Genomic DNA, 57,671 nt, shown 5'->3' with positions numbered 1-57,671 from the left:
TCAGTGATTTGTTACTCATCAGCGAGTCTCCCTGGTACGTACTTCACCACGCTGCTGAGCCTCATTCGCCCGGGCAGCGGCGGCGGCAGCGGCAGCATCATTAGCCGACTGCGATGGCGTACCTGAATTGGAGCCATTGCCGTTACTGCTGCGGCTGCTCTCGATCATCTTGTCGAGCGGCAGATAAAGCAGATTGTTCTGCCCCTTGTCGCCGGTCACGAGCACCTTGCTGGTGTTGCTGAAGACTTCCTGCATGGTGTCCAGATACAGACGCTGGCGGGTAACTTCAGGAGCCTTGCGGTACTCGGCAACCAGTTTGGTAAAGCGATCCGCCTCACCCTTGGCGCGCGAAACCACTTCATCGCGGTAGCCGTTGGCATCCTCAAGGATGCGCTGAGCCTGACCACGGGCTTCCGGAATCACGCCATTGGCATAGCTTTCGGCCTGATTGCGTGCACGCTGCTCGTCTTCACGAGCGCGGATCACGTCATCGAACGCTTCCTGCACTTCACGCGGTGCCGCGGCGCTCTGTACGTTCACCTGAGTGACGGTGATGCCGGTGCGGTAGGTATCGAGGAAGCGTTGCAGACGCTCCTTGATTTCGCTGGCCATCAGTTCACGACCTTCAGTCAGCACCTGATCCATTGCCGTGGAACCCACGACATGGCGCAGCGCACTTTCAGTGGCGTGCTGCAGGCTGATTTCAGGCTGATCGACGTTCAGGACGAAGTCCTGCAGGTTGCTGATCTTGTATTGCACGGTCAGCGGCACTTCGACGATGTTCTCGTCTTCGGTGAGCATCTGGCCCTGCTTGCTGTAGGCACGCTCGCGAGTCACGTTTTCCATGTACTTGCGATCGAACGGCGGGAAGTAGATGTTGAGACCCGGCCCTACGGTTTCGTGGTATTGACCGAAACGCAGCACGACAGCCTGCTCTTGCTCGTCAACAACATAGATAGCGCTGTAGAGCCAGAAAGCGACGAGCACGACCAGGCCGATACCGAGCAAGCCAAAGCCACCGCCCTTGCCTGAACCGCCACCACTGCCGCCGCCATCGCTGCCGCGTTTGTTACCGCCGCCGAACAACCCCTTCAGGCTTTCCTGCAGCTTACGGAAGGCCTCGTCGAGATCAGGTGGTCCCTTGCGGTCGCCGCCACGGCGTTTGCCACCCCAGGGATCTTGATTATTCGAGTTGCCACCCGGCTCATTCCAAGCCATAGCGCTCTCCATCTGATAAAGCAAAGACGCGCCCGCGGCGCGCCGACCAATGCTACAGAATGCTCGCGAAAGCCGTACAACGGCTTTCTCGTGCTTTTATTGCAAAGTGTGTTGCTCGATGAACTCCAGCGGCTGCAATCCTTCGCGACTCACCAGTCGATTGAGTTCAACGCGCGGCAGTCGTACGGCCAACACGCTGGCACCTTCCTCGTCATGCGTTTCGCTCTGCACCGCACCCAATTCGAAAAACTGGGCACGCAGCCGGGCAAGACTCTGAGGCAAAAGCAGCGTACCGACAAACAGGTCGTCGCCGAGCAGTTCGGCGATGGCCTGCTTGAGCAGATCCAGCCCTCGACCATCGCGGGCAGACACCCAGACACGCTGCGGCTTGCCATCGGCATCCCGCTGTATCTGAGGCTCCACGCCTTCAAGCAGATCGAGTTTGTTATAGACCTCAAGGATCGGCAAGCCCTCGGCACCGATCTCACCGAGCACGGCCATGACCTGCTCGATCTGCGACATGCGGTCAGGCTCGTGGGAGTCGATCACATGCAGCAGTAAATCGGAGTTGCTCGACTCTTCAAGCGTCGCTCGAAAGGCTTCTACCAGTTTGTGCGGCAGATGGCGAATGAAGCCTACGGTATCGGCCAGCACGATAGGGCCCAGATCATCGAGCTGCAGACGACGCAAGGTCGGATCGAGCGTGGCGAACAGCTGGTCCGCCGCAAACACATCCGAATCGGTCACCGAGTTGAAAAGGGTCGATTTACCGGCGTTGGTATACCCCACCAGAGAAACCGAAGGGATATCGGCGCGACGGCGTCCACGACGTGCCTGATCGCGCTGGCTGCGAACCTTCTCCAGCCGCCCCTTGATCTGCCGCAGGCGAACCCGCAGAAGACGTCGGTCGGTTTCGAGCTGGGTTTCGCCTGGGCCGCGCAGGCCGATACCACCTTTCTGACGCTCAAGGTGAGTCCAGCCACGGACCAGACGCGTACTCATATGCTCAAGCTGGGCCAGTTCGACCTGAAGCTTGCCTTCGTGGGTACGTGCACGCTGCGCAAAGATATCGAGGATCAGACCCGTACGATCAAGCACGCGGCACTCGAAAACGCGTTCGAGGTTACGTTCCTGACTGGGCGTGAGGGTGTGATTGAAGATAACGAGATCAGCCTGTTCGGCCTTGACCTGGTCGCGAAGCTCCTCGACCTTGCCAGAGCCAATCAGGTATTTGGCCGATGGCCGATGACGCGGCACGTTGATAAACGCAACGGTATCGGCACCGGCCGATATGGCCAGCTCCTGAAACTCCTGCGGATCTTCGCGCGCCTCAGGGTCCTGACCATCCAGATGAACGAGAATTGCACGTTCACCACCACTGTGGCGCTCAAAGAACAAGGCAGACTCCTATCAGGCGTTACCTGGCTCGGCGTCTGCGCCGTCAGCGTCGGTAGCGCTGGGAAGGCGAATCGGGCGAACCGGTACGACGGTGGAAATGGCGTGTTTGTAGACCATCTGGCTGACAGTATTCTTCAGCAAAATGACGAACTGGTCGAAAGACTCGATCGTGCCCTGCAGCTTGATACCGTTGACCAGGTAGATCGATACCCCGACCTTCTCTTTTCGCAAGGTATTCAAGTAAGGGTCTTGTAGCGAATGCCCTTTTGACATGTGCCGCACTCCTTTAAGGATCAATAAATAATAAATCGAATTCGATTGGCTTACCGGCCACCCCCCAAGGATAGACGGCTATTGCAGGGACTCAGCTCAATATGGAGACCGATCCCAGGTATTTCAAGGCGCGCGACAGATTGTCGCTGGCCAGACTGTCCAGCCAGTGCAAATCCTCCCAGCTGCGTAGCCAGGTGAACTGCCTTTTGGCCAACTGGCGCGTTGCAATAATGCCGCGCTCCTGCATTTCATCCCGCGTCAGCTTCCCATCCAGGTGATCCCAGACCTGGCGATAACCGACGGCTCTTATCGAGGGCAACCCGGAATGCAGGTCGCCTCTTGAGCGCAATGCCAGTACTTCGTCCAGAAACCCCTGATCCAGCATTTGCTCAAAACGTAGCGCGATGCGTTGGTGCAGCACCTTGCGATCAGCCGGAGCGATGGCAAGGTTCGCGACAGTATAGGGCAATTGCTGACGCCCTGATGCCGCCGCTTCGGTACTTTGCGCAGTTTGTTGCTCGCGGTGTGCCGTCATGCTCATTCCGCTGACCCGATACACCTCGAGCGCCCTGATCAGTCGTTGCGGATCATTGGGGTGAATGCGCGCCGCCGAAACGGGGTCGACCACCGCCAATTGATCGTGCAATGACCGCCAGCCATAGGCCTGTGCATCAGCTTCAAGCTGTGCCCTTACCTGCGCATCCGCAGCCGGCATATCCGCCAGCCCGTGCAATAGAGCCTTGAAATACAACATAGTGCCGCCGACCAGCAAAGGAATATTTCCGCGCGCGGTAATTTCCGCCATGGCCGCCAGGGCGTCACTGCGAAAATCGGCTGCCGAGTAGCTTTGCGCTGGGTCGAGGATGTCGATCAGACGGTGTGGATATTCAGCCAGCTGTGCTTTTGAAGGCTTGGCGGTGCCGATGTCCATGCCGCGATAGACCAACGCCGAATCGACGCTGATCAGCTCGCAAGGCAGCACTTTGCTCAGTTCTATCGCAAGGTCGGTCTTGCCTGCTGCGGTAGGCCCCATGAGAAAGATGGCCGGAGGTAAAGCATTCATTCATTGACCGCGCAGGAATAATTTATCCAGGTCATTGAGACCCATCTGGGTCCAGGTAGGACGACCGTGGTTACATTGCCCGCTGCGCTCGGTGTTTTCCATGTCACGCAACAGGCCGTTCATTTCCGGGATGGCCAGCCGCCGATTGGCGCGAATCGCGCCGTGACAGGCCATGGTCCCGAGCAACTCGTTCATGTGTGCCTGCACCCGGTCGCTGGTGCCGTACTCCATCAGATCCGCCAGCACATCGCTGACCAGCCGATTGGCCTCGGCCTGCTTGAGCAACGCAGGGATCTGGCGGATCGCCAGGGTTTCCGGGCCAAGCCGCTGCAGCTCGAAGCCCAGGCGCTGAAACGTCGCGATATGTTCTTCGGCGCAGTCCGCTTCACGCTGGCTGACCGCGAGAGATTCGGGCACCAGCAATGGCTGACCACTCAGGCCTTCATTGGCCATCGCTATTTTCAGGCGCTCGTACATGATTCGCTCGTGGGCGGCGTGCATGTCCACCAGCACCAGCCCGTGAGCGTTTTCAGCGAGGATGTAGATACCTTTGAGCTGCGCCAGCGCATAACCCAGCGGCGGGATATCGCCGGGCGACTCCGGCAGCGACGAGGGCGCGGTGCTGGGCAGCGGTGCGAAGAATTCACGGTAGGCGCTTTGCGCTTCGGCCACCGGCACGCCAGAGGTGGGCCGAGGCGTATATTGATACTGATAACCGCTGCCAGCGCCGCCACCGGCAGCAGGTCGGGCAAAAGGCTCGCCCTGCGGCTGTTCCAGCACGTTATTGGCCAGACGCATTTCACCCTGCGGCCCGAACTCACCGGCCTCAGGCCCGGTAGGCCGAGGCTCGACGGCGACCGGTACGCTGCCGCCCAGCTGGTTTTCCGGGCGCACATCACCCAATGCACGGTGCAGGGTGCCATAAAGGAAGTCATGCACCATGCGCCCGTCGCGAAAGCGTACTTCATGCTTGGTCGGGTGAACGTTGACGTCTACAGCAGCCGGGTCGACCTCGAAAAACAGCACGAACGTGGGGTGACGGCCATTGAACAACACGTCGCGATACGCCTGACGCACCGCATGAGCGACCAGTTTGTCGCGCACCGCACGCCCGTTTACGAAGAAATATTGCAGGTCGGCCTGGCTGCGCGAAAATGTCGGCAGCCCTACCCAGCCCCACAGATGAAGGCCGTTGCGTTCGATCTCGATAGGCAGCGCCTGCTCCAGGAAGCCCGGCCCGCAGATCGCCGAGACACGTCGTGCTCTGGAAGTGTCGTCATGCGCTTCATGCAGGCTCAGCACGGTCTTGCCGTTGTGACGCAAATGGAAGGCCACGTCGAAACGTGCCAGCGCCATGCGCTTGATGACTTCCTGCAGGTGATCGAATTCGGTTTTTTCGGCCTTGAGAAACTTGCGCCGGGCAGGCGTGTTGAAGAACAGATCGCGCACTTCAACGGAGGTGCCTACCGGATGCGCTGCTGGCTGGACGCGCGGAGCCATGTCACGGCCTTCGGTCTCCACCTGCCAGGCCTGATCGGCGTCGCGGGTGCGCGAGGTCAGCGTCAGGCGCGCCACGGAGCTGATTGAAGCCAGGGCCTCGCCGCGAAACCCTAGGCTCATGACGCGCTCGAGGTCCTCCAGATCGCGAATCTTGCTGGTGGCATGTCGCGCCAGCGCCAGTGGCAGGTCATCCGAGGAAATACCGCCACCGTCGTCACGCACTTTCAACAGCTTGATACCGGCCTGCTCTACATCGACATCAATACGCCGCGCGCCGGAATCAAGGCTGTTTTCCAGCAGCTCCTTGATAACCGACGCTGGACGCTCGACGACTTCGCCAGCCGCAATCTGGTTGGCCAGACGCGGGCTTAGCAATTCGATGCGCGCAGCGTTCAGGACAGTCTGAGCGTTATCGGCTTCGGTGCCGTCGAGCAGAAGATCGGTCATTGCTGAGTCGCCACCTCGGAACTCGGAATTCGCAGATCCTGGCCAATCTTCAATTCATCGGTTTTCAGATTGTTGGCGCTGCGCAGCGTGGCAATGTTCATGTCATAGCGCGCCGCGAGCATGGCCAGGGTTTCGCCGGAGCGGACCACATGGTTGCGTGGCCCTTGAGCCAGCTTGCCGTTGTCACGCAGCCAGGCAATATAAGTGCCCTGTGGCGGGTTCTGCTGGAAGAACTGCTTCACCCCGGAATTGATCGAACGCGCCAACGCCTGCTGGTGCGACGCAGAACTCAGCTTGTTGGCTTCGTTGGCGTTGGAGATAAAGCCGGTTTCCACCAGAATCGACGGGATATCCGGCGATTTGAGCACCATGAAACCTGCCTGCTCGACGCGCGATTTGTGCAACGAGGTGACGCGGCCAATATTGCTCAGCACCTTCTGGCCGACGTTCAGGCTCGAAGACAGCGAAGCGGTCATGGACAAGTCCAGCAACACCCCGGCGAGCATGCGGTCCTTGTCATCAAGGCTTACTGCACCGGCACCACCGATCAGGTCGGAACGGTTTTCACTGTCCGCCAGCCAGCGTGCGGTTTCGGAGGTCGCACCGCGATCAGACAAGGCGAACACCGAAGCGCCAAACGCCGCGGTGGACGGCGCAGCGTCGGCGTGAATGGACACAAACAGGTCGGCCCCCTTGGAGCGGGCGATCTCGGTACGTTTGCGCAACGGAATAAAGTAGTCGCCGGTCCGCGTCAGTTCAGCGCGATAGCCTTTCTCGGCATTGACCTGGCGCTGCAGCTCCTTGGCGATCGACAGCACCACGTTTTTCTCTTTCTGCCCGGCACCGCCCGAGGCACCCGGGTCTTCACCGCCGTGCCCGGCATCGATCACCACGACAATGTCGCGCTTGCCGTTGGGCACCGGGGTCAGCTTGATTTCAGGCTTGGCCGGGCTGACCGGGACAGCGGGCGCGGTATTGGCGGCGGTATCCGGGATAACCGGTGTCGGGTTGGCATCGGCGGCGTTATCGAACAGGTCGACCACCAGACGGTTGCCGTACTGCTGGTTCGGCGCAAGCGTGAAGCTTTTGGGCGTCACCGCCTTTTTCAGGTCGATGACCACGCGCAGATCTGTCGGCGTGCGCTGGGCAGAGCGCATGCTGTTGATCGGCGTATTGGCTGTCGATACATTCAGCGGACCACCGAGTGTCGCGCCATTGATATCGATCACCAGACGATCAGGCGAAGTCAGGGTGAATACGCTGTGCTGGACAGGCCCGGACAGGTCGAATACCAGACGTGTGTTGTCCGGTGCTCGCCATAAGCGGACACTTTTTACTTGCGTAGCGGCAACCGCCTCGACAGCCAGGGCCATCAGCAGCAGACCAACTACAGTAACCAGCGCGCGCATGCGCATACCTAACCCCATATCTATTTGAATTCCAAAGCCAAAGTGGCACACCAGCGTTCGCCACGCGAGCCCAGCGGGCTCAATATCACGGACCGACCTTCTCCGTGCGGGCCAATGGTAATGGTCAGGTCAGGCTTTGGCAAAAAGCCTGCACCACGCTGGGGCCATTCAATCAGACAAAGTGCATCGCCGTCGAAGTAATCACGCACCCCCATGTACTCGAGTTCTTCGGGATCGACCAGACGATACAGGTCAAAGTGAAAGACCCGTATGGCACCTATTTCGTAGGGCTCGACCAGCGTGAAAGTAGGACTCTTGACAGCCCCGGCATGCCCGAACCCGCGAATCATTCCCCGCGAAAGAGTTGTTTTTCCAGCGCCAAGATCGCCATCGAGAAAGATGACGCCCACGCCTTCGGTAACCGTTGCCAGGCGTGCACCAAAATTCATCATTGCCTCTTCGCCAACCACATGCAGCGTTAAATCAGACACGGTTGCAGCTCCTCCAATAACTGACGAATGGCAGGAATAATATCGCTGGCCGCCAGCCCGCGACCGTATTCACCGACTTTCTGACCGGCGCTTGCGTGCAGCCACACCGCCAGACAGGCCGCATCGAATGGCGTTAGATGCTGCGCCAGCAGCGCACCGATCAACCCGGCCAACACGTCACCCAGTCCGGCGGTGGCCATGGCCGGATGACCACGGTCGCACAACGCCAGTTGCCCGCTCGCATCGGCGATCAGGCTGCCGGAGCCCTTAAGCACACAGACCGTATCGAACTTACGCGCCAGCGCCCGCACAGCAGCGGCCCGGTCAGCCTGAACGTCCTTGATGCCAACGCCCAGCAAACGCGCGGCCTCTCCCGGATGCGGGGTGATGACGCAGCCTTTGGGCAGACTCACCAGACCGGCGGCCAGCATATTCAGAGCATCGGCATCCCACACTTGGGGCCGCTCGGCGTTGGCAGCAGCCGACAGCAGGCTGCGCCCCCAGGACGCCTGCCCCAGGCCGGGCCCGACCACCAATACGCTGGCCGGCTCGATCAACGCCATCAACTGGTTAGCCGAGCGAATGGCCGCACTCATGATTTCCGGCATGCGCGTCAGGGCGGCCGGAATATGTTCGGCGCGGGTCGCCAGCGTCAGCATGCCCGCCCCGCTGCGCAAGGCGCTTTCGGCGCTGAGCAAGGCAGCACCGCCAAAACCGTGATCGCCACCGATGACCAGCACTCGGCCGAACATGCCTTTATGAGCAGTACGCGGACGCGGTGCCAGCGTCGGCAGACTGGATGCGCTCAGACGCTTCGCGCTGACCGGCACCTGCGCAACCAGCGCAGGGTCGGCGCGTAAATCATCAAACACCAGCTCGCCCACCAGGTCCGCCGCATCGCCCGTCAACAAGCCCAGTTTGAGGCCTATGAAGGTAACGGTCACATCGGCACGCACCGCCACGCCCAGCGCTTGGCCGGTGTCTGCACTCAAGCCCGACGGGATGTCCACGGCGGCGACCGGCAGGCCGCTGGCATTGATCGCCTTGATGGCCGAAACATAGGGCTCGCGCACTTCGCCGTTGAGCCCGGTGCCGAGCAAGGCATCCAGCACCACGCCGCTCAGCGGTTGTCCGGCCCATGCCTGAGTGTCGATGCCGGAAGCTGCCGCGTGCGCCGAAGCGGCATCACCGGTCAATGCAGCCGGGTCGCCGACAGCCAGCACCCTGACTTGCCAGCCTGCCTTGTGCGCCAGCGCGGCCACCAGATACCCGTCACCGGCGTTGTTGCCACGCCCGGCCAACACGGTCAGTTCATTGGCCTGCGGCCAGCGTCGGAGTATCGTCCGCCATAGCGCCTGGGCAGCGCGCAGCATCAATTCCAGGCCTGGCGTACCGGCAGCAATCAGCCGTGCATCGAGGTCGCGGACCTGCGCAGCGCTGTACAGCGCGTCGGGTAAATGAGGTTTCGTGTCGAACATGCGTCTATAGGCTCCGATGTCTGGCAGAATTATACGCACCTTGGCCCCGGTTTCTCTCTGCGCATGTCCGCTATTACTGCTGTACTTCCCACTTCCGATGATCTCGCCGCCCTTGCCGTCTCAATCAAGGCATGGGGGCGTGAGCTGGGCTTTCAGGAAGTGGGGGTCAGCGGTCTGGACCTGGCAGAGCACGAGCAGCACCTGCAACGCTGGCTCGATGCAGGCTATCACGGCGAAATGGACTATATGGCAGCCCACGGCAGCAAACGTTCCCATCCGGACGAGCTGGTGCCGGGAACGTTGCGCGTGGTGTCGCTGCGCATGGACTATCTGCCCGGCGACACCGAGATGGCCCAGCGCCTGACAGAACCGGAAAAAGCCTATGTGTCACGCTACGCCCTGGGCCGTGACTATCACAAGTTGATCCGCAAGCGCTTGCAGCAACTGGCCGAGCGCATTCAGCAGGCCATCGGGCCGTTTGGTTTTCGGGCGTTCGTGGACAGCGCGCCAGTGCTGGAAAAGGCCATTGCCGAACAGGCCGGGCTCGGCTGGATCGGCAAGAACACGCTGGTGCTCAACCGCAAGGCGGGCAGCTTTTTCTTTCTCGGCGAGCTGTTTGTCGACATCCCGCTACCGGTGGATGCGCCGCATGCGACGGAACATTGCGGGCGCTGCACGGCCTGCCTGGACATCTGCCCGACGGCGGCCTTTGTCGGGCCTTATGTGCTGGACGCACGGCGCTGCATTTCCTACCTGACCATCGAGCTCAAGACCGCGATTCCAGAAGAGCTGCGGCCCTTGATCGGCAATCGGGTGTTCGGTTGCGACGACTGCCAGATTGTCTGCCCGTGGAACCGCTTTGCACGACCAACCGACCAGAGCGACTTTCAGCCGCGCCATAACCTGGACAACGCTGGGCTGGCCGAGCTTTTTTTATGGGATGAAGACAAATTCCTCAGTAGTACAGAAGGCTCGCCCCTGCGCCGCGCCGGGTACGAACGCTGGCTACGCAACCTGGCTGTCGGACTGGGCAACGCGCCCTCCACCATCCCGGTGATCGAAGCCCTGCACTTACGGCGCGACTATCCCTCGGAATTGGTCAGGGAGCATGTGGAATGGGCGCTGCAGAGGCATGGGGTGGCAGACGCAGAGGGCTAACGCGTCTGAGCGGGCCGGGCGACGCTTAACTTGCATGGGAGCGGACTTGTCTGCGAACTGTCGGGAACCGGCAGCAAAAACGGTCGCCTTGGTGCATCAGACACAACAGAGTCAGCAGGTTTAAGGGCCGCTTCGCAGCCCATCGCAGCCGTCGTGACCTCCTGAAGCTCCCACGCCCTTCGGGCAGAAGCCCACTCTGCGGGCATCTCAGGATGTGAATGAAGCAGAGTGCTGCGTATGGGCATGCAGCTCCGGGCGTTCTGCGCCCTCTTCAGGGCTCGTCTTTATAGACGAACTTGGGCATTTCCCAGCGGAATCGGATCGCCAGCAGGCGCAGCAGCAGGCCGCCGAACAAGGTGATGAGCACGGCCTGTTCATCCGGCAGTTGCAGGTACTGGCACAGCAAAAAACACCACGCGGCCAGAAATGAAACGCTGGCATACAGTTCGCGACGGAAGATCAGCGGAATGTCGTTGCAGAAGATGTCGCGCAGGATGCCACCGAAGACCCCGGTGATGACACCGCACACTGACGCGATCACCAGACCATGCCCGGCTTCCAGCGCGGTCATGCAGCCGATCAGGGTGAAGGCCACCAGCCCCAGCGCATCCAGCACCAGAAACAACGAGCGCAGGTGGCGCATCAATGGCGCGATAAAGATCGTTACCAACGCTGCCACACTGGTCAATATGAGGTATTCCGGGTGCTTGACCCAGGTCAGCGGGTAATGGCCGATCAGCACATCGCGCACCGAGCCACCGCCCAGGGCTGTGACGCAAGCGATCAGCACCACGCCGAACCAGTCCATTCCTCGACGGCCCGCAGACAGCGCGCCAGTCATGGCTTCAGCAGTGATGGCAATCAGATAAAGCATCAGCAACATGGCGGGGACTCTGCGACAAAGGCGCGCAGTCTAACCAGCCGACCAACGCACTGAAAGAGTGCAGCGAAGATTATTCACTGCACGCGCGAGTCTTGATCAAGGCTTGATGAAGTGCTCACGATAAAAGCGCAGCTCGGCAATCGACTCGCGGATGTCATCGAGCGCCAGGTGGGTGCTGCCTTTCTTGAATTTCAGCTCGGGGGACCAGCGCGCCGCCAGTTCCTTGAGGGTCGAGACATCCAGATTGCGGTAGTGGAACCAGTTTTCCAGCGTCGGCATGTGGCGATACAGGAAGCGGCGATCCTGGCAGATGCTGTTGCCGCAGATCGGCGAACTGCGCTCCGGCACCCACAGCTTGATGAACTCAAGGGTCTGCGCCTCGGCTTCAGCCATGCTGATGGTGCTTTCGCGTACTCGCTGGGTCAGGCCCGAGCCACCGTGCTGGCGGGTGTTCCACTCGTCCATTTTCGCCAGCGTCTCGTCGCTCTGATGCACAGCGATCACCGGGCCTTCGGCCAGGGTGTTCAGCTCGCTATCGGTGATGATCGTGGCCATTTCGATGATGACATCGGTATCAGGGTCCAGACCGGTCATTTCCAGATCGATCCAGATCAGGTTCTGCTTGTTCTGCATGTGTCGACTCCTCAGCGTAGGCGCGCAGTTTAGCTCACCCTGCCGTGCTAGACTCCTGCCGATCAATCGTACTGCCTAATTCATCGGTTACATCACATCGGAACACCCATGGCCAAACGCCAACTCAATCGTCGTCAGAACTGGCGCATCGAAAAAATTCAGGGCGAGCGTGCTGCCCGCGCGGCAAAACGCGAGTCCGCTACGCTTGAAACACTGGAAGGCGGCGACCTCGGCCCCGAACAGACCGGCCTTGTAATTGCTCACTTCGGTGTTCAGGTCGAAGTCGAGGCTCAGGAAGGCGAAGCAAGCGGTCAGGTATTTCGCTGCCACTTGCGCGCCAACCTGCCGGCACTGGTCACGGGTGATCGCGTTGTATGGCGCGCCGGCAATCAGGGCATTGGCGTCATCGTTGCGCAACTGCCCCGCACCACCGAACTGCGCCGCCCGGACTCACGTGGCCAGCTCAAGCCTGTGGCTGCCAACGTCGATCTGATCGTGATCGTGTTCGCGCCCATGCCCGAGCCACATGCCAACCTGATTGACCGCTATCTGGTGGCCGCCGAGCATGCCGGGATTCGTCCGCTGCTGCTGCTCAACAAGGCTGACCTGATCGACGAACAGAACGCGCCCGCGCTCAATGCGTTGCTGGCGGTCTACCGCACACTGGGTTACCCGGTGCTGGAAGTGTCGGCGCATCATGGCGATGGCATGCAGACACTGCAAAGCCAGCTTGATGGCCACATCAGTGTGTTCGTTGGCCAGTCCGGCGTCGGCAAGTCTTCGTTGGTCAACAGCCTGCTGCCGGAAACGGATACCCGGGTCGGCCCGTTGTCCGAAGTCTCCGGCCAGGGCACACACACCACCACAACCGCCCGCCTGTTCCACTTTCCGCGTGGCGGCGATCTGATCGACTCACCGGGTATCCGCGAATTCGGCCTGGGGCATGTCAGCCGTGCAGACGTAGAAGCTGGCTTCATCGAATTCAACGACCTGATCGGCACGTGCCGCTTTCGCGACTGCAAGCATGACCGCGAACCGGGCTGCGCCCTGCTCAAGGGGCTTGAAGATGGCCGCGTGCAGCAACAGCGCATGAACAGCTACCGTTCGATCATTGCCAGCCTGCCGCAAGACAGTTACTGAGCACCGAACGCAACACGCAAAAACGCCGCGATGATCGCGGCGTTTCTGTATCGGTTGCAGCTCAGTTCTGGGCTGGCTCGACCCGCAACTTGCCATCGTCAAAGATATTCAGCTTCTGCCGGATCTCGTGAGGCTGGGCGTATGCCTGTGGGTCTGGCGGTGCCCCGGTCGAAGCCCCCGGAGCAGCGGGAGTAGCGGGAGTAGCAGGAGCGGCGGGCGCAGGTTTGGACTGAGGCGCACCACCGGAGTTCTGGTCGCCTTCGATACGCTGCTGAGCCTTTTTGGTCAAAACCACAATGTCGATGCGGCGGTTGACCGGATTGGTCGGGTTCTCGTGATCATAAAGAGCTGACGAGGCATAACCCACCACTCTGGCCACCTGTGAGTCCGGATAGGTACCGGCCACCAGCGCACGACGTGCAGCGTTGGCGCGGTTGGCCGACAGTTCCCAGTTACCGAATCCGCCGTTGCCTACAAAAGGTGTCGCATCGGTATGACCGCTGATACTGATCTTGTTCGGCACGCTCTTGATGGTGTCAGCCATCGCCAGCAGGATGTCTTCGAAATAAGGCTTGAGACGTGCGCTGCCCGAGTCGAACATCGGCCGGTTGTCAGCGTCCATGATCTGGATACGCAAACCGTCCTGGGTGATCTCGAACAGAATCTGGTCCTTGAATTTCTGCAGTTGCGGATTTTCCTCGACCTTGTTCTGCAGCTCTTGCAACAGCATCTCCAGACGCTCCTGCTCGACCTCTTCAGCTTTGGTCTCGGAAGTCTCGGCCTCAAGGGGCACGGTGTCAGGTGACGGCGTGGTCTTGACCTCAGGGTTCAGCGTCTGATTCGGCGACATCTCGGGCGAGCCGCCCAGGTCGATCACATACGGCGAACCGCTGTCCGAAAAACCGACCGGGTCCTTGAAGTAACCGGCCACCGCGAGCAACTGTTCGGGCGTGGCGGAAGACATCAGCCACAGCACCAGGAAGAACGCCATCATCGCCGTCGCGAAGTCGGCAAACGCGATTTTCCAGGCACCGCCGTGATGTCCGCCACCAAAGCGCTTTACGCGCTTGATGATAATCGGCTGATTATTTTCCATGACTTAGCGACCGCGAACCGCTTGTTCCAGCTCGCTGAAGCTGGGGCGATGCAGCGGGTAGAGAACCTTGCGGCCAAATTCGACGGCCAGCGAAGGCGGCATGCCGGAGGCCGACGCCACCAGCGACGCCTTGATGCTCTCGTAGACGTTCATTTCTTCCTTGGCATCATGGGCAAGGCAGGTGGCCAACGGACCGAAGAAACCGTATGCCGCAAGAATACCGAAGAAGGTACCTACCAGCGCAGCACCTACGTGCATGCCGATTGCAGCCTTGTCGCCCGACCCCAGCGACGCCATGGTCACCACGATACCGAGTACCGCCGCCACGATACCGAAGCCGGGCATACCGTCGGCGATACCGGTAATAGCATGGGATGGATGCTCGAGCTCTTCTTTCATGCTCAGCAGTTCCATGTCGAACAGGCCTTCCAGCTCGTGAGGAGCCATGTTGCCGGACGACATGATGCGCAGGTAGTCGCAGATGTACGCGGTCATGCGCTCATCTTTCAGCACACCAGGGTATTTGGCGAAGATCGGGCTGGAGGCGGCGTCTTCGATATCCCCTTCAATCGCCATCATGCCTTCACGGCGGCTCTTGTTGAGGATTTCGTATACCAGCCCCAGCACCTCGAGGTAATAGGCGTGTGTGAAGCGCGAACCGAACATCTTCAGCGACTTCTTGAACACGTGCATGGTCATGTAGCCAGGGTTGGCCTGGAGGAACGCGCCCAGTGCAGCACCGCCGATGATCAAGACCTCGTAGGGCTGGAACAGCGCCATGATCTTGCCATGGGACAGCACATATCCGCCGAGGACACTCGCGATAACGACAATGATGCCGATAATTTTAGCCATAGGAAAAAATACTTTACTGAGTCGGGTTCAGGGACAGTCCGGAAGTTCTTGAATCTCTTCTTCTCCTTATCGGCCTAACTGGGCCAGACTATAGCCGGTTCTTTTGAAAAACCCATTTATCCGCCTCCATAAAAGGAGGAAAATGGCCTCAGCGTCCCGTACGCTGGCGGTTTCCCAGCTCAGATAATCAGCCGCACAGGCCATCGAATGTCGACAGCACACGCAGCACATCATCTCGTTCCGAAAACGCTGGATGCCTGGGTCAAGCTGCTTGACGGCATCGCGTTACCGGTCCCTGCCGTCAATCATGGGCACGTTCGCGCAGCATTGAACGACAGTCGCCGCTCACTGCGTGAAATCGCTGAAATGATGCAGGAAAGCCCCGCACTGGTATTGAGTGTGATGCGCGAGGCCAACCATCACACCCACGGTTTGACCGAGCAGGCCGAGAGCCTCGAGATTGCGATCAACCGCCTGGGGCTGGCGCGTACTGAAATCCTTCTGGGCCGCTTGCCGGCCAAGCCGCCCGAGGAAATTCCCGCGGTCTATCGCCAATTGATTCTGGTCAGCCAGCACGCCACACAACAGGCCAACGGGTTGTTTGCCAGTCGCCTTGCACGACTCTGGCAAGACATCCATATGGGCAGCCTGCTTTTCCTCTCCCCCCTTTGGCCGATGGCGCTGGCCTATCCGAAGCTGCTCGAAGAGCTGGAGTTGCGGGTTATCCACAAGGGCCATTCCAGCCTTGCAGTGGAAAAAGAGCTGTTCGGCGTCAATCTGCTGGAGCTGTGCCTGGCACTCGCCGAATTCTGGCGCCTGCCGATCTGGGTCACGCGCGGTTATAAGTTGCTGATCAACGAGCGACGCGATCTGGCCAAGGTGCTGCGCATCGCCCGCGAAGAACACAGCCCGCTGCAACAGCAACAACTCATGGACGCCGACCCCAACCTGCGGCGCTGGTTGAACCAGCCAGCCAATACTGTTTTGCTGGGTAACGGCCTGGCGCTGGCGGCGCAACATGCCTGGAACAGCCCGCATTGCCTGCGCTGGGAACGGCTGACCAGCCTTTACCTGCAACAGTCGATCAGCGAAGTGCAGCAGCAGGCGCATCAAAACGCTGCCAGCAGCGCGCGTATTCATGCGGAAAAAGACCTCTGGCACCCGGCCGAATCGCTGATCTGGCCTTGGGATGCGCGCCGTGTAAGGCGCGACAACGAACCAGCGCCACCGCCATCGGCCGACGCTCTGCAGCTATGGCGCAAGCACTGCGCCGAGCTGCTGCAGGACCCCAGCCCGTTCATCAACGCCATGCACTTGACCACCTCGGCCCGCGACGCGTTTATGTCGTGCGGTATGGAGCGGGTCATGCTGCTGATGCTGGACAAGACCTCGACCGTACTGCGCGTCAATCAAATGGCCGGACTGCCGGCCGAAACCGCCTCCTTGCAGTTGTTCATCAAGGAAAGCACCGTGTTGCAACGCTTGCTGACCCAGCCGACGCAGTTGCGCATGACCCCCGCGAACAACGCGCAGTTTGCCGCCCTGCTGCCCGCGCCACTGAAAACCCTGTTCAGTGGCCAGCACTGGCTTATTCGCTCGCTGGGCAACAACGGTAAAGTCATGCTGCTGGTGGTCGCCGACCAGGGTGGCGGGGCCTTGTCGGAAATTTCCGTCCAGGCATTCGGAAAAACCGCGCAATGTATTGAAAGGGCACTTGGCATCTTTAGTCATCGCAAAGCGTGAGGCCTGGCGTACAATTCGCCTCTTTCCTTTCATCGGAGGCTGCAAATGTCCGCATTCACTGGCTTGTCGCTGGTCATCGAACCCAACGATCTGCTTGAGCGTCTAGACGCCCCGGAACTGATCCTCGTGGATCTGACCAGCAGCGCTCGCTACGAAGCCGGGCACATTCGCGGCGCACGCTTTGTCGATCCAAAACGTACGCAACTGGGCAAGCCTCCTGCGCCTGGTCTACTGCCCGACACTGCCGATCTGCAGCAGCTGTTCGGCGAGCTGGGTCACAACCCTGATGCAGTCTATGTCGTCTACGATGACGAAGGCGGTGGCTGGGCCGGGCGTTTTATCTGGCTGCTGGATGTCATCGGCCACCACCGTTATCACTATCTGGATGGCGGCGTGCTGGCCTGGGAAGCGCAATCGCTGCCGTTGAGCACAGAGGTTGCGCCCGTTGCAGGCGGCCCGGTCACGCTGACGCTGCACGACGAACCTACCGCCACACGCGAATACCTGCAAAGCCGTCTGGGTGCCGCCGACCTGGCAATCTGGGACGCTCGCGGCCCTACCGAGTATTCGGGCGAAAAAGTAGTCGCGGCCAAGGGCGGACACATACCCGGCGCGGTCAATTTCGAATGGACTGCGGGCATGGACAAGGCACGTAACCTGCGTATTCGTCAGGACATGCCAGAGATTCTTCGCGACCTGGGCATCACGCCCGACAAGGAAGTGATCACCCATTGCCAGACTCACCACCGCTCGGGCTTCACCTATCTGGTGGCGAAAGCGCTGGGCTACCCAAGGGTCAAGGCCTATGCCGGCTCGTGGGGTGAATGGGGCAATCACCCGGAGACACCGGTAGAACTTCCGGAAGTGGCCGCCGAGGCAGTCGAGGTTGCGCAACCCGTCGCGCCTGCGCAGCCAGCACCAGCCGAAACCGTCGAACCTGTCCGCTCTAGCGAACCGCGACAGGCCTCGCAGAAATATTCAGGACACTCATCCTCAGGACCTTCAATGAAAGACCGCTTGTTCATCATCAGTCAGTACCTGTTGCCACACCACCTGCTGTCCCGACTGGCAGGCTGCGTTGCCGAATGCCGCGTACGCTGGTTCAAAAACGCTTTCACCGCGTGGTTTGCCCGCCGTTATCAAGTAGACATGTCGCAGGCCCTGGTCGAAGACCTGACGTCCTACGAGCACTTCAATGCGTTCTTCACCCGCGCATTGAAAGCCGACGCCCGCCCGCTCGATACCACGCCGGGCGCGATTCTTTCGCCAGCCGACGGCGCCATCAGCCAGTTGGGCCCTATCGACCACGGCCGGATCTTCCAGGCCAAGGGCCACAGCTTCAGCGTACTGGAACTGCTCGGCGGTGATCCCAAGCTGTCAGCGCCCTTCATGGGCGGCGAGTTCGCAACCGTCTACCTGTCGCCAAAGGACTATCACCGCGTCCACATGCCACTGGCTGGCACGCTGCGTGAAATGGTCTACGTGCCGGGCCGCATCTTCTCGGTCAACCAGACCACCGCTGAAAACGTGCCGGAACTGTTCGCCCGTAACGAGCGAGTGGTCTGCCTGTTCGACACCGAGCGCGGACCAATGGCAGTGGTGCTGGTCGGCGCGATGATCGTGGCGTCGGTCGAGACGGTATGGGCCGGGCTGGTCACGCCGCCCAAGCGTGAATTGAAGACGTTCAGCTACGACGAAGCAGCGCGTGCGCCAATCCATCTGGAAAAAGGTGCCGAGATGGGCCGCTTCAAACTGGGCTCCACGGCCATTGTGCTGTTCGGTCCAGGTCAGGTGAAATGGGCCGAACAACTGACGGCGGGTTCCAAGGTTCAAATGGGACAGGCACTGGCTGTTCCTGCCCAGGCATGATCGCGGTCTGAGCCTCGCTGCATGAGCGTCCGATGATGGATATTGGCGCTCATGCAACGTGCCGCCGGACGGTAATGGCCTGAGGCCATAGTTGCTGCGGGGTGATGTCGATACTGGTAAAGTCGTTACATCGATGCTGTAGGATACTTCTCACTTTCATGGGCGTATGCTCGGCACATCGCGGGTGCGCGATAACCTCGGCCCCCCATCTGAAGCCATCGTCCGCGCCAGTGAGTTGTTGGAGCTTGCCTGTCACATGAGTAATTTTAGCCTCCCTCTGCTATTGCGTGCCCCCACGCCGACGCAGTCGAGCCTGACATTCAGTGAAGCCAACCCCCGCGACCTCAAACGCTGGATCTCCAGATTGCCCAAGGCGAACCTCGGAGAAATGGCGCGCCAGCTCTATCAAGGGCTGACCGAGCTCAACCAGTTGATCACCCCGAGCGAGAACCGCCTGCAATTGCTTGAATTGCTGCGGCCCGAGGTGTACTTCGTCTGCAAGCACCTTGAACGTCACTTTCTCAATCAGGCCATTGTGCTGGACGAGCGACCACGCAAGGTGGCCAACCTTTGCCAGGCGCTGCAAAACCATCTCGCAACCGGTTACAAGCAGATCATTCAGCAGGTCGCCCCGCGCTATACCCGAGACCAGGCCGGGCTGTTCAGCACTGCGCTGCAACGCGCACTGCATGGTCTCAACGGGCCACTGATACGCGCCAACCAGCTTTACTGTCCGGTTCAGGATGGCCTGTGGCTCGAGCTGCATCAGATCTACCAGATTGCCCGTCAGTACCAGTTGCACAACACGCCGGTCGAAGAGCCCCTGGCCCATCACAGCAAAGTGCTGAGCGTGGAACAGACCTACGTGATCGCGCTGCTGATGGGTTGCTCACGCTGCAACCAGATGCGTCAGTTGAACATCGGCAAACTGGCCGATGCGCTGGAGGCCTGGAGCCCTCTGGTAAAGCTGCAATTGCCGGTCACTGAAAGCAGCCTCTTCGCTCTGGACCCGACGGTCGACAAACCACCGCTGTATCGCACCCTGTTCAGCGACGAACAATCTCCTCGACTGCTGGGTATCAACACCTACGCGCTGGCTGAAGCGATCAATCAGTACCTGGCCCTGCCGGATGACCAGCGCACCCCTTCGCCGTTGCTTATTCCAACCGGTATCAACACCGACCTGCTGCAACATCTGGCGGTCGCCTGGGGTGATGTGGCGGAACGCACCTTTCAGCGCACGGCAGGCCAGGGCACCCTGAAGCTGTGCATCGGCATGAGCGCACTGCATTTTTATGTAGCTGGTCAGAAGTCGTTCAGCGAACTCCTGCAACTCAACAGCGCAGGCAGTGCTGCGAGTTTTTCGCTGAAGATGGCCAATGATGACGCGGACGATCCGTGGGCGTCTGCCTTCGACACTCAGCGCGGCAAGACTTCATCCGTTCTGCTGCCCTACGAAGAGATCGAATACCCGAAAAACGACGGCGACAGCGACTCGCTTTCCAACAACCAGCATACGTTTCCGACCTTCGACCTGAATATTGTCAACCACAGCCCGGGCGGATACTGCCTGGCGTGGCAGAAGGACGTGCCTCAGCAGTTGCAGGCTGGCGAACTGGTGGGTATTCAGGATGACGCCGGCCAGGGCTGGAGCATTGCAATCGTGCGCTGGATCCGCCAGGTACGCAGCGGCGGCACACAGATGGGGATCGAACTGATCGCCCCGTTTGCCCAACCGTGCGGCATGCAGCTGATTCGCGAACAGCAGAATAGCCAGTACCTGCGAACCCTGATGCTGCCGGAAGTACGCGCCATGGAAAAACCGCCCACCGTGCTCGCACCGCGTCTGCCTTTTCAGGAGGGCAACAAGGTGATGATCAACGTCGCCGGTGAAGAACGCCGCGCGTCACTGAGCAACCGGCAGGTCAGCAGCGCCAGTTACAATCAGTTCGAGTATCAGATGTACGACGCCCCGAAAGCGACCGAAACCGAAAAGGCCAGGCCGGATCAGGAGTTCGATTCCTTGTGGGGCACGCTGTAGCGATCACTGCGACAGCCGTCGCGATTGGCACCTCGCCATCAGGGGCAAACCACCACGGCCTGAGCGTCAGCGCTTTCCTTCGCGGTCGCGAAAACCCAACAGATATAGCACGCCATCGAGTCCCAGCGTCGAGATCGCCTGCTTTGCCGATTGCTTGACCAGCGGCTTGGCGCGAAATGCGACACCCAGCCCGGCAATCGCCAGCATCGGCAAGTCATTGGCACCGTCGCCGACCGCGATGGTCTGCTCCAGGCTCAAGCCTTCCTTGTGCGCCAGCTCGCGCAACAGGTCTGCCTTGCGCTGCGCATTGACGATCGGCTCTACGGCGACGCCTGTTACCTTGCCATCGACCACTTCCAGCTCGTTGGCGTACACATAATCGATGCCCAGCTTTGCTTGCAGCTGCTTGGCGAAGTAGGTGAAGCCACCCGAGAGAATCGCGGTCTTGTAACCCAGACGCTTGAGCTCGGAGAACAGCGTTTCGGCGCCTTCGGTCAAGCGTAGAGAAGCACCGATTTCATCCAGCACACTGACATCCAGGCCCTTGAGCAAAGCCAGACGCTCCTTGAAGCTTTCACTGAAATCCAGTTCGCCGCGCATCGCACGCTCGGTAATTTCGGAAACCTGCTCGCCCACACCGGCAGCCTTGGCCAACTCGTCGATCACTTCGGCCTCAATGAGGGTCGAATCCATGTCGAACACAGCCAGACGCCGGTTGCGGCGAAACAGCGAATCCTGCTGGAACGCGATATCTACGTTGAGATCCTGGGCAACTGCGAGGAACTCGGCCTGCATGGCTTTCGGGTCGGCTGGCTCGCCGCGCACGGTGAACTCGATGCAACCCTTGCCCTTGTCGGCCGGCGTGTCGAGCGGCATACGCCCGGACAGACGATCGATCTGATCGATATTCAGCCCGTATTTAGCCGTAATGGCGCTGACGCACTGCAATTGCTCGGCCGTAACCTTGCGGGTCAGCAGTGTGACGATATGACGGGCCTTGCCCTGACCTTCAACCCAGTGCTGATAATCCGCTTCGGACACCGCCGTGAAACGGACCTGCTGATCGAGTTTGTAGGCGGTGAACAGGATGTCCTTGAGCACGGAAGAACCCTGCACGGTATCCGGAATTTCAACCAGGATGCCGAACGACAGGGTGTCGTGGATAACCGCCTGACCAATATCGAGAATGTTCACGCCACCCTGGGCGAGGACGCCGGTGATGGCAGCAGTGAGACCTGGACGGTCGACACCTGTGATGTTAATCAGGACGATTTCGCGCAAGGCGCACCCCCATAGTGGAAAAAAACCGCATTCTAACCACATTCAGTGACCACCGGGCACAGGCAGCGCTTTGCCGCTACTGGGTCGCTCGTTATACTGCGCGACAACTTCACCGAAAGAGCCGTGCTCTGTGAACCGGCCCACGCCCGTTAAAACCGATAATTTCTTCCTGCTCATCTTTCGTGCCCTGCGTCATCGCCGTGTACCGATCGCTTTGCGCATTGCCAGCCATAACGTGATCCTGGTCGCTTTGGCGCTGGTGATCTACGCCGGCGTCATGGGCCTGCAGTTCAAGCAGGCCATGCATGAACAGGCCGATGCGCTGGGGCAGGCCCTGACGACCCAGACCGCCACCTCGGCTACCGAGCTGTTGGTGTCTAACGACATCCTCAGTCTCAACGTGCTGCTGGGCAATCTGGTCAAGAACCCGCTGGTAGCGCATGCCGCTATCTACAGTGTGGATAACCGCATCCTCGCGGAGGCCGGCCAGCGTCCGAAAAACGGTCTGCTGGGGGAAGCTCAGGGTCTGTATGAAATCAAGATCACGTTCCAGGACGTGATGGCGGGCCATCTGCGCATCAGCCTCGACATGTCGCAGTTCCAGCAGCCGATGACCATCAGCCTGCAGAGCATGGGCATTCTGGCGGGCATTCTGCTGGCCCTGGCGCTGGCCCTGAGCCTGCGCCTCGGTCGCCATATCTCCACGCCATTGATGCAGATGCGCATCTGGCTGCGCGACATCGACCCATACACCCCGGCTACCGACCGCCAGGATGAAATAGGCGATCTGGCCCGGCAACTGCGCACCTCGTTCGCACCACCGGTTCCAGAGCCGGAGCCGCTGCCCGAACCCGAGTATGACGGCGACGAGGACGACGGTGACGATCCGTACCTGGAGCCGGAAGAGCGACCTGCACCACCGGTCTCGGCACGCAGCAGCGAACCGAAGCCGCGCCTGCCGGCACCGCCAGTCCAGCGTCGCATTGTTGCCGAAGAAGATGAAGACGACGACGAAGACCCGTTTGCGGACCTGCGTGACAGCTCGAACACTGCACCAGCCGCACGCCCGGTGGCTGCGCCGGTAGCGCCCGTCGAGCCGCACAACAGTGCCGTGCTGGCCGTACAATTGGGTGCGCAGGACCAATTGCGCCGCCTGCCGCGCGCACGACTGACCGAATTGCTGCAACGTTATCGCGACTGCCTCGATCAGGCCGCCTCGCTGTATGAAAGCGAGCTGCATACCCTGAACGATGGCAGCACCCTGATGCTGTTTCACAGCCACGAAAGCGGTGATGACTACCTCACCAACGCAATCTGCTGCGGCGAGCTATTGCGTGCCCTGAGCCATGCCTTGCAGATCGAGGTGGCCGACAGCGGCATCACCTTGCAACTGCAACTGGGCCTGACGCTGGGTGAGGGCCTGAGCGGTCTGAGCCAGATCGACCTGCTGCTGACTGAAACGGCGCAGGATGCGTTGGCGCTGTCTCAGCACAGCCGCAACCTGCTGCTGGTTGAACGCCGTATCAACGACGACCCGTTGATACGCCAGCGCGCCCGTATCCGTCCTATCGCCAGCCCTGAAGGCGCATGCTGTGTGGAACGCCTGATGGAGCCCTACCCTTCGATGCTCGAACGCCAGCTGGCGCGCATGCACGAATCCAACAAGGCCTGACCACCGCCTCTCGTTCACATGCGTAAGCACAGGACGAGAGGCGCCCGACCTTGACTGTGGCAGCGCGGCGCAGATCTGTGACGCAGAGCGTCACCCAAGGCATTCCCACGCTGGAGCGTGCGGAACGATAGGTGTCCGCAAGATCACCATCGTGCCCATGCTCCGCGTGGGCATGCCGTTCTGGACGCTCCGCGTCCGATCCTGACGGTGCAGCGCGGCGCAGATCTGTGACGCAGAGCGTCACCCAGGCATTCCCACGCTGGAGCGTGCGGAACGATAGGTGTCCGCAAGATCACCATCGTGCCCATGCTCCGCGTGGGCATGCCGTTCTGGACGCTCCGCATCCGATCCTGACCTCACTGGAGCATTTGGAACGATAGGCGTCCGCAAGATCACCATCGTGCCCATGCTCCGCGTGGGCATGCCGTTCTGGACGCTCTGCGTCCTCCTGACTGCGTGGTGCGTCAGGAACGTCGAGGTGTGAGAAGCGAAGATTCGCGTCCAACAAAAAGCCCGCATCGCTGCGGGCTTTTTGTTGGGCCAACCCTAGAAGCGGAACACTTCAAGATCGGTACGTATGGGCGAGGCCATTGGAATTCTTGGTTTGTCAGGCTCTTTGGCCTTCGCAACCGGGGGCTTTTTCGGTTCTTCGATCGGCTGCCAGGAAATCGGCTTGATCGCAGTACTTACCTGATCGGCCAGGCGTTGCAACAGCATGCCCTGGGCCTTGACCTGGTCGGCGGAGCTGCCGGCATGGACCTGTTCAAGGTGCACCAGTCGGCTGTCACGAACATGACCTTTACGGTCCAGAAGACGCCATTGCGCATCCAGAACGGCAGGCTGTTTGGCACCGGAGTCCAGACGGGTGATCGACAGTACGACCTGAACGTCCGGTGTGAAGTTGGCAACCGCAGGTGCCATGACGACACGCTGGCTGTCCAGCTTCCAGGCCAGCTGACGCAAGAGCAACTGGTCGATGTCCGAAGACAGATTGCCCGCCCAGCGCCCGTCAGGCGATGCGGTCAAAGTGCCGTCAGGCTGGCGTTGCAGCAGGGTTTCGCGTTGCAGATAGTCGGCCACCGAAACAGGACCCAGCAATACTGCCAGACCACTACTCTGTTTCGGCTGACCAGGCTCACCGCTATCGAGCTGATAAAGCGCGGTCGGCTGGCGCACACTGCAACCAGCCAGACCCAAAACGCCAGTCATCAGCAAGATCAGGGGAAGGCGTAGAAAATTCATCATCCCATCCAGGTGGCCGCCCCGAGGCAGGCCACAGTATAAGTACTTTCAAGACCCATGCAGGCACTGAGCCACGCATGCACCCCAAGACCCCATATCATCCGTGAATATGCATCATGACTCCAGCGATTATGCATCGTACTTCATGGCAAAACGAAGAACGCTGGTGCCAGATCAATGTTTTTAGCTATTTTCCACCAATAACGCGTCTACGCGCTGGAAGCCTCTTGGCAATTTATTGCCACGTCGGCCCCGCTCCCCCTTGTAATGTTCAAGGTCTTCAGGTTTAAGCGACAGCGTTCGCTTGCCCGCCTGGAGTACCAGCGTCGCGCCCTGCGCAATCACCGCCAGATCGGTCACATATTCTTCTCGGCTGGCTACCCGCTCACCCGGAATACCGATGATCTTGTTGCCTTTGCCTTTGCCCAACTGCGGCAAATCGCTGATCTTGAACACCAGCAGGCGGCCTTCGGTGGTCACCGCTGCCAGCCAGTTCTGTTCACGGTCGGGCACCGGCCGGGGCAAGATGACTTTTGCCCCGTTCGGCAAGCTCAGCAACGCCTTGCCCGCCTTGTTCTTGGCCTGCAGGTCTTCGCCTTTGACGACAAACCCATAACCGGCATCCGAAGCGATCACATACAGCGCGTCATCTTCGGGCATCAATACGCACTCGAACGTCGCACCCGGTGGCGGTTGCAGTTTACCGGTCAACGGCTCGCCCTGGCCTCGTGCAGATGGCAGGGTGTGTGCTGCCACCGAATAGCTGCGCCCGGTCGAGTCGATGAATACGGCGAACTGATTCGAGCGGCCGATGGACGACGTCTTGAAACCATCCCCTGCTTTGTAGGAAAGCCCGGTGGCATCAATATCGTGGCCTTTCGCGCAACGCACCCAGCCTTTTTCCGAAAGCACGACAGTTACCGGCTCGGTGGGCATCAATTCGTTTTCAGACAGCGCCTTGGCTTCGGCACGGGCAACAATCGGCGAACGACGGTCGTCACCATAGGTTTCAGCGTCGGCAATCAGTTCGGCACGGACCAGCTTGCGCAGCTTGGACTCACTGCCCAGCAGGGCCAGAAGCTTGGCCTGCTCTTTGCGCAGGGCCTCCTGCTCGCTGCGCAGCTTCATCTCTTCCAGACGCGCCAACTGACGCAGACGGGTATCGAGGATGTAGTCCGCCTGGATTTCCGACAGGCCAAAGCGTGCAATCAGTTCCGCCTTGGGATGTTCGGCGGTGCGGATAATGTGGATCACTTCATCCAGGTTCAGGTAAGCCGTGAGCAAACCGTCCAACAGGTGCAGACGATGCTCGACCTTGTCCAGACGAAACTGCAGACGACGACGCACAGTACCGATGCGGAACGTCAGCCATTCGCCGAGCAGTGTCTTGAGGTTCTTGAGCTGCGGCTTGCCATCCAGACCGATGATGTTGATGTTCACCCGATAGCTGGACTCCAGCTCGGTGGTCGCGAACAAATGCTGCATCAACTCGTCCAGCTCAACCCGGTTGGAGCGCGGAATGATCACGATACGACAAGGGTTTTCGTGGTCAGACTCGTCACGCAGGTCGGCAACCATCGGCAGCTTCTTGGCCTGCATCTGCGCGGCGATCTGCTCCAGCACCTTGGCGCCGGAAACCTGATGCGGCAGTGAAGTCACGACAATGTCGCCATCTTCAATGCGGTACACGGCCCGCATGCGCACCGAACCGCGCCCGGTCTCGTAAATTTTCAGCAGGTCGGCACGCGGCGTGATGATTTCCGCTTCGGTCGGATAGTCCGGCCCCAGAATGTGCTCGCACAGTTCCGGGACCGTGGCCTTGGGGTCGTCCAGCAGATGAACGCAGGCGCTGGCGACTTCGCGCAGGTTATGCGGCGGCACGTCGGTGGCCATACCGACGGCAATGCCGGTGGTGCCATTGAGCAGGATGTTCGGCAAACGCGCCGGCAGCACGGCCGGTTCGTCCAGTGTGCCGTCAAAGTTCGGCACCCAGTCAGCCGTGCCCTGGCCCAGTTCGCTGAGCAGGACTTCGGAATAGCGCGATAGGCGCGCTTCGGTGTAACGCATGGCCGCGAAGGACTTGGGATCATCCGGCGCACCCCAGTTACCCTGCCCGTCCACCAGCGTGTAGCGGTAGCTGAACGGCTGGGCCATCAGCACCATCGCTTCGTAGCAGGCCGAGTCGCCGTGCGGGTGGAATTTGCCGAGTACGTCGCCGACGGTACGCGCCGATTTCTTGTGCTTGGCGTCAGCCCCAAGGCCCAGTTCGCTCATCGCGTAGATGATGCGCCGCTGAACAGGCTTCAGGCCGTCCCCGATATGCGGCAAGGCACGGTCCATGATCACGTACATGGAGTAGTTGAGGTAGGCCTGTTCGGTGAAGTCAGCCAGTGATCGGCGTTCTACACCATCCAGGCTGAGGTCAAGGGAGTCGCTCATGCGGGCCTCATTATTTCGTTGACTGGCGCAGCAGCAAGTTGCCGCCACGCTGTGTGAATTCAAGTTGTTTCATGGCGCTCATGCCCAGCAGCACCTGCTCACCGTCCAGACCGGGTGCTACCAGAGCACGCACATTGGTCAGGACAATATCGCCCAGTTGCAAGCGGTCGAGCGTGGCCCGAAAACCCTGACTGTTGCCATTGGCCGTGCTGACCGTGACCGGATAGCCGCGTTTCAGGCCCAGGCTGTCAGCCATATCACCGGGTACAGCCACGTCGGTCGCCCCGGTGTCGATCATGAACTCTACCGTCCGGCCGTTGATCTGGCCGGTACTGACAAAGTGCCCCTGACGATTACCCGCCAGTTGCACTTCGATGTATCCGTCACCGTGTTGCGAAGCAACCACCGTATTAGGGTTCTGCTGCTTGTCTTCCCAACTGCCGAAAAAGCGCGTCGCCAGAAACAGGCCAGCAGCCCAGGCCACGATCATTAATATCTTGCCAGCGCGCTTGCCGGGTTGCGGTTGATTCGCGGGCTGGCTCACTGACCGGCGCTCCAGCCCGCTTCAGGCGCAGCGAACCGCCAGACAATCGGGCGTTTTTCACCATCGGCGCGCGCACCGAAGTTATTGTCGATGCCGATCCACGCGCCCTTCTCGTCCACGACCAGCGCCTCGGTCAGGCCGTAGGGCTGATCATAGCGACGCGAAGGCACCATCGCTTCCTTGGCGAACGACCAGCAACGTTCGATCTGCCCGGTCTCAAGCCCACGCCGACAGATGCGATAGGCCGCACGTTCGAGCGTGAACAGCTTGCCGTTGTAGAGCGACAGATCGGAAAAGTCCGTAGACACGGTCTTGTGCCCCTGTTCTGCGGGCAGCAGGTCTTTACCATCTTCGGACAGCAGCACGCAGCTTTGCCCGCAGCTCCATTGTTCCTTGTCGCGCTGCACAGCCAGCAGCCCGCGCTTCTCGCGCTCGGCGGCCAGCCAGATGCGGTCGCCAGAGGCGTTCACGGCAATCCCTTCGAAAATCGCATTGAAGTGTTGCAACATGCCCTGGCCGCGCGCCTGTTCTATCAGTGCCTGCGGCAAGTCCAGCCAGAACGGTGCACCACTGACCGGAACCTTGAGCACCGTGCCATAGGCCTCGCTGACCAGATAACGGTTACCGGCTGCATCACAACTCACGCCTTCGAAATCCAGATCACCACCACGCACCAACGCGGAAAGGCCTGCCAACGAACGCAGCTTGAGCGGCAGATAGCTGTGCGGCGCAGGTGCGTCAATGCGGTGTGCTTCTGCCTTCCAGGTATTTTGCGACACATCAAGGCTGTACAGCACATTGTCGTCACGGTCGGAAACGGTCCACAGCTGGCCATTGCACATGGCCAGACCCGACAGATTGCCGCCGACCATGTCGTCTACCGGGTGCTCGGATTGCAGTTTCAGGACCTCAAGCGGCGCGGCGAAAACCGGCGCGGCAACCAGGGTCAGGGCGGCGAGCCAGGCTCGTATCAAGTCAGGACCTCGGCGAGGTTGCCCTTCGATTCAAGCCAGGACTTGCGATCACCTGCACGTTTCTTCGCCAGCAACATGTCCATCATTTCCGACGTAGCAGCGAAATCATCCAGCGTGAGCTGCACCAGACGCCGTGTGTTCGGGTCCATGGTGGTTTCGCGCAGTTGCGGCGGGTTCATTTCACCCAAGCCTTTGAATCGGGTGACCTGTGGCTTGCCCCGTTTCTTTTCAGCCACCAGACGGTCAAGAATTCCGTCGCGCTCGCTTTCGTCCAGCGCGTAGTAGATTTCCTTGCCAAGGTCAATCCGGTACAGCGGCGGCATGGCCACATACACATGACCGGCGTCGACCAGCGGGCGGAAGTGCTGGACGAACAACGCACACAGCAAGGTGGCGATGTGCAAACCATCCGAGTCGGCGTCGGCGAGAATACAGATCTTGCCGTAACGCAACTGGCTGATGTCCGCCGCGCCCGGATCAACCCCGATGGCAACCGCGATGTTGTGCACTTCCTGGCTGGCGAGCACTTCGCCGCCGTCCACTTCCCAAGTATTCAGAATCTTGCCGCGCAGGGGCAGGATGGCCTGAAATTCCTTGTCCCGCGCCTGCTTGGCCGAACCACCGGCGGAATCACCTTCGACCAGAAACAGCTCGGAGCGCGCCGGATCCTGTCCGGCACAGTCAGCCAGCTTGCCCGGCAACGCGGGGCCTTGGGTAATGCGCTTGCGTTCAACCTTCTTGCTGGCCTTGAGGCGGCGACCGGCGTTGTTGATCGCCAGGTCAGCCAGTTGCAGGCCCAGCTCCGAGTGGGTATTGAGCCACAGACTGAAAGCGTCCTTGACCACGCCGGAAACGAACGCCGCCGCCTCACGGGACGACAGACGTTCCTTGGTCTGCCCGGAGAACTGCGGCTCCTGCATTTTCATCGACAGGACGAAGGCAATTCGCTCCCAGACGTCTTCCGGTGCCAGCTTGACACCACGCGGCAACAGGTTGCGGAACTCGCAGAACTCGCGCATCGCATCCAGCAAGCCCTGGCGCAAGCCGTTCACATGGGTGCCACCCTGCGCGGTAGGGATCAGGTTGACGTAGCTTTCCTGAACGCTGTCGCCACCTTCGGGCAGCCAGAGCAGCGCCCAGTCGACCGCTTCCTTGTTACCGGCGAAGCTGCCGCAGAACGGTTCGTCCGGCAGTCGCAGGAAGTCGCTGACCGAATCCTGTAGATACGAGCGCAAGCCGTCTTCGTAATGCCACTCGACTTTTTCGTTAGTGGATTTGTCTTCGAAGCTGACCAGCAGGCCCGGGCACAGAACCGCTTTGGCCTTGAGCACGTGCTTGAGGCGGCTGACGGAGAACTTCGGGGTATCGAAATACTTCGGATCGGGCGCGAAATAGACGCTGGTCCCGGTGTTGCGCTTGCCGACAGTGCCGATAACCGCCAGCTCTGTGGCCTTGTAGCCGTCGGCAAAGGTCATTTCATATTCGTTGCCATCGCGCTTGACCCGCACCCGAACCTGAGTGGAAAGCGCGTTGACCACGGAAATCCCTACGCCGTGCAGGCCGCCGGAGAACTGGTAGTTCTTGTTGGAGAACTTGCCACCCGCATGCAGCTTGGTGAGGATCAGCTCGACGCCGGACACACCTTCTTCCGGGTGAATGTCCACCGGCATGCCGCGGCCGTCGTCGGACACCTCAAGCGAGTTGTCGGCATGAAGGATGACCTGTACCGAGCGCGCGTGACCAGCCAGAGCTTCGTCGACACTGTTGTCGATGACTTCCTGAGCCAGGTGGTTGGGCCGCGAGGTGTCAGTGTACATGCCCGGACGTTTGCGAACCGGATCGAGGCCCGAGAGGACTTCGATGGCGTCTGCGTTATAAGAGCTAGCGCTGGGATTGGCCATGGGTTCTCGTTATCAATCTTTCATGGAATTTCGGGGGTTCAATGTTCTTGCATTCAGTAGGCCGGGCATCGATCGCCTATAGCGCCGACAGGTCGATCTTCTGCAACAGATCGGGGGCAAACCCGGCAAAGCTCAACAACGCTGGCATTTGCTCGGCAAAACCCTGAAAACTGTGGTCGCCGCCCGCCTGAATGCGCAAGGCACAGGCCCGGTAAAACTTCTCGGCGCGACGATAATCAAGGGTCTCGTCACCGGTCTGCAACCACACCTGAAACTGCTGCGGGTCCTGGGGAGCAGGAACCTCCAGCTCGGCCAGTGCCTGAATATGGTCTTCGGTCAACTGCCACTGCTCGCCGGTGTACAGGTTCTGCTGCACGCCGAGAAACCCGTCAAACAGCTGGTGCGGGTTGACTGCCGGGTTGATCAGCACCGCCTTGAGGCCATGCTGCTGCGCCAAATGAGTCGCATAGTAGCCGCCGAGCGAGCTGCCGACCAGTAATGGCCGTCCCAGCTCCTTTATAGCGGTTTCAAGCTGCCCCATAGCCTGACGCGGATGGTGATGCAGTTCAGGGACTTGCAGACGATCAGCCAGACCCAATGACTTCATCAGCGCGGCCAACTGACAGGCCTTTCTCGACAGGGCCGAGCTGTTCAAGCCATGGATGTATAGCAGTGAAGGTGTGTCGCTGGTCACGCTGTCGCTCCCGAGTGCAAGGCAAAGCCGTGTAGTTTACAGGGACTTACGCTACAACACCTCACTGGAAACGTGTCCGCCCGCTCATTCAGTAGCCGGTGCCGCCGTAATCGACTTCGAACTGCATGCCGACCACTCGGGAAACAGCGGTTTCCAGCCGTCCGTCGTCATGCAGTCGCAGCCAGCGATAGCCCGGTGCCGTGGTGTCCACCTTGAAATCGGCACTGCCCGGCGCGAACTGAATGCAGGTCGAGGGCGACGCCAGCAGGCGCACGCCGTTACGCATCTGGTCGAACTCCTGATGTACATGCCCCCACAATACGGCCCGAACCTGCGGGAATCGATCCAGCACCGCAAACAACGCGTCAGCATTGCGCAGACCGATGGGTGCCATCCATTCACAGCCGATGGCCACCGGGTGGTGATGCAGGCAGACCAGATGATGCCGGTCAGTTGCTTCGCTCAGGGACTGCTCCAGCAACTGCAATTGCCCAGCAGCCAGAAAACCTGGCACCGAACCGGGCACTGCCGAATCCAGCAGTGTCACCCGCCACCGGCCGATGTTGATGATCGGCTCAAGCAGCCCTTCAGCCTGTGCGACATGCTCCATCTGCGGCAATTCATCATGATTACCGGCAAACCAGCGCGCGGGGGCGGCGATCTGCGTACTTATCCGGCGAAACGCTTCGTAAGACTCGACACTGCCATCCTGGGAGATATCCCCGCTTGCAACCACAAGATCAACCTGCGGCTGCTCGGCGAGGACCAGATCAACGACTTTTTCCAGACTGTCGCGGGTACTCATACCCAACAACGCCCCGTCCGCCTCTGCGAACAGGTGGCTGTCGGATATCTGCACCAGCAAAACTGACGATGAAGGGGCTGCGCTTGGCAAGACCGTCTCCCAGAGAGGATTCAGCGCGATTATGTGATGTGGCAGCGGGCGGGTAAACCGGGAATGTGAGCGCAGACGAGCATTTGGTCACATTTGCTGATTTGCTCGGTGCTTGAGCACAATTAAAGCAATAAGTCCGGCCGACACCATGCCCGCCAGTCCCGCACCCAAGAGATAGCTCAGCACCCGCTCATAAGGCATTCCAGGCCAGAGATATCCCGCCAACAAAAGCTCCAGGACAACGCCAAGAATCATTCCTGCCAGTCCAGCCAGATGAACGATCCACGGCATGAGCCTCAAAGACAGAATACCGATGACCACTCCGGTAATGGCCGTATATAGAAAGTGTTCCCAACGCAGAGCGCTGCCTGCCAGGGTTATCAACCCGAGATAGCTGAAAAGGCTGAGGGTGACTCCCGAGAAGCACGCTAAAAGACATCGTGGGGTGCCTAAGTCACTCATTCGTTATACCTGCAAATAAATTCAGGTCGAATGTAAGGCATGTGGTTTCAAATCCAAGGTGCCGGGGGATTTTCAGAAACCACCTACAAGACTGGAGCCTGCCCGCTGTCAGCTGACGTCACTTATCGGTCAATCCGGTGTGGGATAAATACAGGGCGAAGCCAAGGAGCAGTAGTGCGATAACAATTGAAGAGGCGTTAACGCACTGCTTCAAACTCATGCCCACACGCCAGGCAATGACTCAGCCACTCGCCCAGAAACAAATTGAGCTGGGCTTTTTCGTCCGGTTGATGCATGTCGGCGTTGGGGTAGGGATAAATCCCGCGAAAGCGCCGCGCATGCTCGGCGCCGATGACTTCGGCCATGCGTGCGTCATGGTAGACCTGTACTTCGAGCACCGGCACCGGCAGCCACGGCAGGCTGTGTTCCTGGCGGACTTGCAGGGTGGTGGTGTACGGGCAGTCGAGCAATACCTCGACGGCCAGTACGCCCAGCATCTGGTCACCCTGTGTAACGGCGACGCGGCGTGAGCGCTGTTCGTTACGCATGTCGGGCAGCAGGCGCATCAGGCGCGCGTAGTTGGCCTCACACGCAGCCTGCAGTCCGGCAAGGTCGACACGGTAGCGCTCGCGCAATAGATTCACGACCATAAACCCCTTATCTCCGCACGATTCAGCGCCAGCCATTGCAAGGCGATGATCGTCGACGCGTTTTTGATTGTTCCGTCTTTCATCGCCTGCATTGCGTCATCGAATGACCAGACCGTGACCCGGATGTCTTCGCCTTCGGACTCAAGCCCGTGAATTCCGCCTGCCCCCTCACTGCTGCACTGCCCCAGGTACAAGTGAACAAACTCGTTACTGCCACCCGGAGAAGGAAAGTATTTGGTGATGGGCCAAAGCGAGCGGAACACCAGTCCAGCTTCCTCCTCTGCCTCGCGATGAGCAACTTCTTCCGGCTGCTCATCCTTGTCGATCAGCCCGGCGACCAGTTCGATCAGCCACGGGTTGCTGGTCTTTTCCATGGCCCCCACGCGAAACTGCTCGATGAGCACCACTTCGTCACGCTTGGCATCGTAAGGCAGTACGCAAACCGCATCGTGGCGAACGAAAAGCTCGCGGCTGATTTCCTTGCTCATGCCACCGTCGAACAGTTCGTGGCGCACATGCAGCTTGTCCAGCCTATAGAAGCCCTTGAAGCAGTTTTCACGCTGTATGGTTTCAAAAGCGCTTGGTGCAGATCGTGTGGTCTGGGTCATGGGTTTCTCGCTTGCCGCCGTTTTTGACATCGGGCCATCCTAACGCGCATCGACGTTAAGATGCAGCCCCCTTGAAGATGCAGGGTAGACGGCCGGGACTTAAAACAATTCTAATCTGCCATGATCGAACCGAAGACGTTGTTTACAGTCCAACCAGCCTGCATACGCACAACGCAACCGCCTTTACTGACACTGCCAAGGATCAACATGTCGTTATTGAGGATCACTTCACTGGCTTGCCTGGCCCTGTTGCTCGGCGCCTGCCAAAGCCTCTTCACGCCCAACATGCGCACACCGCTGCAAGTCCAGCGCGATGCTTCCGAGCTTATCAAGCCAGGCTGCACCACGGCGGACTGCCCGCTGGTGAACATCGATACCGTGCATTTTCCCGATGAGCCGCGATTGGACGCCATCGTCCAGAAGACCTTGCTGCAACTGACCGTTGCCGACAGCAGCGCCTCGCCGCCTGCGTCCATCAAAGCCTATCAGGAGCAGTTCCTGAGCCAGGCCCAGGGTCGCAACAGCAGTTATCTGCAAGCCAAGGTACGTGAGCAGCATGACGGTATCGTGGTTGTCGAACTTTCCAGTTATCTGGATACCGGTGGTGCCCACGGCAACCCCGGCCGGGCGTTCATCAACTATTCGCGTCAGCAGCAGAAAGTCCTGACCCTGGCCGACATGATCATTCCGGGCAAGGAAAGCGAGTTCTGGCAGAAGGCCCAACTGGCCCACCAGGGTTGGCTGGTCTCGACCAAGATGAATGAAGACAGCGAGTTCATGAAGACCTGGCCGTTCAAGCGCACGCCACACATCGCGCTGACGTACGGCGCGGTGATCCTCAAGTACTCGGTGGATACCATCGCACCGTATTCGATGGGTCACATCGAGCTGAAGATTCCTTACCCTCAGCTCAATGGCATCCTCAAGCCGGAACTGTTCCCCGGTCGCGGTTGATCGCACCGCCGATCAACAGCTGCAGCACGCCAGCGACGATGAGCGCTGGCAGTGTTGCACCGACATCCGGGTAAAAACCGGCCAGCAGATGATAGGTGCTGAGCCCGCCCAGCCACGCCAGCAGACTCATCCAGCGCAAACCGCCCTCCGCTACCTGACCACTGCGACGACGCAGTATGAAATGGTCGACCAGCACCACGCCGAACAGCGGCGCAAACACCGAGCCGATCAGCAGCAGGAAGTTCTGGTATTGGGCCAGCGGTGCCAGACAGGCGATCAGCGTGCAGATCACGCCGATGATCAATGCCAAATGCTCGACCTTGATACGTGACAGCAAAGCACTCGAGACCGCTGCCGAGTGAATATCGGCGAACGCATTTTCCGTCTCATCCAGCAGAATCAGCAGCAGCGGGATACCCAGACCTGCGCCGGCCAGTGCCAGCAGCAAGGCATTGACCTCGCCGCCAGGGGCGAACGCCAATGTATAGGCAACGCCCAGACCCATCAGCCAGAAGTTACCGATGAAAAAGCCTGCGGCCGTGCCACCGAAGACGCTTTTCGCGCGTTGGCCGAAGCGCGAGTAGTCGGCAATGAGCGGCAGCCAGGACAGCGGCATAGCGATTGCGATGTCGAACCCCGAAGCAAACGGCAGTGAACCGTCCCCGGATGTCGCCCACAGCGCTGCCAGATCAGCCTTGCTCAGCAGGTTCCAGGTCAGCCATGAGCACGCGGCCAGCAGTATCCAGATCCCCCACTTGCGCAAGAATCGGCGCACAAAGGTCAATGGTCCGCTGACCGCCAGCAGAGTGGCCAGCGCTCCAAAAAACAGCGTCCAGAGCAGCGGGCTGGTCCACAGACTGCCTTGCGAAAAAGCCCGATCGCCCAACAGACTGGCGGCGTCGCGCATGACGATGATCTCGAACGAACCCCAACCGATCAGTTGCAGCAGGTTCAACACTGCAGGCAGCGACGCGCCTTTGCTGCCCAGGCTGAGTTTGAGGGCTGCCATGGAAGACAAACCGGTGTCACTGCCGATCACGCCGACACTGGCGAGCAGTAAAACGCCCACCAGCGTGCCGAGGAAAATCGCCAACAGCGAGCCGGACATGCCCAGCCCCGGTGCCAGCAAGGCCCCGGTTTGCAGCACCATCAGACCGATGCCGAGGGAAAACCACAGGGAGAACAGATCCCGCCCACCGAACACCCGCTGGCTGGCAGGGATGGGGGTGTCGGGAGAATAGGTGCCAGGTGTGTTCACGTTTGTGTCTCGTGTTGGGTGTTGATCGGTGATTCGGGATCGGACGCGGAGCTTCCAGAACAGCGCTACCACGCAGAGCGTGGGATCATCGCAATTATCGTGCGGCGCTCTGCGTCGCATGCCTTTCTGGACGCTCCGCGTCCTCTTGACGACGCAGAGCGTCGAGAACTGCATTCCCACGCGGGAGCGTGCGGAACGATAATCGCAACTATCGTGCGACGCTCTGCGTCGCATGCCGTTCTGGACGCTACGCGTCCTCTTGACGACGCAGAGCGTCGAGAACTGCATTCCCACGCGGGAGCGTGCGGAACGATAATCGCAACTATCGTGCGACGCTCTGCGTCGCATGACGTTCTGGACGCTCCACGTCCTCTTGACGACGCAGAGCGTCGAGAACTGCATTCCCACGCTGGAGCGTGCGGAACGATAATCGCAACTATCGTGCGACGCTCCGAGTCGTAAAGCCCAATGCTGGAGCGTAGCGATAACCGCTAGCGGTGTTCTGTCGTGCACGTACCGCTTTCTACACCTTCTTGTACAACTGGCTGCCTTCCTGCTTGAAGCGCTCGGCCTGCTCGGCCAGGCCTTTGGCGACATCGACTGCTTCGATCCGCTGGTTGGCGGCGTACTCGCGTACTTCCTGAGTGATTTTCATTGAGCAGAATTTCGGCCAGCACATGGAACAGAAATGCGCGACCTTGGCCGAGTCCTTGGGCAGGGTTTCGTCGTGGTACGAGCGCGCGGTGTCCGGGTCCAGGCCAAGGTTGAACTGGTCTTCCCAGCGGAACTCGAAACGCGCCTTGCTCAAGGCGTTATCACGGATCTGCGCGCCCGGATGGCCTTTGGCAAGGTCCGCTGCGTGGGCAGCGATCTTGTAGGTGATGATCCCGGTCTTCACGTCATCCTTGTTCGGCAGCCCCAGGTGCTCTTTGGGCGTGACGTAGCACAGCATGGCGCAACCGAACCAGCCAATCATCGCGGCACCGATGCCCGACGTGATGTGGTCATACCCCGGCGCAATATCGGTGGTCAGCGGGCCCAGAGTGTAAAACGGCGCTTCGTCGCAGCATTCCAGCTGCTTGTCCATGTTTTCCTTGATCAACTGCATCGGCACATGACCGGGGCCTTCAATCATGGTCTGCACGTCGTGCTTCCAGGCGATCTTGGTCAGTTCACCCAAGGTTTCCAGCTCACCGAACTGCGCCGCATCGTTGGCGTCGGCAATCGAGCCCGGACGCAAGCCATCGCCCAGCGAGAAGCTGACGTCATAAGCCTTCATGATTTCGCAGATGTCTTCGAAATGGGTGTACAGGAAGTTTTCCTGGTGATGCGCCAGGCACCACTTGGCCATGATTGAACCACCACGGCTGACAATCCCGGTCACACGTTTGGCGGTCAGCGGCACATAACGCAGCAACACACCGGCGTGGATGGTGAAGTAATCAACGCCCTGCTCGGCCTGCTCGATCAGTGTGTCGCGGAACAGCTCCCAGGTCAGGTCCTCGGCCGCACCGCCGACTTTTTCCAGAGCCTGATAGATCGGCACAGTGCCGATCGGCACCGGCGAGTTGCGGATGATCCATTCACGGGTTTCATGAATATGCTTGCCGGTAGACAGGTCCATGACCGTGTCAGAACCCCAGCGAATGCCCCAGGTCAGCTTGGCGACTTCTTCTTCGATGGAAGATCCCAGCGCGCTGTTACCGATGTTGCCGTTGATCTTCACCAGAAAGTTACGCCCGATAATCATCGGTTCCAGTTCGACGTGGTTGATGTTGGCCGGGATGATCGCGCGACCACGGGCGATCTCTTCGCGCACGAACTCGGCAGTAATTTCCTTCGGGATGCTCGCGCCGAAGCTGTGCCCGGCATGTTGCTGGGTCAGCAGGCCAGCGGCACGGGCTTCCTGAAGCTTCATGTTTTCGCGGATGGCGACGTATTCCATCTCGGCGGTAATGATGCCCTGACGCGCATAGTGCATCTGGCTGACGTTGGCCCCCGCCTTGGCCCGGCGCGGGTTGCGCACATGAGCAAAGCGCAGCGCAGTCAGTTCGGCGTCGCTCAGGCGTTGCTGGCCGAAGTTGGAACTCAGGCCGGGCAGACGCTCGGTGTCATTACGCGAGTCGATCCACGGCGAGCGAACATCCGCCAGGCCTTTACGCACGTCGATGATCACGTTGGGGTCGGTGTACGGGCCGGAGGTGTCATAGACCGTGACCGGCGCGTTGATTTCACCGCCGAAGTCAGTCGGTGTGACGTCCAGGGTGATTTCGCGCATCGGCACGCGGATGTCCGGGCGTGAGCCCTGAACGTAGATTTTCTGCGAACGGGTAAACGGCTGTACCGATCCGGAATCGACTTGTGCCGACTCGCTCAAATGGGCTGCGTTTTTTAGTGTTGTACTCATCACGGGCTCTCCAGACATCCGGTTGCGGATTTATTGTCGGAGTGACCTGACGTGACGGACGGGTACACCAGTGCTGGTGCTGAGTATCGAAAGGAGACGTACGCTGTTCATTTTTTGAACAATCGACCCCGGACGATACTCAAGAGGACTCGCCGGGAGACGAGAAATCTTGTTCCCTACGCAGGCGCTAACCTGATCAGGTTCAACGGGATCCGGTTTAACCGATCTCAGCCTCATAGCAAGGCACCCCGACAAGAACGCGATCAGTCTATGCCGGGGCGCGGTCGCAATGCCAGCCTATTTGCACAGGGCTCGATAAATGGCGCAAATCGCCGATTGTTGCTAAAAGAGTCTGGCTCTACACTCGCTAACCCGGTTTCGCTTAAAACCGTGATTACTTTCTTCATGAACAGGGAATGCCTCATGCTGCGCAAACTTTCGTTGGTTGTGGCCGTTTCGTTTGCGTCCAGCGGCCTGACGTGGGCAGCCGATATGCCACTGCCGACCCAGACAGGTCTGCTGAATGTCTATCAGCAGGCGGTGGACAACAATGCCGACCTTGCGGCATCCCGCGCCGATTACGATGCCCGCAAGGAAGCCGTACCGCAGGCCCGCGCCGGTTTGCTGCCGAACATTTCCGGCAGCGCACAAAGCAACAATACCCGCACCAGTATCGACCAGCCCAGAGCCGTGGCCACCCGTAGCGGTAACGTCTATCAAGCCACCCTGAGCCAGCCGATCTTCCGTGCCGACCGCTGGTTCCAGTTGCAGGCCGCCGAGGCGAGCAACGAGCAGGCGGCACTCGAGCTGTCGGCTACCGAGCAGAACCTGATCCTGCAAGCGGCACAAAGCTATTTCAGCGTGCTGCGCGCCCAGGACAATCTGGCCTCGACCAAGGCCGAGGAGGCAGCGTTCAAACGCCAGCTCGATCAGGCCAACGAGCGTTTCGATGTCGGCCTGTCGGACAAGACCGACGTGTTGCAGGCGCAGGCCAGCTACGACACCTCGCGTGCCAGCAGGATTCTAGCCAAGCGCCAGGTGGATGATGCGTTTCAAGCCCTGGTGACGCTGACCAATCGGGAATACAACTCCATCGAAGGCATCGTGCATACCTTGCCTGTGCTGGCGCCAACGCCAAACGATGCCAAGGCCTGGGTCGACACCGCAGCACAACAGAACCTCAACCTGCTGGCCAGTAACTACGCCGTCAGTGCTGCCGAGGAGACCCTGCGTCAGCGCAAGGCCGGGCATGCCCCAACACTTGATGCCGTGGCGACTTATCAGCGTGGCGACAACGACGCACTGGGTTTCAGCAACCCTAACTACACCGGACGCAATTATGGCGGCGACGTCGAGCAGCGCAGTATTGGCGTGCAGTTGAATATCCCGATCTACAGCGGTGGCCTGACCAGTTCACAGGTACGCGAAGCCTATGCGCGCCTGAGCCAGAGCGAGCAACGCCGTGAAAGCCTGCGTCGTCAGGTGGTGGAAAATACGCGCAACCTGCACCGTGCGGTGAATACCGATGTCGAGCAGGTCCAGGCCCGCAAACAGTCGATCATCTCCAACCAGAGCGCGCTGGAAGCCACCGAAATCGGTTATCAGGTTGGCACCCGCAACATCGTCGACGTGCTGGATGCGCAGCGCCAGTTGTATGCCTCGGTGCGTGACTACAACAACACGCGCTATGACTACATCCTCGACAACCTGCGCCTCAAGCAGGCAGCCGGCACACTGAGCCCGGGCGACCTGCAGGATCTGTCACGCTACCTGAAGGCTGACTACAACCCGGACAAGGACTTCCTTCCGCCCGACCTGGCAACCGCCGCGCAGAAGAACTTCGAGCGACCTGCAAAGCGCTGAGATTGCTGACCGATCTGGATGCTCTGCGCCCGACTTCAAGTCATGCAGCGCGACGCAGATTTGTGACGCGGAGCGTCACCCAAGGCATTCCCACGCTGGAGCGTGAGGAACGATAGGCGTCTGGACGAGCTCAACTATCGTGCCGACGCTCTGCGTCGGCATGCAGTTCTGGACGCTCCGCGTCCTCCGACTCAGCGCCTGCCCATCAACCGCCCGATCCCGTCGAGCAGGCGTTGCAGCGCGCCCTGATTGGCCTTCATCACAGCCAGCCCTGCATCGGCCATGCTGCGAGCCTGCTGTGGCTGGTCGAAAAGCCCCTGCACGGCGGCGGCCAGCGTGGTCGCATCGCTGATTTCTTGCAACGCACCGGCAGTGCGCAGCATGGCGGCAATCTCGAGGAAGTTGAACAGGTGCGGGCCGCTGAGCACCGGTTTGGCCAGCGCAGCAGGCTCCAGCAGGTTGTGACCGCCGTTAGGCACCAGGCTGCCGCCCACAAAAGCGATATCTGCCAGCGCATAGAGAAACAGCAATTCGCCCATGGTATCGCCCATCAGCACCGAGACGTCCGGCGTGACAGCCTGCGCGGATGAGCGCCGAACCGTCGCAAAACCCTGCTGCTGACACAGCGCATGCACGCTGTCGAAACGCTCGGGATGACGCGGCACCAGGATCAGCAGCGCATCAGGATGGCTCGTCAATAACGTGCGATGAGCTGAAAGAACGCTTTCATCCTCGCCTGCATGGGTGCTGGCGGCGATCCATACCGGACGCTGCGTCGCCTGCCATTGCTCACGCAAGTGCGCGGCACGTTCCAGCAATTGCGGGTCAATACTCAGGTCGAACTTGATCGAACCGGTCACTGCAACGCACTCGGGACGCGCGCCCAGATCACGAAAGCGCTGCGCCTCGACTTCTGTCTGCACCGCGAACCAGGCCATTTGCGCCAGCATCGGCCGGGCAAGCTTGGCAAAACGTGCGTAGCCCCTCGCCGAGCGCTCCGAAAGCCGCGCATTGGCGAGCACCACGGGGATCCCGCGCAGGGCGCATTGGTGGATGTGGTTGGGCCACAGCTCGGTTTCCATGATGATGCCCAGCCGGGGCTGCACATGATCGAGAAAACGCCCTGCCGCCCAAGGCAAGTCATACGGCAGGTAGCAATGCTGAATGCGCGGTTCGCTGGCGAACAGCGCCTTGATTCGTTCCGAACCTGTGGGCGTCATGCAAGTCACAGTGATCGGCAGTTGGGGGTATTGCAGCAGCAGCGCGCGAATCATCGGCGCGGCCGCGATGCTTTCGCCCACTGACACCGCATGCACCCAGATACCACCGCGCTGCATGGCAGGCAGGCCGCTGGCGAACCGCTCGCCGATGCGCTGGCGATACGCCGGAGCCTTGCGCGCACGTAACCACAGGCGCAGGGCAACCAGTGGCAGGCCGAGATGAAACAGTAGGGTATAAAGGGTTCTATTCATGGGCGCGGAGTTTATCAGCCCGCCATCACAAGTCGCTAGAATGCGCAGCCTGACGAAAAGGAATGCACCATGAACGCTTATTATCTGCTGGCTATCGCCGTCTGCGCAGAAGTCATCGCCACTACTTCCATGAAAGCCGTGAAAGGGTTCAGCACTCCCCTGCCGCTGTTGCTGCTGATCACTGGTTATGCGATTGCATTCTGGATGCTGATTCTGGTGATGCGCACGATCCCGGTCGGCATCACCTACGCCATCTGGTCGGGCATGGGCATTGTCATGGTGAGCATTGCGGCGTTCTTCATCTACGGCCAGAAACTCGACCTGCCCGCGTTGTTGGGCATGGGCATGATTGTGGCTGGCGTAGCCGTCATCCAGCTGTTCTCGAAAACCGCCGGGCATTGAAAAGCCGATCCTTTATAATACTCGTACTTTTTGCTCACTGAGGTGCTCATGCCATCGGTTATTTCCACTGACGTGCTGATTGTCGGGGCTGGCGTAGCCGGTCTATGGCTCAACGCCCGGTTGCGTCGTCAAGGGTTCTCGACAGTGCTGGTAGAAAGCGCCAGCCTGGGTGGCGGGCAAAGCCTCAAGTCTCAGGGGATCATCCACGGCGGTGCCAAGTACGCGCTGCACGGCGCGCTTTCCGGTGCCTCCGAGGCCATCGCCGATATGCCGCGCCGCTGGCGTGAAGCTCTCGATGGCAAAGGCGAGCTGGACCTGTCCGGTGTACGCCTGCTGTCCGAGGCCCACTACTTGTGGTCGCCAGGCACCATCGCCGGCAATCTCACCAGCTTCTTCGCCAGCAAGGCGGTGCGCGGCCGTGTGGATCAGGTCAAGGGCGAGCAATTACCGCCCGCACTGCAAAACCCCAAATTCAAGGGCAAGGTCTATCGTCTCGCGGAACTGGTGGTCGATGTGCCGAGCCTGATCGAGCGACTCGCCGAGCTGGCCGGTGACAGCCTGCTGGCCGGTCAACACATCGAGCCGTTCTTCGAGGGCGATGAGCTGATCGGGCTGCGCGTCGATGGGCGCGATATTCATGCCCAGCGCATCGTACTCAGTGCCGGCGGTGGCAACGCCGACCTGCTCAATGCACTTGGCGTATCGCAACCGCAGATGCAGCGCCGCCCGTTGCACATGGTGCTGGTCAAGGGGCCGACCCTGAAGCCGCTGTTCGCTCACTGCCTGGGCGGCGGGCCCAAGCCACGCATCACGGTCACCACCCACCCTGCGGCTGACGGCCAGTGCGTGTGGTACCTGGGTGGCGATCTGGCTGAGGCCGAGGGCGTGGCACGCGAGCCGGACGCGCAGATCGCCGTCGCCCGCAAGGAGCTTGAAGCCCTGCTGCCGTGGGTCGACCTGAGTCAGGCACAATGGGCGACCCTGCGCGTGGACCGCGCCGAGCCTGCCCAGTCGGGGCTGGTGCGGCCAGACAACGCCTTTCTCGACAGCCAGCGTCGCCTGATGGTTGGCTGGCCGACCAAACTGGCACTGGCTCCGGACTTCGCTGACCGGGTTCTGTCGCAGCTTTCGAGAGATGGCATTCACCCGACACCGCAGTCACCACTGGTTGATGTACCAAGGCCGCCGATGGCCATACCTGTCTGGGATGAGCTGCTGCCATGAGCCTGAAAACCCTGCACGACCTGCATCGCCCGCTGGGCAATAGCGGCCTGAGCGTATCGCCCCTTGGCCTGGGCACCGTCAAGCTGGGCCGCGACCAAGGCGTCAAATACCCCAGCGGTTTCAAGATTCCCGATGACCAGCAGGCGCAGATGCTGCTGCGTATGGCCCGCGACATGGGCATCAACCTGATCGACACTGCACCCGCCTATGGCACCAGCGAAGAGCGCCTGGGACCGCTGCTGCGCGGTCAGCGCCAGGACTGGGTGATTGTCAGCAAGGTCGGCGAAGAATTCGACAACGGTCAGTCGAGCCATGACTTCAGCGCTGAGCACACCCGCAAATCGGTCGAGCGCAGCCTGAAACGACTTGAAACCGATTTTCTCGATCTGGTGCTGGTGCATTCGGACGGCAACGACCTGGCGATCCTCAACGAGGCCGAGGTGTATAAGACCCTCGCCGACCTAAAGCGCGAAGGCAAGATTCGCGGCTTCGGCTTTTCCGGCAAGACGGTCGAAGGCGGCCTGTTGGCATTGCGCGAGGGGGATTGTGCGATGGTCACCTACAACCTCAACGAGCAAGGCGAGAAACCGGTGCTGGATTACGCTGCCGCCCACGGCAAAGGCATCCTGGTGAAGAAAGCGCTGGCCAGCGGTCATGTCTGTCTGACGCCGGGCACAGACCCGGTGCAGGCCAGTTTTCAGCTACTGTTTAAACATCCGGCGGTAGCCAGTGCTATTGTCGGCACCATCAATCCGTTGCACCTGGCGCACAACGTTGCAACTGCCGCTGCCGTGATTTGCCGTCAAGCCTGATTGAGGCGGCCGACCCCAACGCAAGAAGGAGCCGTTATGCCGCGAACACTGATCCGCAAGAACCCCAGCAACTTCAAGACCCTGCCGCTGTTTGTCGAGGCCACGCCGGAAGGCCTGAGCTACCAGAGCATCGGTATGCCGATGAACTTCGCGCAGACCTTGCAGCGGCGGCGCAAGATCGACGTGCCAGACACCGAACGCTTCTCCACCGAGCTTGCCAATCTGGGGGTGTCCGTTCGCCTTACCGTCAGCTGGCAGAATCGCGATTACTGGGTGCTGGTTCGCCAGCGTCGCCAGGACCGTGGCGACGTCGTACTCAAGCTGATCTCGGGTTATGTGCCGGCCCACGAACTGACCCTGCCACTGCATACCGCCATTCAGGAAGTGGCCGAAGAGTGCATGATCGAAACGCCTCAGGGCTGGCTGAGTGGACTGTTCAAAGAGACCTGGCTGCCTGCGCCATATGCCGCTGCGCTGCATTATCGCGAGGCCATGCCCTTTCGTCTGAGTCCGCTCTCCGGCGCAGCACGGCCGGTGCGAAGCGGCAGCCTGACACTGCTGGAGCGCCCACGGGCTTATGTGCATTTACCCACCGCGTCCTTGCAGCTGATTTACGACATGCGTCTGGAAATCCCCAAGGAAGCGCGCCCGGTCAGCCTTTTCCATGTCGATGAAGTGCTTGAAAACGATCAACTGGTCGCCCGCCTCAACCGCAGCAAACCCGACCTGTACCTGATGCCGCTGGAAAATGGAGTGCCGCTGCCCGAGCTGTACACGCTCAAGCGCGACAAACTGATCCCGGCTGGCACCCGAGGGCTGTACCTGGCCGAAAGTTTCGCCGCGCAGGATGGCTGGATCGTGCGTGAGGAACGAATTCGCTGGAAGGACTGGCTACGCCAGCAGGGCATGGCCCCACCGGCGAAGAAGTCAGGACTGAAACGCCTGACCGGAAAAGCTCGGGAGCTGCTGCACGCCATGAGCGGCAAGCTGTGAGCCTCAAGCCTTTTGATTTGCCTTGGCTTACGGCTCGCAGCTAAAAACTATCCCTGCCCGCGGATCTTCTCGACAATTGCCGTAGTCGAGCTGTTTTCCACCAGCCCCAACACACGCACATCGCCACCGTACGCCTGGACGATATCGGCACCGACCACCTGGTCAACGCCGTAATCACCGCCCTTTACCAGTACGTCCGGTTTGACGTGACTCAGCAGATTTTCAGGGGTGCCTTCAGGGAAGCTGATCACCCAGTCCACTGCACCCAACCCTGCCAGCACGGCCATACGCCGGTCGACACTGTTGATCGGACGGCCCGGCCCTTTCAGGCGGCTGACAGACGCATCATCGTTGACGGCAACGATCAGACGATCACCCTGCGCGCGCGCCTGCTCCAGGTAGGTCACATGACCTGCGTGGAGGATGTCGAAGCAGCCATTGGTGAAGACGATTTTCTCTTTGTGCGCGCGCGCATCATCGACCGCCAGCAATAGTTGCTCCAGCCCCAGCACGCCGCGCTCGGAACCTTCTTCACGCTGAATGGCGCGGCGCAGTTCCGGGGCGCTGATGGCTGCTGTACCCAGCTTGCCGACCACAATGCCTGCTGCCAGATTGGCCAGCGCCACCGCATGCGGCAGTTCCTCGCCCGCAGCAATCGCTGCTGCGAGAGTGGAAATTACCGTGTCACCGGCGCCGGTCACATCGAACACTTCGCGAGCGCGGGCTGGCAGATGCAGCGCCTGCTGATCAGGACGCAGCAGGGTCATGCCATGTTCACCACGGGTCACCAGCAGAGCGCCCAGGTCAAGCTCCTGCATCAGCTGCGCGCCTTTGGTGACCAGCTGTGCCTCGTCTTCACAATGCCCGACGATCGCTTCGAATTCGCTAAGGTTCGGCGTAATCAGGCTGGCACCGCGATAAATCGTGAAATCCTTGCCCTTGGGATCAGCCAACACCGGGATACCGCGTTTGCGGGCAGCCTGAATCAGTGCCTGATGGTTTCTCAGCGCGCCCTTGCCGTAATCGGACAGGACCAGCACCTTGATGCCATCGAGCAGGCTGTAGACCTCTGCACTCAGTGCCAGCGGGTCAGTGTTGAACGGTTCTTCGAAGTCGATACGCAGTAACTGCTGATGGCGACTGATAACGCGCAGCTTGACAATAGTGGGCTGATTGGCAATGCGCTGAAAACGCGCCAGCACACCCGCTGCTTTCAGGCTGTTGGCCAGACTTTCTGCGGCCTCGTCGTCACCCGTCACACCGACCAGCGAAGCCGGTGCACCCAGCGCAGCGATGTTCAAGGCCACGTTGGCAGCGCCGCCCGGGCGGTCTTCGATCTGATCGACCTTGACCACAGGCACCGGCGCCTCAGGGGAAATACGCGAGGTACCACCATGCCAGTATCTGTCGAGCATGACATCGCCAACCACCAGGACAGGGGCCTGATCAAAGCGCGGCATGTATAGCTTCATGGAACAACCCGTACTTGAAAAATGGACAGGGGCGGAATCTTAGCACAGGGGTTTATAACCGACAGGCTGTTGAATCACACCGCCCGAAGGCAGGCAGGCCAAAGCGGCCCGCCCGGTGAGAGCGAAATCAGACTGCGCCGACAGGTGACGGCTCGTCCAGCCCCATGGCATGCAGACGGGCGTAATAGCCGTTCTGTGCCAACAACTCGGTATGCGTACCGCGCTCGACGATCTGCCCGGCGTCCATGACCAGAATCATGTCAGCCTTTTCGATGGTCGAAAGGCGGTGAGCGATAACCAGCGTGGTACGGCCCTTCATGACGTGATCCAGCGCCGCCTGAATGTGGCGTTCGGACTCGGTGTCCAGCGCCGACGTGGCTTCGTCGAGGATCAGCAGCGGTGCGTTTTTAAGCAGTGCGCGAGCAATGGCCAGACGCTGCCGCTGACCACCGGACAGCAGCACGCCGTTTTCGCCCACCTGAGTATCGAACCCCTGCGGCAACTGGTCGATGAACTCTTTGGCATAGGCATCGGCGGCCGCCGCTTCGATGTCGGCACGCGGAGCACCTGCCAGATCGCCATAGGCAATGTTGTTGGCGATCGTGTCGTTGAACAGCGTGACGTTCTGGTTGACCTGGGCTATGTGCCTGCGCAGGTTGCGCAGGCGGTAATCATTGATTTCAACGCCATCAAGCAGGATGTTGCCCATCTCGTGCCCGTAAAAACGCGGTATGAGGTTGGCCAGGGTCGATTTACCGCTGCCGGAACGGCCTACCAGCGCAATCATCTGCCCAGGCGCTGCGGAGAAACTGATGTCGTTCAACACCTGACGCTCGGTCTGCGGGTAGAAGAAGCTGAGATTCTTCACCTCAAGGTGGCCGGTCACGCGATCACGCTCGATGGTGCCGGTATCGACTTCTTCTTCCACGTCCAGTTGTTCGAAGATGCTCTCGGCCCCAGCGACGCCTTTCTGGATCGTCGAACTGACTTCCGACAGCTGGCGAATCGGCTTGGGCAGCAGACCGGCCGCAGTGATATAGGCAACCAGATCGCCCGCGGTAGCATCGCCTCGCAGGAACAGCACCAGAAACATCAGCACCGCCATGGCGCTGTAGATCACCAGTTGCAGCATCGGCGTATAGATGGCACCGGTTTTGGTCATGCGCAGTTGTTTGCGTGTGTTGCTGTCACTGGCCTGAGCGAAGCGGTTCTGTTCGTAGGACTCGCCACCGAAGCTGCGTACCACGCGATAGCCCTGAATGGTTTCCGAGGCAACGTGCGTAACATCGCCCATCGCTACCTGAATCTTCTTGCTCTGCTTGCGGAATTTCTTGCTTGCACTGCCGACCATGACGGCAATCAGCGGCAGGATGGCGAGCATGACCAGAGTCAGCTTCCAGTTCATCATCAACAGGTAGATGAACAGGAACACCACGGTCAGCCCTTCACGAATCACCACTTTGATGGCATCGGTGGCGGCACCGGTGACCATCGTGACGTTGAACGTGATACGCGAAATCAGGTGGCCGGAATTGGTGGTATCGAAGTAACGATTGGGCAGTACCAGCAGCTTGTTGAACAGCTCCACCCGCAGGTCATGGACCAACCCAAGAGACACCTTGGCCAGGAAGTAGTTACCCAGGAAAGAGCCAAGCCCCTGCCATGCGGCGATCAGAACGATCAGCAACGGCACTGCCTGCAACAGTTGCAGCTCACGCAGATAAGGCACATTGGGGAACAGCACGGCTTCAGGGTTGGTCAGGCCATCGACGAAGTATTTCAGGATGCCGGCAAGCATTGGCTGGGTCGAGGCGAAGATCACGAAACCAATGATGCTGAGCAGGAAGATGCCCACATACGGACGCACATAAGACAACAAACGGAAATAGATTTTCACGCTGGAAGTCGAGGACGATTCGGTGGTTGTCATGAGAATCCGTCGTATTAAAAAGAGGCCGAATTGTATCACAGCAGTTTTCGCGGCTGCCTGCTGCGGTAACATAGGCGGCTCGTCCATTCCCAAGGGTTTCTGACCGCTGCTTGAAGCCTGCAATCCGGCTTCTGTATGACGACCAGTAGCCCTTGGGGCGTAAAAACCGGAGTATTGATGCAAGCGCTTGACCACGCCCATTACCTTGATCTGGTTCAAGGTGCCGAAGTGCTTGAAGCCGATGGCACGGGCGACAAAGTACTACGTCTGCGTGACGGCTCCATGTTGAAATTGTTTCGCCGCAAACGCCTTGTCAGCTCGGCAGCCTGGTATCCCTATGCCCAACGCTTCGCAGACAACTGTGAAACGCTGATCAAACGCGGCATTCCCTGCCCGCGCATACGCTCGGTCAGCCGCATCGCCGAGATCGAGCGCGATGCCGTGCATTATGATCCGCTGGCTGGTTTCACCCTGCGTCAGTTGCTGGGCAGTGCGGTGGCCGACGACAAGCTGCGCAGGCAACTGGGAAGCTTCATTGCCGGGCTGCATGAAAAGGGCATCTACTTTCGCTCGGCCCATCTTGGCAACGTGATCCTCACGCCGGAAGGCAGCCTCGGCCTGATCGACATTGCCGACATGAAAACCTATCGCCGCGCATTGCGTAAAAGCCTGCGCCTGCGCAACTTCAAGCACATGTTGCGCTATCAGGAAGATCGCCAGTGGCTGCTGGACAACGGCAACCCGGCCTTCCTCGATGGCTACATGAGCGCTCAGAGCCTGTGCGACACGAGCGAACTGGTCCAGGCTATTCAGTAACGCTTTCACTAAAAGAATGGCCGCTTTCGAAGCGGCCATTTTTTATCTTACTGCTGCTGCCTGAGCCGATGCGCCTGCACAATACGGCCCAGCACCATCGTTGCCGGTAACAATACCAGCACCCAAAGCTCATCCGGGTTACCGACCAACTGGCCACCGTCAAAGTTGAGCATCAACAGCGCGCAGGCCAGATATAGGCCCCAGGCATCACCGTTACGCAAGGCGTTCCACAGCGTCATCGCCATCACGACCAGAAACATCACCAGCGAAGCCGCGCCGGTGTACAGCCCCAGCGACACGAAAATGTTGTGTGGATGCTGGATGGGCATACCGCCCGTCAGAGTCTGGGTGGTATAAAAATCGACACCACAACCCAGCACCCAGCCGCAGCGACGCCATTCACCGGTCATGATTTCAAACAGCTCGACGCGATAAGAGTCACCTCTGACCATCAGCAGAGCGACCCACTGCTCATCCTTCACAAGCCAGAAACCTATGGCAGCCACAACGCCCGCCACCAGCAAGGCCACGGCAGTGCGCAGTGGAAAGCGGTAAAGCGAATATGCTGTGCAGATGGCAAACAGGAAGGCTGCGCCCACCAGCGCGGTGCGGGTCTGGACGACGAAAGCCGTTAACACCAGAGTAACAAGAACTGCAGACACCGCTTCAATCCAGCGCCGCTCTCTGGCCCATAGCGGCAGTGCCAGGGCGAGGCTGCAAACCAGCCATGCGCTGGTGTAGATCACATTCTCCATACGCCCCGGAAGAATGGCCACACGCTGACCGAACTCGAATTTCCCGGTTACCCAGCTGTAAATGCTGCTGAGCAGAATGTACAGGCAGATGGCCCAGAACATGCCGCGCACGAACAAACCGCGCCGGAAGAAACCGTTTTCCGTAATACCGGCCACGACAAAGACAAACAGGCTGACGTAGACAATATGCTTGTAATACTGGAACTCCTGCGCTTGCAGCGCCGGCACCAGAAAACACGCCATGAATACAGCCCAGGCTATGCCCAGCGGCTCTGCAAACACCCCGGCGCCGCGGTACTTGATCAAGAAGAACAAGCCCGGCAAGGCGGTGAATGCGTAAAACAGATTGTTGGTGATCTTGGCTGACGGGTTAAGAATGAAACTCAGCAGGAAGACAACAATCGCTACGGTGAAATACGTCTGTACTTTGTTGCTGGGGATTGTGATTCGGTCAACTGACATTATTGAGCAACCAACCTGTTACCAGACCAGCAAGCACAGCGATGATCAGCTTGACGCGATCACGACGCTTGCGACGCTGTTTGTCGAGCCGCTCCTGCGGCACCACCACATGCTCACCGAACCCGGTGTGCAATACGGCATCATTTTCCAGAATCAGAGCGTAACGGTTTTGCGACGCGAATAATTGTGAAAGTTTCTTCTCGCCACCATGCTCGGCATACGGTGCATGCTGCTGGTAATCAGCCAGGCGGCGCAGCCCGGGATTGAAGGAAAAACCCTGCCACTCCGGCTTGTGCGAGCCCAGCTTGTAAAACGGGATACCTTCGACCACTTCACGCTCGTTCAGATAAACATAGGGGCTGTGAATACGCAGATCATGATTGTAGCTGCGCAACCAGACCTGCAATGCCTGAGGATCGTGCTTGAGCAGCGTCATTGATTCTTCGATGAAGTGCGGGCGGTAGAAATCCCAGTCATCCTCGCAATGGAAAACCCAGGATGTCTCCACCAACGAATAGGCCGCATCGACAGAGCGCATCTGCCCCAGCTTGGGACTGTTGATGATGAAACGTGTATGCGGGCGCCAGTGTTCTGGAATACAGGCCTGGACCTGAGCATCACCCGAGTCTTCGGTAATCAGCACATGGCGTATGGGCGCGGTATTGAAACGGTCGAACGTTTCCAGGGTGCGCTTCAACAAGTCGAATCGACCACAACTGGTGACGACCAGCGTAATGTCGCTGTTTTCGCTGAATACCATCATTCGTTCCCAATCATTGAATATTCATAATTCCTTACCATCCCAACCGTGACCGCAGGCGATCGAGCCAGCTCATCGCCGGCATGCTGCGCAGCGGCGAATGCATTGCGTCCACGATGGCTTTTCCAAGGGCATGGAATGTAAAGCGTTCTTCGACCAAAGTCTGCCCATTACAGGATATTTCGCTGGCCAGCACGGTGTTCTCGCGCAACATCGCCAGCTTTTCACGAAGCTGGGGAATGTCGCGATAGAGCACGATGTTGTGCATGTCGACAAAGCCCAGCGCGCGATTTTCTTCAGCGCCCTGATCAAAGGCCAGCAGCACGCAACCGCAGGCCATGGCCTCGAAATTCTTGATCATGTACTCGCCCATGCCGACATCGGCACTGACGAAAAAGCGGATGCGGTTAAGGGTGTCGCAATACTCTTCCCCGGACTTGGTACGCGTGACGAGCAGATTCTCGACCTGCCCCAACTCATCCAGCAACGCCTTGCGGCCGCTGTAGGCCACACTGTTGGTGCTGCCCACGAACGCCAGTTCGATGTCACGCTCACGCGCCTGCAATTGCAACAGGCTCTGGTCATAGCCCTTGGGCACGAACACCGCGTCGAAGCCTTCCTGGCGCAGGCGCTCGCTGACCATGAACCCCGAGCAGATCACCCGCGCCCAAGGCAGCTTGCGATAGTGCGCACTGAACTTGCCGGTGTATTTGCAAGGAATGTAGTTCTGGTAGGCATCGTGTTCAAGGATGACCAGGTTGGGAATCGTGCGGATGAAGCCGACCTGACGCACTTCCTGCTTGAAGCGCAGGAAAAACACGATCCGGTCATAACGGCTGACGTCCACTTCGCGGCGGAAATAGCCACGCAGGTTGCGTTGCTCCGCGGAACTCAGCCAGCGCACATCGCATTCGCAGTGTGCCGCGATGCCGTCATAGAGACGGTCCAGAATCGCACGCTGCTCTTTCTGGACCAGAAGTAGAACTTTCATGGTTTTCCTTGCAGTACTGCGCCTGCTGAATCAGATGTCACGGCTGCGCCAGAACAACTCGTGTCGTCGCACAGCTTTGCGGAAGAATTCGTTTTCGCCTTCGGCCGGCCAGTGGCGACCGGCCAGAACGCGTTGCAACGTACGGCGCACACGGCGTTTGAACGGCATCGGCGGCAACAGGTCATGCATCATACCCAGCGCCATTGCCTTGTCGCGTTGGGCCGCAACCGATAAGTGCAGGCTGTACGGTACCAGCGGCAGACTGGCATCGAATACCGGCGGCAGGCTGATGCCACTGTAGGCATCGCCCATTGGCCAACGGTCGTTGTCGTGCAAGTGGTTGGCGTAACCGAGCACCACGTCTGGCTGCCATTCAAGACCGGCCAGCGCTTCACGCACGGCTGCCTGGGCACAGATATGGTCGGGATGCGGATCGATGGCCGGGTGCGGCATGACAATAACCTGCGGCCTGGCCTTGAGGACCAGTGCACGCAGGTCGGCGAGCAGGTTATTCCAGGTTGGCAGGCCGTCATCGCCGGGCAATGGCAGCGTATTGAACTGGCGAAACAACCGCGTATCGGTCAGATCCGCCTCACGCGAGGCGACCGGCGTATCCGGCGCAGCCTGCATGGCGGGCAGTTGCAGGCAGAAATAGCCCAATTGCACACACTGCGACTCGGGCACCCCGCCCCAGCGCGCCACGGCGATACTGTCCCAGGCCCGCAAGCGGCCCTTCATGCGCGCAGCTTCGGCGCGCTGCATGCCCATCTGGCGATAATGTTCAGCCTCGATCTCACCGGCGGTCAGCGTGACAATCCAGGCTTCCTCGGCCTGGCTGTAAAGCCCGAACGCGGCGAGCTCGGCATCGTCGGCATGCGGCGCGATGACCATGACACGCTGCTTTCGCGCATCCGCCTGACGAAACAGCCAGAGGCGCGGCGTACCGGCAAGACGACAGAAACGTCCGCGCAGTTGCAGGGCACCCGCAGCCAGCGGCTCGCCAAGACCGGTCAGGTTCAGATAACGCACGCCGCAAACGCCACGCTCGAAGGCCTGCCGGTCACTCAAGGCCTGCCCCTGCAACTCCACCACCGGGTCGAGAAAACGTCCCAGCCAGGTGCTTTTTACTGTCAGTGCCAGTATCAATGTTTCGTCGCCGTTCAGTTGCACGGCGGGGTCGATCAGCAACGTGCCACCGTCCAGGCGGACGCCTGGTACTTCGCTGTCGGCCGGAAAACTGTACTGATAGTCGTCGGTGGGTGAATAAAACAGATGATCGGCAAACCAGGCTTCATGGGCGACCCATGCGCAAACAGCCACGAGCGGCACCAGCCACCAGACCGTCAACACGCCGATGGCAATCAACAGCAGCAGGCCACCCAGTAACGCCAGCCGCTTGTTACGGCGATGGCGCTTGAGCAACTGTTGCTTGCGACTCAAATCTGGAACACCGGAACGGGGTTGCACCATCGGTCCTTGTACTCGCGGTCGGCACGACCAAAGGAAAAACGCAGTGATTTGCCCAAGGCGCGGGCGTTCTCCCAGGCGGACTGGGTATTGACGAAACTCAGCACGCTGCCTGGGCTGAAGTCCCGGGTTTCGGGATCGACACCGCCGTTGACGTACTCGATGCTGACCCACTGCGGCGCTTCGACGCGATACACCAGTTGAATGGCAATCGGCGCATCGTTGAGAAACACCACCGAACCGATCAGCAGTTCACGCAGCAATTCGATGACCTCGGCCTTGTGCCGGGCACCGGTGGCCTCAAAGCCCCAGCGACGCTGAAACAGATCGCAATACATACTCGCCAGCTCGGCGCTGCTGAACTCGCTGACAGGTCTTACCGTACCGCCAGCCTCCTCCAGCAAGCGAAGTTCACGACGCTGGTTGTAACGAAATTTCTTGGACAGTTCTTCGGGCGTACGCGCCATCGCCAGCGATTCGGTCTGCGGCCTGAAGGTGCTGATGCGGCCCTCGTTGAGCGCAGACACATAGCGGGCACGATGGCGGACCGGGACCTGAATATCGTCGGCCACCGGCAAAATCAGTTCGGCGTTGCCCAGATCGAACAGGCCTTTCTTGCCGTGACGCTTGAGTTCGTCCTTGGACAGCGCCAGCGAACGCCCCCAGGTGGCAATCGCTGCCTTTACTTCGCCGCCCTGCTCCCAGGCCAGATAACGCACAGCAATACCGGAAAATTCCGACAGGCGCGCAACGACCAGCGGATGAGTGGCTACGCTGCCACCCAACCGTTGCCATGCCTGCTCGTAAGCAGCCGCGTCGATCTGCACCCAGCCACGCTCGCGCCAGCCTTTGAATCGATTGAGCATCAGGCCCCCGCCGTCAGGCTGGAGACTTGCGGCAGCCGCCAGAAGATATCGCGCACAGCATGATCGGAAAAGCGTTCGCGCAAACGCAGCAACATGCGCTCGGCGCAGTCCTGACGCTGCTCGGCGTCAAGACCGGCCATGTGTACCAGGCCGTGCGCCAGGCTGTGAACATCACCCAGCGGGAACAGCAGACCCACGTCTTCGACCACTTCCTTCGCGCCGCCGCAGGACGTTGCAACCAGTGGCACACCGGCCACCATCGCCTCCAGAAGGACCATACCGAACGGCTCGTGGTCAGAGCTCAGGGCGAATACATCGAACGCCTTGAAGTAGCGGCGGGCGTCAGGCACCTGCCCAAGAAACAGCACGTGCGGACCAATGCCCAGCTCCAGCGCAAGCGCCTTGAGGTTTTCTTCCAGGCGGCCCTTGCCGAGAATCACCAGCTGGCTGTTCTCGGGAAGATTGGGCAGCGCTTCGGCAAAGCCGCGCAACAGCGTGGCCTGATCCTTGTCCGGATGCAGGCGACCGACGTTGGCGACGATCCAGGCCGAGGCAGACAGACCCAGCTCTGCGCGGGCATCTTCAGCGGAAAACTGACTGCCCTGCAGTTGCTCGACGTCGATCCGGTTGTACAACGTCTGAATGCGCTCGGCCGGCCACTTGGGCAGGCTGCTGCGCATGTCGTCGCGGACCGCATCGGAAACACCGAGTAGGCTCAGGCGCTTGCGAAACAGGTTGGCGAACAGCTTGCGACTGCGCCGGTGGTAATCGCCGAACGCATGATGCACACCGATCACCGGTAACTTCGTCGCCAACAGGGCGATGTACACCGGCTTGAAGCGGTGCGCGATGCAAAAGCTGAACGAGCGCGTCGCGGCAATTTTGCGCAGGTCACGGATGGCACCCAGCTTCAGGCCACGAATGGCGCTGGAGCTGTATTCCATGAACAGCACTTCGTCCGAGCCGCAGTCGGCGACTACGTCGGGGTCGGCGGCGCCGGTCAGAAACACCGTCGTCACCCGATAGCCCTTGCCGGCAAACAGACTGGCGTATTGCCGTGCGCAGTCCAGAAACGGCCCATCATAGCCGTGACAGAACTGCAGTACGTGACGTTCAGCCGAGCGTGTCATAAGCCTCGACGCCCTCTTTGACCACCAGGATGTCTTCCATGATCAGGTACTCGAGGTCCGAGCCGAAGAACATGTTCAGCGCATCGGTCGGCGAGCAGATCATCGGTTCGCCACGGCGGTTGAGCGAGGTGTTCAGGGAAACGCCATTGCCGGTCAGTTCTTCCAGCGCCTTCATCATGTCGTAGTAGCGCGGGTTGTATTCGCGCTTGAGCACCTGGGCACGGGAAGTGCCGTCTTCATGGACGACTTCCGGAACACGGGTTTTCCACTCTTCCGCCACTTCGAAGGTGAAGGTCATGAACGGTGCCGGGTGATCGATCTTGATCATCTGCGGCGCGACGGTGTCGAGCATCGACGGGCAGAAAGGCCTCCAGCGCTCGCGGAACTTGATCTGATGGTTGATACGGTCGGCTACCCCGGTAACGCTCGGGCAACCGATGATCGAGCGACCACCCAGCGCACGCGGACCGAACTCCATGCGTCCCTGGAACCAGGCAACCGGGTTGCCCTTGACCATGATTTCGGCAATCCGCTGTGGCGTATTGTCGATCTGACGCCAGACCGGCTTGCTCGGGTGCCGAGCACAGGCCGCGATCACGTCTTCGTTGCTGTACGCCGGGCCAAGGTAGACGTGTTCCATCTTCTCGACCGGCACACCGCGAGCGTGGGACACATAAGCCGCGGCACCAACCGCCGTACCGGCATCGCCGGACGCAGGCTGCACGAACAGTTCCTTGACTTCAGGACGGGCAATGATGCGCTGGTTGAGTTTGACGTTAAGCGCACAGCCACCGGCGAAAGCGATCTTGCCGGTCTCCTTGAGGATGTCACCCAGGTAGTGATCCATCATCTGCAACGCGAGCTTTTCGAACAGTGCCTGCATGCTCGCGGCATAGTGAATGTAGGGCTCGTCGGCTACGTCGCCAACGCGTTTCGGGCCGAGCCACTCGATCAGCTTCGGCGAGAAGTAGAAGCCCTTGCCGTTCTCTTTATAGCGACGCAGGCCAATGACATTGGCCAGCTCGGTATTGATGATCAGCTCGCCGTTCTCGAACGTGGCCAGACGCGAAAAATCATACTTGCTGGCATCGCCGTACGGTGCCATGCCCATCACCTTGAATTCGCCGTCGAGCATCTCGAAACCGAGGAATTCGGTGATAGCGCCATACAGGCCGCCCAGCGAGTCCGGATCGAAGAATTCCTTGATCTTGTGGATCTTGCCGTTTTCGCCATAGCCGAAGAAGGTCGTGGCGTACTCACCCTTGCCGTCGATGCCCATGATCGCGGTTTTCTCGGTGAAACCGGAGCAGTGGTAGGCGCTGGATGCGTGGGCCAGGTGATGCTCGACCGGCTCGATCTTGATCTTTTTCGGATCGAAGCCCAGTTGCTCGAGGCACCAGACGATCTTGTTGCGGTAGCGCTTATAGCGGCGGTTGCCCATCAGCAACGCATCAAGGGCGCGATCCGGCGCGTACCAGTAGCGCTTGGCGTAGTGCCAGCGGGCCTTGCCGAACAGGCTGATGGGGGCGAACGGAATTGCAACCACGTCGACGTCCGAAGGCTTGATGCCTGCCTGTTCC

The 57,671-nt window shown here is 59.9% G+C and carries 49 protein-coding genes, 1 pseudogene and 1 riboswitch (2 of these 51 cut by a window edge); of the genes and pseudogenes, 14 read left to right on the top strand and 36 right to left on the bottom strand.

Translation table 11 applies throughout. The features are described from left to right. The 9 genes from hflC to RYC18_RS19535 form a co-directional block, all read right to left on the bottom strand. Positions 1-19, bottom strand: partial view of a protease modulator HflC gene (gene hflC / locus RYC18_RS19575; protein WP_002551822.1) — the start only. It extends 851 nt beyond the left edge of the window; only the first 19 of its 870 coding nucleotides appear in the window; its start codon is at positions 17-19; the stop codon falls past the left edge of the window. Then, positions 19-1,218 (bottom strand): FtsH protease activity modulator HflK, encoded by a 1,200-nt coding sequence (hflK, locus tag RYC18_RS19570; RefSeq protein WP_002551821.1) that lies wholly within the window; start codon positions 1,216-1,218, stop codon positions 19-21. Before hflK ends, hflC begins: the two co-directional genes overlap by 1 nt. Before the next feature lie 96 nt (positions 1,219-1,314). Continuing rightward, on the bottom strand, positions 1,315-2,616 hold the full coding sequence (gene hflX / locus RYC18_RS19565; protein WP_002551820.1) for a ribosome rescue GTPase HflX: 1,302 nt from the start codon (positions 2,614-2,616) through the stop codon (positions 1,315-1,317). A 12-nt stretch (positions 2,617-2,628) separates the two neighbouring features. Continuing rightward, entirely contained in the window at positions 2,629-2,889 is a 261-nt protein-coding gene (gene hfq, locus RYC18_RS19560; RefSeq protein WP_002551819.1) for an RNA chaperone Hfq, read from the bottom strand. Between the two features lie 91 nt (positions 2,890-2,980). Continuing rightward, entirely contained in the window at positions 2,981-3,952 is a 972-nt protein-coding gene (miaA, locus tag RYC18_RS19555; RefSeq protein WP_005742990.1) for a tRNA (adenosine(37)-N6)-dimethylallyltransferase MiaA, read from the bottom strand. Beyond that, on the bottom strand, positions 3,953-5,899 hold the full coding sequence (gene mutL / locus RYC18_RS19550; RefSeq protein ID WP_005742991.1) for a DNA mismatch repair endonuclease MutL: 1,947 nt from the start codon (positions 5,897-5,899) through the stop codon (positions 3,953-3,955). It lies immediately after the preceding gene. Beyond that, complete coding sequence (locus tag RYC18_RS19545) at positions 5,896-7,326, bottom strand: N-acetylmuramoyl-L-alanine amidase (protein WP_200729733.1); 1,431 nt, start codon at positions 7,324-7,326, stop codon at positions 5,896-5,898. The genes mutL and RYC18_RS19545 overlap by 4 nt, the downstream gene beginning before the upstream one ends. Before the next feature lie 2 nt (positions 7,327-7,328). Then, positions 7,329-7,757, bottom strand: coding sequence for a tRNA (adenosine(37)-N6)-threonylcarbamoyltransferase complex ATPase subunit type 1 TsaE (tsaE, locus tag RYC18_RS19540; protein WP_371913330.1), 429 nt, complete (start codon positions 7,755-7,757; stop codon positions 7,329-7,331). Positions 7,758-7,786: 29 nt separating this feature from the next. Continuing rightward, on the bottom strand, positions 7,787-9,277 hold the full coding sequence (locus RYC18_RS19535; RefSeq protein ID WP_005742995.1) for a bifunctional ADP-dependent NAD(P)H-hydrate dehydratase/NAD(P)H-hydrate epimerase: 1,491 nt from the start codon (positions 9,275-9,277) through the stop codon (positions 7,787-7,789). A gap of 63 nt (positions 9,278-9,340) precedes the next feature. Between RYC18_RS19535 and queG the strand changes: the two genes are divergently transcribed. Further along, a complete protein-coding gene (gene queG, locus RYC18_RS19530) occupies positions 9,341-10,435 on the top strand; it encodes a tRNA epoxyqueuosine(34) reductase QueG (protein WP_005742996.1) in 1,095 nt (364 codons plus the stop codon). Between the two features lie 271 nt (positions 10,436-10,706). Here queG and RYC18_RS19525 read toward each other — a convergent pair whose 3' ends face one another. Both RYC18_RS19525 and orn read right to left on the bottom strand, forming a co-directional pair. After that, positions 10,707-11,318, bottom strand: a complete 612-nt coding sequence (locus tag RYC18_RS19525; protein WP_005742997.1) for a trimeric intracellular cation channel family protein — start codon at positions 11,316-11,318, stop codon at positions 10,707-10,709. A 96-nt stretch (positions 11,319-11,414) separates the two neighbouring features. Further along, entirely contained in the window at positions 11,415-11,951 is a 537-nt protein-coding gene (gene orn, locus RYC18_RS19520; RefSeq protein ID WP_002551812.1) for an oligoribonuclease, read from the bottom strand. Positions 11,952-12,059: 108 nt separating this feature from the next. Here orn and rsgA point away from each other — a divergent pair, with 108 nt between their 5' ends. Next, positions 12,060-13,091 (top strand): small ribosomal subunit biogenesis GTPase RsgA, encoded by a 1,032-nt coding sequence (rsgA, locus tag RYC18_RS19515; RefSeq protein WP_002551811.1) that lies wholly within the window; start codon positions 12,060-12,062, stop codon positions 13,089-13,091. Positions 13,092-13,152: 61 nt separating this feature from the next. Here the strand turns inward: rsgA and motB are convergent, their stop codons facing one another. Together motB and motA are read right to left on the bottom strand one after the other, a co-directional pair. Next, positions 13,153-14,187, bottom strand: a complete 1,035-nt coding sequence (gene motB, locus RYC18_RS19510; protein WP_057454440.1) for a flagellar motor protein MotB — start codon at positions 14,185-14,187, stop codon at positions 13,153-13,155. A gap of 3 nt (positions 14,188-14,190) precedes the next feature. After that, positions 14,191-15,042, bottom strand: coding sequence for a flagellar motor stator protein MotA (gene motA, locus RYC18_RS19505; protein ID WP_002551809.1), 852 nt, complete (start codon positions 15,040-15,042; stop codon positions 14,191-14,193). A 207-nt stretch (positions 15,043-15,249) separates the two neighbouring features. Here motA and RYC18_RS19500 point away from each other — a divergent pair, with 207 nt between their 5' ends. The 4 genes and pseudogenes from RYC18_RS19500 (at position 15,250) to RYC18_RS19485 (ending at position 20,695) form a co-directional block, all read left to right on the top strand. Continuing rightward, positions 15,250-16,785 (top strand): HDOD domain-containing protein, encoded by a 1,536-nt coding sequence (locus tag RYC18_RS19500; protein WP_316886624.1) that lies wholly within the window; start codon positions 15,250-15,252, stop codon positions 16,783-16,785. A 45-nt stretch (positions 16,786-16,830) separates the two neighbouring features. Continuing rightward, positions 16,831-17,643 (top strand): annotated as a pseudogene (locus RYC18_RS19495) (rhodanese-like domain-containing protein); the annotation flags it as partial. Between the two features lie 147 nt (positions 17,644-17,790). Then, entirely contained in the window at positions 17,791-18,654 is an 864-nt protein-coding gene (gene asd, locus RYC18_RS19490; protein WP_032634688.1) for an archaetidylserine decarboxylase, read from the top strand. Between the two features lie 256 nt (positions 18,655-18,910). Beyond that, positions 18,911-20,695: a hypothetical protein gene (locus RYC18_RS19485; protein WP_005743003.1), complete on the top strand. Its 1,785-nt coding sequence runs from the start codon at positions 18,911-18,913 to the stop codon at positions 20,693-20,695. Between the two features lie 66 nt (positions 20,696-20,761). On the opposite strand, the gene serB is transcribed toward RYC18_RS19485, so the two are convergent. After that, positions 20,762-21,976 carry a phosphoserine phosphatase SerB gene (gene serB / locus RYC18_RS19480; RefSeq protein ID WP_004654576.1) on the bottom strand — a complete coding sequence of 405 codons (1,215 nt, stop codon included), beginning with the start codon at positions 21,974-21,976 and terminating at the stop codon, positions 20,762-20,764. Positions 21,977-22,106: 130 nt separating this feature from the next. Between serB and RYC18_RS19475 the strand changes: the two genes are divergently transcribed. Next, the gene (locus RYC18_RS19475) at positions 22,107-23,648 is read left to right on the top strand and encodes a HAMP domain-containing protein (RefSeq protein ID WP_044321432.1); all 1,542 of its coding nucleotides are present in this window, start codon (positions 22,107-22,109) and stop codon (positions 23,646-23,648) included. 546 nt (positions 23,649-24,194) lie between these two features. Here RYC18_RS19475 and RYC18_RS19470 read toward each other — a convergent pair. The 10 genes from RYC18_RS19470 to RYC18_RS19425 all read right to left on the bottom strand — a co-directional run bounded on the left by RYC18_RS19470 (position 24,195) and on the right by RYC18_RS19425 (position 34,057). Beyond that, the gene (locus tag RYC18_RS19470) at positions 24,195-24,890 is read right to left on the bottom strand and encodes a membrane integrity-associated transporter subunit PqiC (protein WP_029241083.1); all 696 of its coding nucleotides are present in this window, start codon (positions 24,888-24,890) and stop codon (positions 24,195-24,197) included. Between the two features lie 183 nt (positions 24,891-25,073). Then, a complete protein-coding gene (gene parC, locus RYC18_RS19465) occupies positions 25,074-27,329 on the bottom strand; it encodes a DNA topoisomerase IV subunit A (protein WP_005778869.1) in 2,256 nt (751 codons plus the stop codon). A gap of 10 nt (positions 27,330-27,339) precedes the next feature. Continuing rightward, positions 27,340-27,873, bottom strand: a complete 534-nt coding sequence (locus tag RYC18_RS19460; RefSeq protein ID WP_316886623.1) for a TIGR02281 family clan AA aspartic protease — start codon at positions 27,871-27,873, stop codon at positions 27,340-27,342. After that, on the bottom strand, positions 27,870-28,847 hold the full coding sequence (locus RYC18_RS19455) for an esterase-like activity of phytase family protein (RefSeq protein ID WP_011167551.1): 978 nt from the start codon (positions 28,845-28,847) through the stop codon (positions 27,870-27,872). Before RYC18_RS19455 ends, RYC18_RS19460 begins: the two co-directional genes overlap by 4 nt. Further along, positions 28,844-30,748 carry a DNA topoisomerase IV subunit B gene (gene parE / locus RYC18_RS19450; protein ID WP_002551799.1) on the bottom strand — a complete coding sequence of 635 codons (1,905 nt, stop codon included), beginning with the start codon at positions 30,746-30,748 and terminating at the stop codon, positions 28,844-28,846. The genes RYC18_RS19455 and parE overlap by 4 nt, the downstream gene beginning before the upstream one ends. A gap of 76 nt (positions 30,749-30,824) precedes the next feature. Next, complete coding sequence (locus tag RYC18_RS19445; RefSeq protein ID WP_005731105.1) at positions 30,825-31,442, bottom strand: YqiA/YcfP family alpha/beta fold hydrolase; 618 nt, start codon at positions 31,440-31,442, stop codon at positions 30,825-30,827. Positions 31,443-31,530: 88 nt separating this feature from the next. Then, positions 31,531-32,337, bottom strand: a complete 807-nt coding sequence (gene cpdA, locus RYC18_RS19440; RefSeq protein WP_316886622.1) for a 3',5'-cyclic-AMP phosphodiesterase — start codon at positions 32,335-32,337, stop codon at positions 31,531-31,533. An 87-nt stretch (positions 32,338-32,424) separates the two neighbouring features. Beyond that, positions 32,425-32,799: a hypothetical protein gene (locus RYC18_RS19435; RefSeq protein WP_057401738.1), complete on the bottom strand. Its 375-nt coding sequence runs from the start codon at positions 32,797-32,799 to the stop codon at positions 32,425-32,427. 197 nt (positions 32,800-32,996) lie between these two features. Continuing rightward, positions 32,997-33,449, bottom strand: coding sequence for a DUF1249 domain-containing protein (locus RYC18_RS19430; RefSeq protein ID WP_002551796.1), 453 nt, complete (start codon positions 33,447-33,449; stop codon positions 32,997-32,999). Then, positions 33,440-34,057 carry an NUDIX domain-containing protein gene (locus RYC18_RS19425; RefSeq protein WP_004666418.1) on the bottom strand — a complete coding sequence of 206 codons (618 nt, stop codon included), beginning with the start codon at positions 34,055-34,057 and terminating at the stop codon, positions 33,440-33,442. Before RYC18_RS19425 ends, RYC18_RS19430 begins: the two co-directional genes overlap by 10 nt. Positions 34,058-34,264: 207 nt before the next feature. Here RYC18_RS19425 and RYC18_RS19420 point away from each other — a divergent pair, with 207 nt between their 5' ends. Beyond that, positions 34,265-35,011, top strand: coding sequence for an RsiV family protein (locus tag RYC18_RS19420; RefSeq protein ID WP_004654549.1), 747 nt, complete (start codon positions 34,265-34,267; stop codon positions 35,009-35,011). Here the strand turns inward: RYC18_RS19420 and cytX are convergent. Next, positions 34,980-36,269: a putative hydroxymethylpyrimidine transporter CytX gene (gene cytX, locus RYC18_RS19415; protein WP_316886621.1), complete on the bottom strand. Its 1,290-nt coding sequence runs from the start codon at positions 36,267-36,269 to the stop codon at positions 34,980-34,982. The genes RYC18_RS19420 and cytX overlap by 32 nt on opposite strands. A 523-nt stretch (positions 36,270-36,792) precedes the next feature. Then, a complete protein-coding gene (thiC, locus tag RYC18_RS19410) occupies positions 36,793-38,676 on the bottom strand; it encodes a phosphomethylpyrimidine synthase ThiC (RefSeq protein ID WP_316886620.1) in 1,884 nt (627 codons plus the stop codon). A gap of 156 nt (positions 38,677-38,832) precedes the next feature. Next, positions 38,833-38,937: riboswitch (TPP riboswitch) on the bottom strand. A gap of 162 nt (positions 38,938-39,099) precedes the next feature. Here thiC and RYC18_RS19405 point away from each other — a divergent pair. Further along, entirely contained in the window at positions 39,100-40,539 is a 1,440-nt protein-coding gene (locus tag RYC18_RS19405; protein ID WP_004654543.1) for a TolC family outer membrane protein, read from the top strand. A gap of 191 nt (positions 40,540-40,730) precedes the next feature. On the opposite strand, the gene waaA is transcribed toward RYC18_RS19405, so the two are convergent. Beyond that, positions 40,731-42,011, bottom strand: coding sequence for a lipid IV(A) 3-deoxy-D-manno-octulosonic acid transferase (gene waaA / locus RYC18_RS19400; RefSeq protein ID WP_005743018.1), 1,281 nt, complete (start codon positions 42,009-42,011; stop codon positions 40,731-40,733). A 69-nt stretch (positions 42,012-42,080) separates the two neighbouring features. Here waaA and RYC18_RS19395 point away from each other — a divergent pair, with 69 nt between their 5' ends. The 4 genes from RYC18_RS19395 to RYC18_RS19380 are packed head-to-tail and all read left to right on the top strand — an operon-like array spanning position 42,081 to position 45,442. Beyond that, positions 42,081-42,413, top strand: coding sequence for an SMR family transporter (locus tag RYC18_RS19395; protein ID WP_002551789.1), 333 nt, complete (start codon positions 42,081-42,083; stop codon positions 42,411-42,413). A 48-nt stretch (positions 42,414-42,461) separates the two neighbouring features. Further along, positions 42,462-43,637, top strand: a complete 1,176-nt coding sequence (locus tag RYC18_RS19390) for an NAD(P)/FAD-dependent oxidoreductase (RefSeq protein WP_005743019.1) — start codon at positions 42,462-42,464, stop codon at positions 43,635-43,637. After that, on the top strand, positions 43,634-44,449 hold the full coding sequence (locus RYC18_RS19385) for an aldo/keto reductase (RefSeq protein WP_316886619.1): 816 nt from the start codon (positions 43,634-43,636) through the stop codon (positions 44,447-44,449). Before RYC18_RS19390 ends, RYC18_RS19385 begins: the two co-directional genes overlap by 4 nt. Before the next feature lie 36 nt (positions 44,450-44,485). Beyond that, a complete protein-coding gene (locus RYC18_RS19380) occupies positions 44,486-45,442 on the top strand; it encodes a hypothetical protein (RefSeq protein ID WP_002551786.1) in 957 nt (318 codons plus the stop codon). Positions 45,443-45,489: 47 nt separating this feature from the next. On the opposite strand, the gene hldE is transcribed toward RYC18_RS19380, so the two are convergent. Together hldE and msbA are read right to left on the bottom strand one after the other, a co-directional pair. Further along, the gene (gene hldE / locus RYC18_RS19375; RefSeq protein WP_316886618.1) at positions 45,490-46,914 is read right to left on the bottom strand and encodes a bifunctional D-glycero-beta-D-manno-heptose-7-phosphate kinase/D-glycero-beta-D-manno-heptose 1-phosphate adenylyltransferase HldE; all 1,425 of its coding nucleotides are present in this window, start codon (positions 46,912-46,914) and stop codon (positions 45,490-45,492) included. Positions 46,915-47,041: 127 nt separating this feature from the next. Beyond that, a complete protein-coding gene (gene msbA / locus RYC18_RS19370) occupies positions 47,042-48,844 on the bottom strand; it encodes a lipid A export permease/ATP-binding protein MsbA (protein ID WP_316886617.1) in 1,803 nt (600 codons plus the stop codon). A gap of 177 nt (positions 48,845-49,021) precedes the next feature. Here msbA and RYC18_RS19365 point away from each other — a divergent pair, with 177 nt between their 5' ends. After that, positions 49,022-49,660, top strand: coding sequence for a toluene tolerance protein (locus tag RYC18_RS19365; protein ID WP_316886616.1), 639 nt, complete (start codon positions 49,022-49,024; stop codon positions 49,658-49,660). A 47-nt stretch (positions 49,661-49,707) separates the two neighbouring features. Here RYC18_RS19365 and RYC18_RS19360 read toward each other — a convergent pair whose 3' ends face one another. The 7 genes in view from RYC18_RS19360 to RYC18_RS19330 are tightly spaced (at most 31 nt apart) and all read right to left on the bottom strand, a layout consistent with a single transcriptional unit that may run on beyond the window. After that, positions 49,708-50,877, bottom strand: coding sequence for an O-antigen ligase family protein (locus RYC18_RS19360; protein WP_054994580.1), 1,170 nt, complete (start codon positions 50,875-50,877; stop codon positions 49,708-49,710). After that, positions 50,867-51,640: a glycosyltransferase family 2 protein gene (locus RYC18_RS19355; protein ID WP_005743024.1), complete on the bottom strand. Its 774-nt coding sequence runs from the start codon at positions 51,638-51,640 to the stop codon at positions 50,867-50,869. The genes RYC18_RS19360 and RYC18_RS19355 overlap by 11 nt, the downstream gene beginning before the upstream one ends. Before the next feature lie 31 nt (positions 51,641-51,671). Then, a complete protein-coding gene (locus RYC18_RS19350) occupies positions 51,672-52,628 on the bottom strand; it encodes a glycosyltransferase (protein WP_005743025.1) in 957 nt (318 codons plus the stop codon). A 30-nt stretch (positions 52,629-52,658) separates the two neighbouring features. Beyond that, positions 52,659-54,068: a PIG-L family deacetylase gene (locus tag RYC18_RS19345; protein ID WP_010206905.1), complete on the bottom strand. Its 1,410-nt coding sequence runs from the start codon at positions 54,066-54,068 to the stop codon at positions 52,659-52,661. Continuing rightward, on the bottom strand, positions 54,065-54,961 hold the full coding sequence (locus tag RYC18_RS19340; RefSeq protein ID WP_005731093.1) for an antimicrobial resistance protein Mig-14: 897 nt from the start codon (positions 54,959-54,961) through the stop codon (positions 54,065-54,067). Before RYC18_RS19340 ends, RYC18_RS19345 begins: the two co-directional genes overlap by 4 nt. Then, positions 54,961-56,091: a glycosyltransferase gene (locus tag RYC18_RS19335; RefSeq protein ID WP_316886615.1), complete on the bottom strand. Its 1,131-nt coding sequence runs from the start codon at positions 56,089-56,091 to the stop codon at positions 54,961-54,963. Before RYC18_RS19335 ends, RYC18_RS19340 begins: the two co-directional genes overlap by 1 nt. Next, positions 56,075-57,671, bottom strand: the 3' portion of a protein-coding gene (locus tag RYC18_RS19330; protein WP_002551776.1) for a carbamoyltransferase. The gene runs 161 nt beyond the window's last position; the window shows 1,597 of its 1,758 coding nt (coding positions 162-1,758); its start codon lies off the right edge, out of view; its stop codon occupies positions 56,075-56,077. Before RYC18_RS19330 ends, RYC18_RS19335 begins: the two co-directional genes overlap by 17 nt.

Source organism: Pseudomonas syringae group sp. 247E2 (genome assembly GCF_032587795.1).
Classification (GTDB): Bacteria; Pseudomonadota; Gammaproteobacteria; order Pseudomonadales; family Pseudomonadaceae; genus Aquipseudomonas; species Aquipseudomonas amygdali.
The sequence above is the reverse complement of the archived record's forward strand: the minus strand, read 5'-3'. Positions and strand labels throughout refer to the sequence as shown.

Coding starts and splice junctions, on each gene's coding strand:
- hflK (WP_002551821.1), bottom strand. CDS start 1,218: ATGGCTTGGAATGAGCCGGGTGGCAACTCGAATAATCAAGATCCCTGG.
- hfq (WP_002551819.1), bottom strand. CDS start 2,889: ATGTCAAAAGGGCATTCGCTACAAGACCCTTACTTGAATACCTTGCGA.
- miaA (WP_005742990.1), bottom strand. CDS start 3,952: ATGAATGCTTTACCTCCGGCCATCTTTCTCATGGGGCCTACCGCAGCA.
- mutL (WP_005742991.1), bottom strand. CDS start 5,899: ATGACCGATCTTCTGCTCGACGGCACCGAAGCCGATAACGCTCAGACT.
- RYC18_RS19545 (WP_200729733.1), bottom strand. CDS start 7,326: ATGGGGTTAGGTATGCGCATGCGCGCGCTGGTTACTGTAGTTGGTCTG.
- tsaE (WP_371913330.1), bottom strand. CDS start 7,757: ATGAATTTTGGTGCACGCCTGGCAACGGTTACCGAAGGCGTGGGCGTC.
- RYC18_RS19535 (WP_005742995.1), bottom strand. CDS start 9,277: ATGTTCGACACGAAACCTCATTTACCCGACGCGCTGTACAGCGCTGCG.
- queG (WP_005742996.1), top strand. CDS start 9,341: ATGTCCGCTATTACTGCTGTACTTCCCACTTCCGATGATCTCGCCGCC.
- RYC18_RS19525 (WP_005742997.1), bottom strand. CDS start 11,318: ATGTTGCTGATGCTTTATCTGATTGCCATCACTGCTGAAGCCATGACT.
- orn (WP_002551812.1), bottom strand. CDS start 11,951: ATGCAGAACAAGCAGAACCTGATCTGGATCGATCTGGAAATGACCGGT.
- rsgA (WP_002551811.1), top strand. CDS start 12,060: ATGGCCAAACGCCAACTCAATCGTCGTCAGAACTGGCGCATCGAAAAA.
- motB (WP_057454440.1), bottom strand. CDS start 14,187: ATGGAAAATAATCAGCCGATTATCATCAAGCGCGTAAAGCGCTTTGGT.
- motA (WP_002551809.1), bottom strand. CDS start 15,042: ATGGCTAAAATTATCGGCATCATTGTCGTTATCGCGAGTGTCCTCGGC.
- RYC18_RS19500 (WP_316886624.1), top strand. CDS start 15,250: ATGTCGACAGCACACGCAGCACATCATCTCGTTCCGAAAACGCTGGAT.
- asd (WP_032634688.1), top strand. CDS start 17,791: ATGAAAGACCGCTTGTTCATCATCAGTCAGTACCTGTTGCCACACCAC.
- RYC18_RS19485 (WP_005743003.1), top strand. CDS start 18,911: ATGAGTAATTTTAGCCTCCCTCTGCTATTGCGTGCCCCCACGCCGACG.
- RYC18_RS19470 (WP_029241083.1), bottom strand. CDS start 24,890: ATGAATTTTCTACGCCTTCCCCTGATCTTGCTGATGACTGGCGTTTTG.
- parC (WP_005778869.1), bottom strand. CDS start 27,329: ATGAGCGACTCCCTTGACCTCAGCCTGGATGGTGTAGAACGCCGATCA.
- parE (WP_002551799.1), bottom strand. CDS start 30,748: ATGGCCAATCCCAGCGCTAGCTCTTATAACGCAGACGCCATCGAAGTC.
- RYC18_RS19435 (WP_057401738.1), bottom strand. CDS start 32,799: ATGAGTGACTTAGGCACCCCACGATGTCTTTTAGCGTGCTTCTCGGGA.
- RYC18_RS19430 (WP_002551796.1), bottom strand. CDS start 33,449: ATGGTCGTGAATCTATTGCGCGAGCGCTACCGTGTCGACCTTGCCGGA.
- RYC18_RS19425 (WP_004666418.1), bottom strand. CDS start 34,057: ATGACCCAGACCACACGATCTGCACCAAGCGCTTTTGAAACCATACAG.
- RYC18_RS19420 (WP_004654549.1), top strand. CDS start 34,265: ATGTCGTTATTGAGGATCACTTCACTGGCTTGCCTGGCCCTGTTGCTC.
- thiC (WP_316886620.1), bottom strand. CDS start 38,676: ATGAGTACAACACTAAAAAACGCAGCCCATTTGAGCGAGTCGGCACAA.
- RYC18_RS19405 (WP_004654543.1), top strand. CDS start 39,100: ATGCTGCGCAAACTTTCGTTGGTTGTGGCCGTTTCGTTTGCGTCCAGC.
- waaA (WP_005743018.1), bottom strand. CDS start 42,011: ATGAATAGAACCCTTTATACCCTACTGTTTCATCTCGGCCTGCCACTG.
- RYC18_RS19395 (WP_002551789.1), top strand. CDS start 42,081: ATGAACGCTTATTATCTGCTGGCTATCGCCGTCTGCGCAGAAGTCATC.
- RYC18_RS19390 (WP_005743019.1), top strand. CDS start 42,462: ATGCCATCGGTTATTTCCACTGACGTGCTGATTGTCGGGGCTGGCGTA.
- RYC18_RS19385 (WP_316886619.1), top strand. CDS start 43,634: ATGAGCCTGAAAACCCTGCACGACCTGCATCGCCCGCTGGGCAATAGC.
- RYC18_RS19380 (WP_002551786.1), top strand. CDS start 44,486: ATGCCGCGAACACTGATCCGCAAGAACCCCAGCAACTTCAAGACCCTG.
- hldE (WP_316886618.1), bottom strand. CDS start 46,914: ATGAAGCTATACATGCCGCGCTTTGATCAGGCCCCTGTCCTGGTGGTT.
- msbA (WP_316886617.1), bottom strand. CDS start 48,844: ATGACAACCACCGAATCGTCCTCGACTTCCAGCGTGAAAATCTATTTC.
- RYC18_RS19365 (WP_316886616.1), top strand. CDS start 49,022: ATGCAAGCGCTTGACCACGCCCATTACCTTGATCTGGTTCAAGGTGCC.
- RYC18_RS19360 (WP_054994580.1), bottom strand. CDS start 50,877: ATGTCAGTTGACCGAATCACAATCCCCAGCAACAAAGTACAGACGTAT.
- RYC18_RS19355 (WP_005743024.1), bottom strand. CDS start 51,640: ATGATGGTATTCAGCGAAAACAGCGACATTACGCTGGTCGTCACCAGT.
- RYC18_RS19350 (WP_005743025.1), bottom strand. CDS start 52,628: ATGAAAGTTCTACTTCTGGTCCAGAAAGAGCAGCGTGCGATTCTGGAC.
- RYC18_RS19340 (WP_005731093.1), bottom strand. CDS start 54,961: ATGCTCAATCGATTCAAAGGCTGGCGCGAGCGTGGCTGGGTGCAGATC.
- RYC18_RS19335 (WP_316886615.1), bottom strand. CDS start 56,091: ATGACACGCTCGGCTGAACGTCACGTACTGCAGTTCTGTCACGGCTAT.